At 70.1% G+C, this 57671-nt stretch carries 49 protein-coding genes (2 of these 49 running past the window's edge); 15 read left to right on the top strand and 34 right to left on the bottom strand.

Annotated features, from left to right (window positions below; translation table 11 throughout):
* The 8 genes from ACIOTO_RS18770 to ACIOTO_RS18735 form a co-directional block, all read left to right on the top strand.
* Positions 1-1311, top strand: partial view of a dipeptide/oligopeptide/nickel ABC transporter permease/ATP-binding protein gene (locus ACIOTO_RS18770; protein WP_400858995.1) — the 3' portion only. Its footprint begins 633 nt before the window's first position; 1311 of the gene's 1944 nt are visible here — the last part of the coding sequence; its start codon lies beyond the left edge, outside the window; the stop codon is at positions 1309-1311.
* A complete protein-coding gene (locus tag ACIOTO_RS18765) occupies positions 1308-2351 on the top strand; it encodes an ABC transporter ATP-binding protein (protein ID WP_372469366.1) in 1044 nt (347 codons plus the stop codon). Before ACIOTO_RS18770 ends, ACIOTO_RS18765 begins: the two co-directional genes overlap by 4 nt.
* A gap of 19 nt (positions 2352-2370) precedes the next feature.
* A complete protein-coding gene (locus ACIOTO_RS18760) occupies positions 2371-5703 on the top strand; it encodes a serine hydrolase (protein ID WP_400858993.1) in 3333 nt (1110 codons plus the stop codon).
* Positions 5703-6806 carry a M20 family metallopeptidase gene (locus ACIOTO_RS18755; protein WP_400858991.1) on the top strand — a complete coding sequence of 368 codons (1104 nt, stop codon included), beginning with the start codon at positions 5703-5705 and terminating at the stop codon, positions 6804-6806. Before ACIOTO_RS18760 ends, ACIOTO_RS18755 begins: the two co-directional genes overlap by 1 nt.
* On the top strand, positions 6803-7675 hold the full coding sequence (locus tag ACIOTO_RS18750; RefSeq protein WP_197021056.1) for a GNAT family N-acetyltransferase: 873 nt from the start codon (positions 6803-6805) through the stop codon (positions 7673-7675). Before ACIOTO_RS18755 ends, ACIOTO_RS18750 begins: the two co-directional genes overlap by 4 nt.
* A complete protein-coding gene (gene menC / locus ACIOTO_RS18745) occupies positions 7672-8778 on the top strand; it encodes an o-succinylbenzoate synthase (protein ID WP_400858989.1) in 1107 nt (368 codons plus the stop codon). Before ACIOTO_RS18750 ends, menC begins: the two co-directional genes overlap by 4 nt.
* 114 nt (positions 8779-8892) lie before the next feature.
* Positions 8893-10581 carry a PucR family transcriptional regulator gene (locus ACIOTO_RS18740; protein WP_400858987.1) on the top strand — a complete coding sequence of 563 codons (1689 nt, stop codon included), beginning with the start codon at positions 8893-8895 and terminating at the stop codon, positions 10579-10581.
* Positions 10582-10781: 200 nt separating this feature from the next.
* Complete coding sequence (locus ACIOTO_RS18735; RefSeq protein ID WP_029262625.1) at positions 10782-11243, top strand: Lrp/AsnC family transcriptional regulator; 462 nt, start codon at positions 10782-10784, stop codon at positions 11241-11243.
* A 17-nt stretch (positions 11244-11260) separates the two neighbouring features.
* On the opposite strand, the gene ACIOTO_RS18730 is transcribed toward ACIOTO_RS18735, so the two are convergent.
* From ACIOTO_RS18730 to rsmA, 3 genes are read right to left on the bottom strand one after another with little or no spacing between them, the layout of a single operon-like run.
* Positions 11261-12193 carry a 4-(cytidine 5'-diphospho)-2-C-methyl-D-erythritol kinase gene (locus tag ACIOTO_RS18730; RefSeq protein WP_400858985.1) on the bottom strand — a complete coding sequence of 311 codons (933 nt, stop codon included), beginning with the start codon at positions 12191-12193 and terminating at the stop codon, positions 11261-11263.
* A 7-nt stretch (positions 12194-12200) separates the two neighbouring features.
* Positions 12201-13268 carry an L-glyceraldehyde 3-phosphate reductase gene (mgrA, locus tag ACIOTO_RS18725; RefSeq protein ID WP_400858983.1) on the bottom strand — a complete coding sequence of 356 codons (1068 nt, stop codon included), beginning with the start codon at positions 13266-13268 and terminating at the stop codon, positions 12201-12203.
* Positions 13265-14125, bottom strand: a complete 861-nt coding sequence (rsmA, locus tag ACIOTO_RS18720; protein ID WP_400858981.1) for a 16S rRNA (adenine(1518)-N(6)/adenine(1519)-N(6))-dimethyltransferase RsmA — start codon at positions 14123-14125, stop codon at positions 13265-13267. Before rsmA ends, mgrA begins: the two co-directional genes overlap by 4 nt.
* 67 nt (positions 14126-14192) lie before the next feature.
* Between rsmA and ACIOTO_RS18715 the strand changes: the two genes are divergently transcribed.
* Positions 14193-15458 carry an MFS transporter gene (locus ACIOTO_RS18715; protein ID WP_181156278.1) on the top strand — a complete coding sequence of 422 codons (1266 nt, stop codon included), beginning with the start codon at positions 14193-14195 and terminating at the stop codon, positions 15456-15458.
* Here the strand turns inward: ACIOTO_RS18715 and ACIOTO_RS18710 are convergent.
* The 10 genes from ACIOTO_RS18710 to rsmI form a co-directional block, all read right to left on the bottom strand.
* On the bottom strand, positions 15437-16315 hold the full coding sequence (locus tag ACIOTO_RS18710; RefSeq protein ID WP_400858979.1) for a TatD family hydrolase: 879 nt from the start codon (positions 16313-16315) through the stop codon (positions 15437-15439). The two genes, ACIOTO_RS18715 and ACIOTO_RS18710, sit on opposite strands and share 22 nt — an antisense overlap.
* A gap of 18 nt (positions 16316-16333) precedes the next feature.
* On the bottom strand, positions 16334-17911 hold the full coding sequence (metG, locus tag ACIOTO_RS18705) for a methionine--tRNA ligase (protein WP_400858977.1): 1578 nt from the start codon (positions 17909-17911) through the stop codon (positions 16334-16336).
* A 39-nt stretch (positions 17912-17950) separates the two neighbouring features.
* Positions 17951-19492, bottom strand: coding sequence for a molybdopterin-dependent oxidoreductase (locus ACIOTO_RS18700; RefSeq protein ID WP_400858975.1), 1542 nt, complete (start codon positions 19490-19492; stop codon positions 17951-17953).
* A 22-nt stretch (positions 19493-19514) separates the two neighbouring features.
* Positions 19515-20684 carry a glycoside hydrolase family 1 protein gene (locus tag ACIOTO_RS18695; protein ID WP_400859161.1) on the bottom strand — a complete coding sequence of 390 codons (1170 nt, stop codon included), beginning with the start codon at positions 20682-20684 and terminating at the stop codon, positions 19515-19517.
* Between the two features lie 23 nt (positions 20685-20707).
* A complete protein-coding gene (locus ACIOTO_RS18690; RefSeq protein WP_400859159.1) occupies positions 20708-22408 on the bottom strand; it encodes an ABC transporter ATP-binding protein in 1701 nt (566 codons plus the stop codon).
* A 5-nt stretch (positions 22409-22413) separates the two neighbouring features.
* Positions 22414-23328, bottom strand: coding sequence for an ABC transporter permease (locus tag ACIOTO_RS18685; protein WP_301111634.1), 915 nt, complete (start codon positions 23326-23328; stop codon positions 22414-22416).
* Positions 23325-24305: an ABC transporter permease gene (locus ACIOTO_RS18680; RefSeq protein ID WP_029262636.1), complete on the bottom strand. Its 981-nt coding sequence runs from the start codon at positions 24303-24305 to the stop codon at positions 23325-23327. Before ACIOTO_RS18680 ends, ACIOTO_RS18685 begins: the two co-directional genes overlap by 4 nt.
* On the bottom strand, positions 24302-25993 hold the full coding sequence (locus ACIOTO_RS18675; protein WP_400858973.1) for an ABC transporter substrate-binding protein: 1692 nt from the start codon (positions 25991-25993) through the stop codon (positions 24302-24304). Before ACIOTO_RS18675 ends, ACIOTO_RS18680 begins: the two co-directional genes overlap by 4 nt.
* 106 nt (positions 25994-26099) lie before the next feature.
* Entirely contained in the window at positions 26100-27206 is a 1107-nt protein-coding gene (locus ACIOTO_RS18670; protein ID WP_400858972.1) for a LacI family DNA-binding transcriptional regulator, read from the bottom strand.
* Positions 27203-28030, bottom strand: a complete 828-nt coding sequence (rsmI, locus tag ACIOTO_RS18665) for a 16S rRNA (cytidine(1402)-2'-O)-methyltransferase (protein ID WP_400858971.1) — start codon at positions 28028-28030, stop codon at positions 27203-27205. The genes ACIOTO_RS18670 and rsmI overlap by 4 nt, the downstream gene beginning before the upstream one ends.
* A 35-nt stretch (positions 28031-28065) precedes the next feature.
* On the opposite strand from rsmI, the gene ACIOTO_RS18660 reads away from it, so the two are divergent.
* Positions 28066-29619: a dolichyl-phosphate-mannose--protein mannosyltransferase gene (locus tag ACIOTO_RS18660; protein ID WP_400858969.1), complete on the top strand. Its 1554-nt coding sequence runs from the start codon at positions 28066-28068 to the stop codon at positions 29617-29619.
* A gap of 12 nt (positions 29620-29631) precedes the next feature.
* Here the strand turns inward: ACIOTO_RS18660 and ACIOTO_RS18655 are convergent, their stop codons facing one another.
* The 6 genes from ACIOTO_RS18655 to ACIOTO_RS18630 form a co-directional block, all read right to left on the bottom strand.
* Positions 29632-30114, bottom strand: a complete 483-nt coding sequence (locus tag ACIOTO_RS18655; protein ID WP_029262641.1) for an Lrp/AsnC family transcriptional regulator — start codon at positions 30112-30114, stop codon at positions 29632-29634.
* 3 nt (positions 30115-30117) lie between these two features.
* Positions 30118-31521, bottom strand: a complete 1404-nt coding sequence (locus ACIOTO_RS18650) for an amino acid permease (protein WP_400858967.1) — start codon at positions 31519-31521, stop codon at positions 30118-30120.
* Entirely contained in the window at positions 31518-32585 is a 1068-nt protein-coding gene (gene hisC, locus ACIOTO_RS18645) for a histidinol-phosphate transaminase (RefSeq protein WP_400858965.1), read from the bottom strand. Before hisC ends, ACIOTO_RS18650 begins: the two co-directional genes overlap by 4 nt.
* A gap of 162 nt (positions 32586-32747) precedes the next feature.
* Positions 32748-34550: a thioredoxin domain-containing protein gene (locus tag ACIOTO_RS18640; protein WP_400858964.1), complete on the bottom strand. Its 1803-nt coding sequence runs from the start codon at positions 34548-34550 to the stop codon at positions 32748-32750.
* 4 nt (positions 34551-34554) lie between these two features.
* Positions 34555-35283, bottom strand: coding sequence for a transcriptional regulator (locus ACIOTO_RS18635; protein WP_400858963.1), 729 nt, complete (start codon positions 35281-35283; stop codon positions 34555-34557).
* Positions 35280-35423: a hypothetical protein gene (locus ACIOTO_RS18630; protein WP_400858962.1), complete on the bottom strand. Its 144-nt coding sequence runs from the start codon at positions 35421-35423 to the stop codon at positions 35280-35282. Before ACIOTO_RS18630 ends, ACIOTO_RS18635 begins: the two co-directional genes overlap by 4 nt.
* A 125-nt stretch (positions 35424-35548) precedes the next feature.
* Here ACIOTO_RS18630 and ACIOTO_RS18625 point away from each other — a divergent pair, with 125 nt between their 5' ends.
* Entirely contained in the window at positions 35549-36529 is a 981-nt protein-coding gene (locus ACIOTO_RS18625) for an aldo/keto reductase (RefSeq protein WP_372469345.1), read from the top strand.
* 27 nt (positions 36530-36556) lie between these two features.
* Here the strand turns inward: ACIOTO_RS18625 and msuE are convergent, their stop codons facing one another.
* The 3 genes from msuE to ACIOTO_RS18610 form a co-directional block, all read right to left on the bottom strand.
* Positions 36557-37126 carry an FMN reductase gene (gene msuE / locus ACIOTO_RS18620; RefSeq protein WP_029262645.1) on the bottom strand — a complete coding sequence of 190 codons (570 nt, stop codon included), beginning with the start codon at positions 37124-37126 and terminating at the stop codon, positions 36557-36559.
* A gap of 89 nt (positions 37127-37215) precedes the next feature.
* On the bottom strand, positions 37216-38052 hold the full coding sequence (locus ACIOTO_RS18615) for an aldo/keto reductase (protein WP_215070994.1): 837 nt from the start codon (positions 38050-38052) through the stop codon (positions 37216-37218).
* Positions 38049-39278 (bottom strand): heparan-alpha-glucosaminide N-acetyltransferase domain-containing protein, encoded by a 1230-nt coding sequence (locus ACIOTO_RS18610; protein ID WP_400858958.1) that lies wholly within the window; start codon positions 39276-39278, stop codon positions 38049-38051. The genes ACIOTO_RS18615 and ACIOTO_RS18610 overlap by 4 nt, the downstream gene beginning before the upstream one ends.
* A gap of 43 nt (positions 39279-39321) precedes the next feature.
* On the opposite strand from ACIOTO_RS18610, the gene hrpA reads away from it, so the two are divergent.
* Positions 39322-43254 carry an ATP-dependent RNA helicase HrpA gene (gene hrpA / locus ACIOTO_RS18605; RefSeq protein ID WP_400858957.1) on the top strand — a complete coding sequence of 1311 codons (3933 nt, stop codon included), beginning with the start codon at positions 39322-39324 and terminating at the stop codon, positions 43252-43254.
* A 39-nt stretch (positions 43255-43293) separates the two neighbouring features.
* Positions 43294-44238 (top strand): zinc-binding alcohol dehydrogenase family protein, encoded by a 945-nt coding sequence (locus ACIOTO_RS18600; RefSeq protein WP_400858956.1) that lies wholly within the window; start codon positions 43294-43296, stop codon positions 44236-44238.
* Between the two features lie 22 nt (positions 44239-44260).
* On the opposite strand, the gene ACIOTO_RS18595 is transcribed toward ACIOTO_RS18600, so the two are convergent.
* The 8 genes from ACIOTO_RS18595 to ACIOTO_RS18560 all read right to left on the bottom strand — a co-directional run bounded on the left by ACIOTO_RS18595 (position 44261) and on the right by ACIOTO_RS18560 (position 53174).
* Positions 44261-44869: an alkylhydroperoxidase domain protein gene (locus ACIOTO_RS18595; RefSeq protein WP_400858955.1), complete on the bottom strand. Its 609-nt coding sequence runs from the start codon at positions 44867-44869 to the stop codon at positions 44261-44263.
* Complete coding sequence (locus ACIOTO_RS18590) at positions 44866-45483, bottom strand: CMD domain protein (protein ID WP_400858953.1); 618 nt, start codon at positions 45481-45483, stop codon at positions 44866-44868. The genes ACIOTO_RS18595 and ACIOTO_RS18590 overlap by 4 nt, the downstream gene beginning before the upstream one ends.
* Positions 45480-46532: a putative FMN-dependent luciferase-like monooxygenase gene (locus ACIOTO_RS18585; protein ID WP_400858951.1), complete on the bottom strand. Its 1053-nt coding sequence runs from the start codon at positions 46530-46532 to the stop codon at positions 45480-45482. Before ACIOTO_RS18585 ends, ACIOTO_RS18590 begins: the two co-directional genes overlap by 4 nt.
* Positions 46529-48160, bottom strand: coding sequence for a dipeptide ABC transporter ATP-binding protein (locus tag ACIOTO_RS18580; RefSeq protein ID WP_400858949.1), 1632 nt, complete (start codon positions 48158-48160; stop codon positions 46529-46531). The genes ACIOTO_RS18585 and ACIOTO_RS18580 overlap by 4 nt, the downstream gene beginning before the upstream one ends.
* Positions 48157-49053, bottom strand: coding sequence for an ABC transporter permease (locus ACIOTO_RS18575; protein WP_400858948.1), 897 nt, complete (start codon positions 49051-49053; stop codon positions 48157-48159). Before ACIOTO_RS18575 ends, ACIOTO_RS18580 begins: the two co-directional genes overlap by 4 nt.
* A complete protein-coding gene (locus ACIOTO_RS18570; protein ID WP_400858946.1) occupies positions 49050-50018 on the bottom strand; it encodes an ABC transporter permease in 969 nt (322 codons plus the stop codon). The genes ACIOTO_RS18575 and ACIOTO_RS18570 overlap by 4 nt, the downstream gene beginning before the upstream one ends.
* Before the next feature lie 16 nt (positions 50019-50034).
* Positions 50035-51669, bottom strand: a complete 1635-nt coding sequence (locus ACIOTO_RS18565) for a TIGR04028 family ABC transporter substrate-binding protein (RefSeq protein WP_400859157.1) — start codon at positions 51667-51669, stop codon at positions 50035-50037.
* Between the two features lie 107 nt (positions 51670-51776).
* Positions 51777-53174, bottom strand: a complete 1398-nt coding sequence (locus ACIOTO_RS18560) for an NtaA/DmoA family FMN-dependent monooxygenase (RefSeq protein ID WP_400858944.1) — start codon at positions 53172-53174, stop codon at positions 51777-51779.
* Positions 53175-53280: 106 nt separating this feature from the next.
* On the opposite strand from ACIOTO_RS18560, the gene ACIOTO_RS18555 reads away from it, so the two are divergent.
* Positions 53281-54267, top strand: a complete 987-nt coding sequence (locus ACIOTO_RS18555) for a Gfo/Idh/MocA family protein (RefSeq protein ID WP_400858942.1) — start codon at positions 53281-53283, stop codon at positions 54265-54267.
* Between the two features lie 2 nt (positions 54268-54269).
* A complete protein-coding gene (locus ACIOTO_RS18550; RefSeq protein ID WP_400858940.1) occupies positions 54270-55250 on the top strand; it encodes an NYN domain-containing protein in 981 nt (326 codons plus the stop codon).
* On the opposite strand, the gene ACIOTO_RS18545 is transcribed toward ACIOTO_RS18550, so the two are convergent.
* From ACIOTO_RS18545 to ACIOTO_RS18530, 4 genes are all read right to left on the bottom strand, one after another.
* Positions 55240-55704, bottom strand: a complete 465-nt coding sequence (locus ACIOTO_RS18545; protein WP_400858938.1) for an Imm26 family immunity protein — start codon at positions 55702-55704, stop codon at positions 55240-55242. The two genes, ACIOTO_RS18550 and ACIOTO_RS18545, sit on opposite strands and share 11 nt — an antisense overlap.
* Positions 55705-55838: 134 nt before the next feature.
* Positions 55839-56309: an Imm26 family immunity protein gene (locus tag ACIOTO_RS18540; RefSeq protein ID WP_400858936.1), complete on the bottom strand. Its 471-nt coding sequence runs from the start codon at positions 56307-56309 to the stop codon at positions 55839-55841.
* Between the two features lies 1 nt (position 56310).
* Positions 56311-57045 (bottom strand): polymorphic toxin-type HINT domain-containing protein, encoded by a 735-nt coding sequence (locus ACIOTO_RS18535; protein WP_400858934.1) that lies wholly within the window; start codon positions 57043-57045, stop codon positions 56311-56313.
* Between the two features lie 207 nt (positions 57046-57252).
* On the bottom strand, positions 57253-57671 hold the 3' portion of the coding sequence (locus tag ACIOTO_RS18530) for a polymorphic toxin-type HINT domain-containing protein (protein ID WP_400859155.1). Its footprint extends 250 nt past the window's final position; the window shows 419 of its 669 coding nt (coding positions 251-669); its start codon lies off the right edge, out of view; it ends in the stop codon at positions 57253-57255.

Below are 57671 nucleotides of genomic sequence, written 5' to 3'. Positions count from 1 at the left end.
GCCTTCGCCGGACTCTCCTTCCTCGGCCTGGGCGTGCAGGTCCCCGAGTACGACTGGGGCCGGCTGCTGGGCGAGGGCCTGAACCGGATCTACCTCAACCCGGCGGCCGCGCTCGGACCCGCCGTGGCTGTGGTGATCGCCGGACTCGCGTTCAACCTCCTCGGCGAGACCGCAGCCGCAGCGCTCGGCGGACGCTCCGCGCGACGCCGCCACCGCCTCCCCGCGATCGTGCGTCCGCGAGCCGCTCAGCCCGCGCCGGTCGACGGCGAGGAACCGGTACTCCTCGTCGACGACCTGCGCGTCTCCTTCCCGACCCCGAGGGGATGGGTCACCCCCGTGCGCGGCGTCTCGTTCACGGTCGCGCGTGGCGAGGCCATCGGCGTGGTCGGCGAATCGGGCTCCGGCAAGAGCCTCACCGCCCTGGCCGCCGCCCGGCTCATCGAACGCCCGGGTCACGTCGACGCCGCGCGACTGGACTTCTGCGGCACCCCGCTGCTGACGACGTCCGACCGCGCGGTGCGGAGCCTCCTCGGCACCTCGCTCGCGATGGTCTTCCAGGACCCGATGACCTCGTTCAACCCGACGAGGCGGATCGGCTCGCAGCTCGCCGAGGCCGCGTCCGAGCACCAGGACATCACTCGGAAGCAGGCGATGGATCGGGCGATCGAGCGTCTGCAGTCGGTGCGGGTGCCCGCCGCGGCACGACGCGCCCACCAGTACCCGCACGAGTTCTCCGGCGGCATGCGGCAGCGGGCGATGATCGCCATGGGGCTCATGAACCATCCGCGCCTGATCATCGCGGACGAGCCGACCACCGCGCTCGATGTGACCGTGCAGCGACAGGTGCTGCAGCTGCTGGCCGGCGTGCGCCGCGACACCGACGCCGCGATCCTGCTGATCAGCCACGACATCGCGGTCGTCGCGCAGACCTGCGACCGCGTGCTGGTGATGTACGCGGGACGGATCGTCGAGGACCTGCCCGCAGCGAACCTGCACACCGACGCCCGGCACCCGTACACCCGCGCCCTGCTCGAGGTCGTGCCCGAGCTCGACGCCGACCGCGACGAGCCCCTCAAAGTGATCCCCGGCCGTCCGCCGGCACCGGGCGCCCTCCCCACCGGATGCGCGTTCGCCGCCCGCTGTCCCCTCGCCACCGACCTCTGCCGGGAGAGCGACCCCGAGCTCCTGGCCGATGAGGCCGGGCATCGGGTCGCCTGCTGGCATCCGGTCACCGGAGAGGCGGAGGTCGCTGTGGCGGTGGCCACGACGGCGGACGAGGCCGCCGCCGATGACGAGAGGGTCCTGCGATGAGCGAGCTGCGTTTCGACCGGGTCAGCGTGCGCTACGGCTCGCACCGCTCCGGCCTCACCGCCGTCGACGATGTGTCCCTGACCGTCCCGTCCGGGTCGGTCGTCGGGCTCGTGGGTGAGTCGGGTTCGGGCAAGTCCACGCTCGCCCGCGCGGCGATCGGCCTCGCGCCGATCAGCGAGGGCGCCATCACGCTGGACGGAGTGGACGTGCGCGGCTTGCGCCGCCGTCGCCCCATCCAGATGGTGTTCCAGGATCCGTTCTCCTCGCTCGATCCGCGCATGACCATCGGCGAATCGATCGCCGAGGCCCTCCCCCGCGACATCCGCGGAAGCAGGGCCCGCCGTGCCGAGGTCGCACGACTGCTCGACCTCGTGAACCTCGACGCCGACCGCGCACAGTCGCTCCCGGCCGCCCTCTCCGGCGGGCAGCGCCAGCGCATCGCCCTGGCCCGCGCTCTCGCCGCCCGCCCCGAGGTCGTGATCGCCGACGAGATCACCTCCGCGCTCGACGTCTCCGTGCAGGGCTCGGTGCTCAACCTCGTGCGCGACCTGCGCGTGGAGCTCGACCTGACGATGCTCTTCATCTCGCACAACCTCTCCGTCGTCCGATACCTGAGCGATCACATCGCGGTCATGTACCTCGGCCGGATCGTGGAGGTCGGGCCGACCGAGCAGGTGCTGGCCGACCCGCAGCACCCGTACACGCGGGATCTGCTCCAGGCGGCACCCACCCGGCACGGGAACCTGCTGGCCGTCGATCCGCTCGCCCCCGTCGATGTGGAGCCCGCCGACCCGCACGCCCCGCCCGGCGGCTGCCGCTTCCACCCGCGGTGCCCGATCGGTCCCGCGGCGCGCCCCGATCGGCAGATCTGCGTGATCGCGGAACCGCAGCGGCCCACGGGCACGGTGGGCGCGGCCTGCCACTTCGCGGGGCTGCCGACGGATGCGCCGATCGGAACTGTGCCCATCTCCCAAAGCAGCCCCCTGGTTTCGGCCGCGACCACAACACCGACCCCGCTCTCTGCGGACACAGTGAACTGACCATCCGATTGGAGCTCCCATGAACCGTGTCACCGTCGACGACCTGCTCGCCGTCCGCACCCCCGAGCAACCGGCACTGTCACCGGACGGCACCCGCATCGCCTTCGTGCTGCGGACGACCGACCGCGACGGCGACCGGGACACGCGCGCCCTGTGGCAGGTGCCGACCACCGGCGGCGATCCGGCCCCGCTCACGCACGCGACGGCCGACTCGACCCCGGTCTGGAGCCCCGACGGGTCACAGCTCGCGTTCCTGCGCGCGCAGGACGGCCCGGCGCAGCTCTGGCTGCTCCCGGCCGCCGGCGGCGAAGCACGCGGACTCACGACGCTCCCGCTCGGCGCCGGCGCTCCGGCCTGGAGCCCCGACGGCACGCGCATCGCGTTCACCGCCCCAGTCGACGGCGCGGCGCTTCCCGACGAGACCACGGAGACCATCCTCGCCCGACGCTCGGCGCCGGCCTCGACCGACCGGCTGGGCTACAAGGCTGATGGTGCGGGCACCCTGGGCACGCTCGTGCAACAGCTGCATGTGCTCGACGTCGACTCTGGCAAGGTGACGGTCCTCACCCGCGGCCGCTCCCACGCCTCCGACCCGTTCTGGTCGCCCGACGGCACACTCCTCGCGTACTCGGCGAGCGTCGAGGACGATGCCGATCTGACGATGCGGATCCCGGTGTTCGTGCGCTCCGCCACCGACCCGAACAGCGCGGCCGTGCAGGTCAGCGCCGCCGATGTGCAGGCGACGGCCGTGGGATGGACCCCGGACGGCCGCCATGTCGTCGCCGCCGGACGCACCGACACCGAGGTCGGCAACGCAGACCTCCTGCTGTTCCCGGTCGACGGCGGCGAACCGCAGAACATCACGCGCAGTCTCGACCGCAACGTGATGCCGGGTGGTCCCGGCTACCCGGGCGGCATGCCGCAGTTCACGGACGGCGGGGACCTCGTGTTCTGCCTCCGTGACAACGGCTACTCGCACGTGTACCGCGTCGCCCCGGACGGTTCGGGGGCCACTGCCCTCGTGGACGGTACCGCGAACGTGTCAGGACTCTCGGTGGCGGCATCCTCCGCGGCGATCACGCTCGCGACGCCGGAATCCTTCGGCGACATCGCAGTGCTGGACCTCACGGATGGATCCACGCGTGTCCTCACCGACTACGGCACACCCGCATTCGATCTCCTCCCGGCGGAGGAGCGCCGTTTCACGATCGCCGACGGCACCGTCGTCACGGGCTGGTTGCGCCGCGATCCCGATGCTGCCGGCCCGCTCCCCCTCCTGCTCGATGTGCACGGAGGTCCGCACAACGCCTGGAACGGTGCCGCCGACCTCGTCCACCCGTACCACCAGGTGCTCGCGCGCCGCGGCTGGGCGATCCTCACCCTCAACCCCCGCGGCAGCGACGGCTACGGCGACGCGTTCTTCTCCGCGGTCTCCGGTGGGTGGGGCGTCAACGACGCGAACGACTTCCTCGAGCCGATCGACCAGCTCGTCGCCGAGGGCATCGCAGACCCGGCCCGACTAGCCGTGACCGGATACAGCTACGGCGGCTTCATGACCTGTTTCCTCACGTCGCGCGACGACCGCTTCGCGGCGGCCGTGGGCGGAGGCGTGGTCACCGATCTCTTCTCGATGGGCGGCACCTCCGACTTCGGGCACTACCTCTCGGCGAAGGAGAACGGCGGGCTCCCCTGGCGCGATGAGGAGCGCCTCTCCGCGCAGTCCCCGTTCACGCAGGTCGACCGGGTCACCACCCCGACTCTGATCCTGCAGGGTGCGGCCGATGACCGCTGCCCGGTCGGTCAGGCCGAGCAGTGGTTCACGGCGCTGCGCGAGCGCGACGTCCCCACGCGCCTGGTGCTGTATCCCGGTGGCTCGCACCTGTTCGTGCTCTCCGGTCCTCCGTCGCACCGCGCCGACTACTCGCAGCGCGTGATCGACTGGGTCGAGCAGTACGCGCCGCCGGCCGGCACGCCCGTGCGCGCCCGCCTCGACGCCCGTCATTGGCAGCAGCGACTGAGCGCGCTGGCCGCAGCGCACAAGGTGCCCGGCGCGACCCTCGGCATCCTGCGTCTCGGCGAGGAGCCGGTATATGCGCACCACGGCATACTCAACGCGCGCACGGGCATCGAGACCACCGACGACTCCGTGTTCCAGATCGGCTCGATGGGCAAGGTGTGGACGACGACCGCGATCATGCGCCTCGTCGATCAGGGTGTGCTCGACCTCGACGCCCCGGTCGTCTCGTACGTGCCGGAGTTCTCGTCCTCCGACCCGGAGATCACGCGGACAGTGACGCTGCGTCACCTGCTGAATCACACCAGTGGGATCGACGGCGATGTCTTCACCGACACCGGCCGCGGCGACGACACGCTCGAGAAGTACGTCGCGCTCCTGGACGGCGTCGCGCAGAACCATCCGCTCGGCGCGACCATGTCGTACTGCAACTCCGGATTCTCGCTGGCCGGGCGCGTGATCGAGAAGGTCACCGGAACGACCTGGGACCAGGCGATGCGCGACCTCGTGTTCACGCCCCTCGGACTCACCCACTCCTCGACCCTCCCGGAGGAGGCGATCATGTTCCGGGCTGCCAGCGGGCACACCGTGGTCGACGACGACGGCCCGCACCTCGCGCCCGCCTGGATGCTCCCCCGATCGATGGGACCGGCCGGACTCATCAACTCCACCACGGCCGACGTGCTCGCCTTCGCCCGCATGCACCTGGCAGGCGGACTGGCCGCCGATGGGACGCGTGTGCTGTCCGAAGCCGCCGTGGCGCGGATGCAGGAGCGTGAGGTGGACATGCCCGACCCGTACTCGCTCGGCGATGCGTGGGGCGTGGGCTGGATCCTGTTCGACTGGGACGGCCACCGCCTCATCGGGCACGACGGCAACACGATCGGGCAGGCGTCCTTCCTGCGCATCCTCCCCGAGGAGGGGCTCGCGGTGACGCTGCTGACGAACGGGGGCAACACCCACGATCTCTACGTCGAGCTGTTCGGCGAGATCTTCCGCGAGCTGGCGGCGCTGGAGGTGCCGGCCGGCCTCACGCCGCCCGAGGAGCCGTTCACGGATGACTTCTCCGAGTTCGAGGGCGTCTACGACCGCTCGGGCGTGCGCACCGAGATCTTCCGCGACGACGATGGCCTGCGCATGCGCACCACCCTGAACGGACCACTCGCCGCCATGCTCCCCGACCCGGTGCAGGAGCATCCGCTGGTGCCCGTGCGTCGCGGCGAGTTCGTGATGCGTCCCGAGGGCGAGCAGGCCTGGCACGCCGTGGTGTTCTACTCCCTGCCCAGCGGCGAACGCTATCTGCACCACGGCGTCCGCGCGGCGCCGAAGGTGTCGTGATGCCGGTGCAGGCCGGCGTGGACCTCGACCTGGTCCTCGCCGACATCGAGACACTGGTCTCCTGCGAGTCGCCGTCCGATGACCTCGACGCCGTCGCCCGCAGCGCCGATGTCGTCGCCGCCCTCGGCGAGCGCCTGCTGGGCGTCGCGCCGGAGCGCATCGTGATCGACGGACGCTCCCACCTGCGCTGGCGGTTCGGCGAGCCCACGGTGCTGCTCCTCGGTCACCACGACACGGTGTGGCCCCTCGGCTCCCTGCGGCGGCATCCGTTCCGCATCGACGACGGCGTGCTCCGCGGCCCGGGATGCTTCGACATGAAGACCGGTGTCGTGATGGCCCTCCACGCCGTCGCCGCGCTGCCGGACCGCACCGGCGTCAGCATCCTGATCACGGGCGACGAGGAGCTCGGTTCGCCGAGCTCGCGCGCCCTGATCGAGCAGGAGGCGCTCGGCTGCGCGGCGGCGCTCGTGCTCGAAGCTTCGGCCGACGGCGGCGCCGTGAAGATCGCCCGCAAGGGGGTCTCGCTGTATCGGATCCACGTCACCGGTCGGGCGGCTCATGCCGGATTGGAACCGGAGCGCGGCGTGAACGCGGCGGTGGAGGCCGCGCACCTCCTCCTCGCGGTCGCCGAGCTCGGTGCCGCGGCGGCGGGGACCAGCGTCACACCCACGCTCCTGCGTGCCGGCAGCACCACGAACACGGTGCCCGCCGATGCGGAGTTCGCGGTCGACGTGCGGGTGCGCACGGTCGCGGAGCAGGACCGGGTGGATGCGGCGCTCCGCGCCCTCCCTGCCACGCTTCCCGGCGCCACGGTGCGCGTGGAGGGCGGCCCCAACCGTCGACCGATGGAACCCGAGGTCTCTGCGGACCTGTTCCGCGCCGCGGTGGCGATCGCCCAGGAGGCCGGTCTGACGCCGTTCGAGGGCGTTGCGGTGGGTGGAGCGTCCGACGGCAACTTCACCGCGGCGCTGGGGGTTCCGACCCTCGACGGCCTCGGCGCGGTGGGCGGCGGAGCCCACGCCGACGATGAGCACGTGATCGTGGCGATGATCCCGGAACGCATCCGGCTGCTGCAGGGTCTGATCTCCGGAGCGCGGGCATGAGCATGACGGATGCCGCAGCTTTCCGCGCCTCGCCGGAGGAGGCCGCCGACGCGGCGAGCGCCGCCGCGTCGAGGGCGGGGGTGGAGATCCGGCTGCTCGAGGATGTGGGGGACTTCGCCCGGGTGGCGGAGCTGTTCCAGAGCATCTGGACCAAGCAGGGCGAGACCTCGCCGGTCAACGTCGAGACGCTGCGCGCCCTGTCGAAGGCCGGCAGCTACGTGGGCGGCGCGTTCGAGCACGACGAGCTCGTCGGCGCCTGCTTCGGCTTCTTCGCGGCCCCGGATCAGCGCGCCCTGCACAGCCACATCGCCGGGGTCTCGGCACGGATGCGCGGTCGCAGCGTCGGCTTCGCGCTCAAGGTGCATCAGCGCGCCTGGGCGCTCGAGGAGGGCCTCGACGAGATCTCCTGGACGTTCGATCCGCTGATCAGCCGCAACGCCCACTTCAATCTCGTGAAGCTCGCCGCGACGCCGACGTCGTACCACCGCAACTTCTACGGGCACATGGCCGATGCGCTCAACGGCGCCGATGACACCGACCGGATGCTGGTGACCTGGTACGTGCGCGACCCGCGCGTCGTCGCCGCCTGTCACGGGGAGCCGTCCGGCTCGGGAGACGTCGCCGACGCCGAGCCACTGCTCAGCGTGGGCGAAGACCTCGGGCCGCTCCGGCATCGCACCGACGCCAGGCTCGTCCGCGTGGCGCTGCCGCGCGACATCGAGACGCTGCGCCTTTCCGAGCCCGCCCGCGCGACCGCGTGGCGTCTGGCGCTGCGGGAGACGCTCGGATCTGCGCTGGAGGGCGGAGGGCGCGTGCTCTCGTTCGATCGCTCCGGCGCGTACACCATCGACAGAGGAGAACAGGGATGAAGCTCACCGGATTCGAGCTGCGTGTGATCGAGATGCCGCTGGTGTCACCGTTCCGCACGTCGTTCGGGGTGCAGACCGCGCGCGAGGCGCTGATCGTGCGGGCCGTCACAGACGAGGCCGAGGGCTGGGGCGAGGGCGTCGCGATGAACGACCCGCTGTACTCCTCCGAGTACGTCGAGGCGAGCGTCGACGTGATCACCCGCTTTCTGCTGCCGGCGCTCGCGCAGGTGAAGGACCTGCATGCGGGCGGCGTCGCTCCGGCTCTCGCGAAGTTCAAAGGGCACCGGATGTCGAAGGCCGCCGTCGAACTGGCGATCCTCGACGCCGAGCTGCGGGCCACGGGTGTGCCGCTGTCGCGCGAGCTGGGCGCCGTGCGCGACCGGGTCGACTGCGGCGTCTCCGTCGGCATCATGGACTCGATCCCCGAGCTCCTCGACGCCGTCGACGGCTACCTCGACGAGGGCTACGTGCGCATCAAGCTCAAGATCGAGCCGGGGTGGGACATCGATCCCGTCCGTGCCGTGCGCGAGCGGTTCGGCGACGACGTACTGCTGCAGGTCGACGCGAACACCGCCTACCACCGGGGCGACGCCCGGCACCTCGCCAAGCTCGACCCGTTCGACCTGCTCCTGATCGAGCAGCCCCTCGACGAGGAGGATCTGCTCGGGCACGCGCAGCTCGCGAAGGCCATCACCACGCCCGTCTGTCTCGACGAGTCGATCATCTCGGCCCGTGCCGCCGCCGACGCCATCGCGCTGGGTGCCTGTTCGATCGTGAACATCAAGCCCGGTCGCGTCGGCGGCTACCTCGAGGCCCGTCGCATCCACGACGTGTGCGTGGCGAACGACATCCCGGTGTGGTGCGGCGGGATGCTGGAGACGGGGATCGGCCGGGCGGCGAACGTCGCTCTCGCGGCTCTCCCGGGCTTCACCCTGCCCGGCGACACCTCGGGCTCCGGTCGCTACTACTCCCGCGACATCACCGAGCCGTTCGTCGTGGAGGACGGCACGCTGACGGTCCCGACCGGACCGGGCATCGGCGTGACGCCGGATGCCGATGCGCTGGATGCCGTGACGGTGCGCACGGAGTGGATCACCTTCTGAGCTGATGCGACGGGGCACGACGAGCCTGTCGAGATCGACCAACTGTCGATACGATTTCGTCGTGCCCCACAGCTCCGCGACCGGTGGTCGCCCCCTAGCCTGGGCCCTGTGCTCATGTCCGTGACGACAAAGCCCCGCGCCAGCCTCGGCCGGGTCATCGAAGACCTCGGCAACACCCTGCTCGAGGTGGTGAGCGGTGCGGTCGACGATGACACCGAGATCGAGACGGTCGTCATCCACGATGTCCTCGACGACGCGATGCCGATGCGCCGCGCGCTCGTCCTCGGCGTCGGCCTGAGCGATCCGGACGAGATCGCGGAGCTCCTCCGGGTCCTCGCCACACAGCAGGCCTCCGCCCTGGTCCTGCGTGCGCCCGTGCGTTCGGAGCAGCCGGTGCGCGAAGCATCCGAGGCGACCGGTATCCCCGTCCTCGCACTGACCCGCGGCGCGTCGTGGGCGCAGCTGGCGGCGATGCTGCGGTCCTTGATCGCCGAGGGTGACGTGGGCGATCAGGGAGCCACGACACTCGGCGGGATGCCCTCCGGTGACCTGTTCGCCCTCGCCAACGCCATCGCGACCCTGCTGAACGCCCCCGTGACGATCGAGGATCGCAACTCCCGGGTCGTCGCCTTCTCGGGCCGCCAGCACGAAGCCGACCCCGCCCGCATCGAGACGGTGCTCGGACGGCAGGTGCCCGAACGGTTCGCACGGCAGCTGGAGGAGCGCGGCGTCTTCCAGGAGCTCTACCGCAGCGTGGACCCGATCGACGTCGGCCCCGTGAACAACACCGAAGGACTCCCCTCGTTCCCGCGCGTGGCACTCGCGGTGCGCGCGGGCGACGAGATCCTCGGCTCGATCTGGGCCGCGGTCCAGGAACCTCTGTCCCCCGATCGTGTGCGCGCGCTGAAGGACTCCGCCGGCCTGGTGGCCCTGCACATGCTGCGGCTGCGGGCCGGTGCCGATGTCGAGCGTCGGCTGCGGGCCGACCTGCTCGCCACGATCCTCGAAGGCGGTCCGGGGGCCGCGGATGCCACCGCCCGGCTGCGTCTCAGCGATCATCGATGCGTCGTGCTGGCGCTGTCGGCAGCGGAGGAGAGCGACGACGAACCCTCCGCCGGCGCCCGCGGGGTGGCCGAGCGGCAGCGCATCGCCGATGCCTTCGCCGTGCACCTGGGCGCCGTCTACCTCCGCTCGGCTGTCGCCGTGATCGGCAACGTCGTGTACGCGGTCGTCGGCATCCGCCCGGAACAGGGTGATGCGGAGACCGGGGCGGAGCACCGCGATGCGGACAGCCGCGCGGCCCGCGTCGCGACCGACTTCCTCGGGCGGCTCGGGGCCACCAGTGAGATCCGCATCGGCGTCGGCACCGTCGCGGAGGACGCGGCGGGCATCCCCGCATCGCGCGCGAACGCCGACCGCGCCCTCCGAGTGGTGCGTCAGACGCCTACGCGCGAGCCCGTCGCCCGGTTCACGACCGTGCAGATGGAAGCCCTGCTGGTCGAGCTCGGAGATCTCGTCCGGTCCCGGGGCGACCAGCCCACCGGCCCCGTCGCGCGGCTCCTGGCGCAGGACCGGGAGAAGGGCACGCATCTGGTGGAGACGCTGCGGGCCTGGCTCGACGCGTTCGGAGATGTGGCGGTGGCTGCGGCCCGCGTGTACACGCACCCCAACACGTTCCGGTATCGGCTGCGCCGGCTGTCGGAGATCAGCGGACTCGATCTGACCGATCCGGACGCACGGTTCTCGGCCATGGTGCAGCTGCGGCTCCTCATCCCCCGCGATGGAGGTCTGATCGACGGCTGAGGCTCGTGGCCGGTCGCCGTCGACACCCGGCGTGTGCGGCTCGTGGCCTTCCGTCGAGTGCGCGTGATGCCCGCTCGTGGCCGGCATCCTGCGTATCTGACAGCCATCACACCACATGACGATCATTCAGACCATAGAGTGGATTCTGATTGATCGATCCGATCAATCTGTGGGAGTCAACGAAGGCGACGGTGATCGAAATGGCCAATCTCGACGAGACCGACCGGAGGATCCTCACGGTGCTCGACCGCGACCCGCGCCGACCGGTGGCTCTGATCGCCCAGGACCTGGGCCTCGCCCGCGGCACCGTGCACGCCCGGCTCGACCGGCTCGAATCCGGCGGGTATCTGCGCGCCCACAGCGCGCGCATCCTTCCGCAGGCTCTGGGACGCGGCGTCGCGGCCTCCATCCTCGTCGAGCTCGATCAGCATCAGATCACCGCCGCGATCGACGCGCTCAGCCGGGTTCCCGAGGTCCTGGAGTGCTTCGCCCCCGCGGGCGACACCGACCTGCTGCTGCGCGTCGTGGCCAAGGACCCCGACGACCTCTACCGCGTGGCCGAGGTCGTGCGCCTCTGCCCCGGCATCCTCCGCACCTCGACGAGCCTGTTCCTCCGCGAGGTCATCCCCTACCGGGTGAGTGCGCTGCTGCAGGCGGAGTGAGGCGCGGGAATCGGGTGTCAGCCGATGATGCGCGCGCCCGGGACGGGGCCGTGCACGTGGAGCGGGTCGAGGCCGGTCTCGCGCAGGGAGGTCTGCACGTCCTGCGCCGTCTCGGGGTCGGGGCAGAGGAGGGCCACGGTGGGCCCTGAGCCCGACACGATCCCCTGCAGCGCACCGGCCGCGACACCCTGCCGGATGGTGTCGGCGAGGTCGGGACGCTCGAACAGCGCGGCGGCCTGCAGGTCGTTGAACAGGGTCTCGGCGAGCTGGGCGGGGTCGCCGGAGCGCAGCGCCTGCAACACCGGGATCGGCACGTCGAGCGAAAGCGGCGGGTCGTCGGCCAAGGCGCCCTCCTCCTCGCGCAGGATGTCGAGTCGCTCGTAGACCACCGGCGTCGAGAGCCCCTTGTCGCTCGGCACCAGGATCCAGTCGAAGCGTCCGCGCGCGAGCGCCGGATTGAGCTGATCGCCGCGACCGGTGCCGACCGCCGTGCCGCCGTGCAGGGCGAACGGCACGTCGGCGCCGAGACGGGCAGCGAGGTCGTGCAGCCGGGCCTGCGAGAGCCCGGTCCCCCACAGCGCGTCGCACGCGACCAGAGCGGCAGCGGCGTCCGCCGACCCTCCGCCCATGCCGCCGGCGACCGGAACGCTCTTGCGGATCTCGAGGGCGACGCCGCCCGGGTGGTCGACGGCGAGCGCGAGCAGCTTGGCGGCGCGCATCGCCAAGTTGCGGTCGTCGAGCGGGACCGAGCCGATGTCCTCGACGCCGGCGACCGTGACCGAGAAGTCGTCGGCCGGGCGCGCGATCACGTCTTCATACAGCGAGACCGCTTGGAAGACCGTCGCCAGCGCGTGATAGCCGTCGTCGTGCCGCCCGCCGACCCCGAGGTAGACGTTGATCTTCCCCGGGGCGCGCACGTGCACGGAGTCGGTGAACGCGGCGTGGCTCATGATGGGGTCACAGCTCCGAGGACTTCGCCCACAGGTTCACGTCGATCGCCCCGGCGAGCTCGTCGATGCGGGCCAACTCCTCCGCGGTGAAAGTCGGACCGTTGACGGCGGCGATGTTCTCGTCGAGCTGCTCCGGGCGCGACGCGCCGATCAGCGCGGAGGCGACGACCGGGTTGCGCAGCGTCCACTGCAGCGCCAGTTGCGCGAGCGACTGTCCACGGCTCTGCGCCACCTCGTTCAGCGACCGCAGCGTCTGCACGGCTTCATCCGTGAGCCGACCGTCCGGCAGCGAGCCGCGCTTCTGCGCCCGCTCGGCCGTGCCGTCGCCGAGGTACTTGTCGGTGAGCAGCCCCTGCGCGAGCGGGGTGAACGCGATCGCGCCCAGCCCCGACTGCTCGAGGGTGTCGGTCAGGCCGTCTTCGACCCAGCGGTTCAGGATCGAGTACGCGGGCTGGTGGATGACCAAGGGCGTGCCGAGGTCCTTGGCGACGGCGACGGCCTCGGCCGTGCGCTCGGCGCTGTACGAGGAGATGCCGACGTAGAGGGCCTTGCCCTGGCGCACGAGCGTGTCGAGCGCACCGACGGTCTCCTCGATCGGGGTGACCGGGTCGACGCGGTGCGAGTAGAAGATGTCGACGTAGTCGAGGCCCATGCGGGTCAGCGACTGCTCGGCGCTCGCGAGGATGTACTTGCGGCTCGCGAAGTCGCCGTAGGGGCCGGGCCACATGTCCCAGCCGGCCTTCGACGAGATGATCAGCTCGTCGCGGTACGGGCGGAGGTCTTCGGCGAAGATGCGTCCGAAGTTCTTCTCGGCCGAGCCGTAGGGCGGGCCGTAGTTGTTCGCCAGGTCGAAGTGCGTGATGCCGCGGTCGAACGCGTGGCGCAGCAGTGCGCGCTGGTTGTCGAGCGGGATGTTGTCGCCGAAGTTCCACCACAGCCCGAGCGAGATCGGGGGCAGATACAGCCCGGACGTGCCGACCTGGCGGTAGGAGAACTGCTGGTAGCGGCTCTCGTCCGCCGCGTACGGACGGTGCAGCTCGGGGACATCGGGGCGGAAGCGGGGGGAGTCGGTCACGGTGCCAGATTAGTCCCTGGTGCATGCTGCGCGATGCGCTGGTAGTCCTCGACCGTGAGGTCTTCGCCGCGGGCCGTGGGGGCGACGCCGGCGGCGATCAGCACCTCGGATGCCACCGCGGAGCTGCCGAAGATCCCCGACAGCGCCTGGCGGAGCATCTTGCGGCGCTGGTTGAAGGCGGCATCCACGATCTTGAACGTGCGGCGGCGCTCCTCCTCCGTGCCACGCTCTCCCTCGGACCGGTCGAAGCCGACGAGCAGGCTGTCGACGTTCGGCACCGGCCAGAAGACCTGGCGGGACACGTTCCCCGAGAGCTTCCACTCCCCGTACCAGGCGGCCTTGACGCTGGGCGAGCCGTAGATCTTCGAGCCCGGCTTCGCGGCCAGCCGCTCGGCGACCTCGGCCTGGACCATCACCACACCGCGCTGCAGGTAGGCGAAGTTCTCGAGGAAGTGCAGCAGCACGGGCACCGAGACGTTGTACGGCAGGTTCGCGACCAGCACCGTGGGCTCACCCGGCAGCTCGGTGATGCGCAGCGCATCCGCATCGACGACGGTGAGCCGGTCGGCCTCGACACCGTGCTCGGCGGCGGTCTGGGCCAGCCGGGCCGCGAGGCGGTGGTCGATCTCGACGGCGGTGACGGATGCCCCGGTCTCGAGGATCGCCAGGGTCAGGGACCCCAGCCCCGGACCGACCTCGACCACGCGCTCGTGCGGCTGCACGCGGGCCGCCTGCACGATCTTGCGGACGGTGTTCGCGTCGGTGACGAAGTTCTGGCCGAGCTTCTTGGTCGGGGTGACGTCGAGCTCGGCGGCGAGTCGGCGGATCTCGGTGGCGCCGAGCAGGGTGACGGTCATCCTGCCATTCTCCCCCACTCTCCCGGTGACCCCCGCCGATGTCCCCTGCCGTCAGTAGTCTTCTCTGGTGCCTTCCCTCGGAGAACTCGTCGCGCCCCGCCGCATGGGCCGCGATTTCCGCTGGCTCCTCGCCTCGTCGTGGACCAGCAACATCGGCGACGGCGTGGCCCTCGCCGCCGCTCCCCTGCTGATCGCGTCGATGACGTCGTCGCCGATCCTGGTGGCATCCGGCGCGATCCTGCAGTTCCTCCCATGGCTGCTGTTCGGCCTGCATGCGGGGGCGATCGCCGACCGCTTCGACCGCCGCCGCCTGGTCATGTTCGCCAATGCCGCGCGAGCCGTGGTCCTCCTCGCCCTGTGCGTGTTCCTCGTCACGGGCGTCGCGAACATCTGGATCGTGCTCGCCGTCGCCTTCCTCTACGGCACCGCCGAGGTCTTCGTCGACACGGCGGGCAGCACGCTGCTGCCGATGCTGGTGAAGCCCGCCGACCTCGGCATCGGCAACGCCCGCCTGCAGGCCGGATACCTCGTCGCGAATCAGTTCGCCGGCCCGCCGCTGGGCGCCTTTCTGTTCGCCGCGGGCACCGCCTGGCCGTTCCTGCTCGAGGTCGTGTGCGTGAGCTTCGCGGTCGTGCTCATCTCACGCATGGCGAAGACGCCCGTCCCGCCGCGCGAGACCGACACGCACCCGCCGGTGCACACCGACATCGCCGAGGGCATCCGCTGGCTGTGGCGCAACCCTCCCGTGCGCATGCTGGTGCTCATCATCCTGGTCTTCAACATCACGTGGGCCGCGCCCTGGGGCGTGCTCGTGCTGTACGCGACCGAACACCTGCACATGGGCGCGGTCGGCTACGGCGCGCTCACCACGGCATCGGCGGCCGGCGGCATCCTCGCCACGCTCAGCTTCGGCTGGCTGGAGCGGCACGTGTCGTTCGCGACGCTGATGCGGGTGGTGCTCTCGCTCGAGGTGCTCATGCACCTGTCGTTCGCGCTCACCACCACGGGCTGGGTGGCCCTGGTCATCATGTTCTTCTTCGGCGCCTACGCGTTCGTGTGGGGCACGATCTCCACGACCGTGCGGCAGCGCCTCGTGCCCGCCGAGCTGCAGGGGCGCGTGGCCTCCGTCAACATGGTCGGGGTGTTCGGCGGCATGGTCGTCGGCCAGGCGCTCGGCGGCGTGATCGCCCAGGTCTGGGGCCTCACGGCACCGTGGTGGTTCGCGTTCGTGGGCGCGGCCCTCACGCTGCTGCTGGTGTGGAAGCCGATCTCGCAGATCGTGTCGGCGAAGCCCGTGGAAGAACCCGAGAGTCAGTCGGCGAACGAGCCGTAGACCCGCAGCGTGTTCTCGGCCAGCTGGGCGCACAGCTCATCGACCTCAACGCCGAGCTCGGCGGCCATGAAGCGCACCGTGATCGGCACGAGGTACGGGGCATTCGGACGACCCCGCAGCGGCACCGGGGTGAGGAACGGCGCATCCGTCTCGACCAGGAGGCGATCGAGCGGGGTGACTTTCAGCGCGTCCCGCAGGTTCTGGGCGTTCTTGAACGTCACGTTCCCCGCGAATGACAGGTGGTACCCGGCATCGGCGCAGACGCGCGCCATGGCGTCGTCGCCCGAGAAGCAGTGGAACACCGTGCGCTCGGGGGCGCCGACGCGGCTCAGCGTCTCCAGCACCGCATCGTGCGCATCGCGGTCGTGGATCTGCATAGCGATGCCGTGCTTCTTCGCCAGCGCGATGTGCGCCTCGAACGATTCGAACTGCGGCGCCTGCCGCTCGGGCTCTGTACGGAAGAAGTCCAGGCCCGTCTCGCCGATCGCCCGCGTGCGCGGGTGCGCGGCGAGCTCGTCGATCACCGCGATCGCCTCGTCGAGCCGGCCCTCTTCGGCGTACGTCGGCGCATCGTTCGGGTGGATGGCGACGGCGGCGAGCACGCGCGGATCGGATGCCGCGGCCTCGACGGCCCACCGAGACGACTCGATGTCACCGGAAGCCTGCACGACCCCGGCGATGCCCACCGCCGCCGCGCGGTCGAGCTGCTCGGTCAGCGACAGCGGGTCATCGCCGTCGACGATCTCCAGGTGCGCATGGTTGTCGTACACCGGGACCGTGAGCGGCTCGGGAGCGGCCGGATACTTCAGATCCTTGCGTCCGTCGCCGTCACGGCGCTGCACATAGGTCCCCGACATCTCCGTGACCGACCTTGCTCAGGCCGTGGACTCCACCCGCGGGAACAGCGGTGCGAGCCCGTTGACGCTGGTGCCGGGGCGCAGCACGCCCCAGGCTCCGGCCTCGCGGATCGGCTGGTCCTGCAGACGGCCCAGGGTCTCGGCGGCACCGAGTGCGACCCAGAGCTTCTCGGTCGACTGCGGCATCACAGGCGAGAGCAGCACCGCGAGAGCACGCAGACCCTCGGCGCAGGTGTACAGCACGGTGCCCAGGCGCGCGCGCTGAGCCTCGTCGCGAGCGAGCGCCCAGGGCTCGTTCTCGGTGATGTAGCCGTTGAGCGCGTCGACGATCGTCCAGATCGAGGAAATGGCCTCGTCGATGCGGAACTGCGCGACCGCGGCATCCGCGTTCGACGCCGCATCCGCCACGATCTTCTGGATCGCGAGGTCTTTCTCGGTGTACTCGGCCGCGGGCGGCACGACCCCCTCGAAGTACTTCTCGATCATCGCCGTGGTGCGCGAGGCGAGGTTGCCGAAGCCGTTCGCGAGCTCGGCCTGGTAGCGGGCCGACAGGTCTTCCCACGAGAACGAGCCGTCCTGGCCGAACGCGATCGCGGACAGGAAGTAGAAGCGGTACGCGTCGGAGCCGAACACGTCGGTGATCTCGGTCGGCGCGATGCCGGTGAGCTTCGACTTCGACATCTTCTCGCCGCCGACGAGCAGCCAGCCGTGCGCGAAGACGCCCTGGGGCACCTCGAGGCCGGCAGCCATCAGGAGGGCGGGCCAGATCACCGCGTGGAAGCGCAGGATGTCCTTGCCCACCACGTGGTACGCGGGCCAACGGCGCTCGAACGTCTCGTCGTCGGAGCCGTAGCCGACGGCCGTGGCGTAGTTGAGCAGCGCGTCGACCCACACGTAGATGACGTGCGACTCGTCCCACGGCAGCGGGATGCCCCAGTCGAAGGTCGAACGCGAGATCGACAGGTCCTTGAGCCCCTGGCTCACGAACGACACGACCTCGTTGCGCGCGGAATCCGGGCGCACGAAGTCGGGCTGCGTCTTGTAGAGCTCGAGCAGGCGGTCCTGGAACTCGCTCAGCTTGAAGAAGTAGTTCTTCTCCTGCAGCAGCTCGAGCGGCTTCGAGTGGATCGCGCAGACCTTCAGCCCCTCGAAGGGACCGGTGCCGTCGACGATCTCGGACTCGGGCTTGAACTCCTCGCAGCCCACACAGTAGAGCGCCTCGTACTCGCCGGCGTAGATGTAGCCGCGGTCGTAGAGCCGCTGGAAGAACGTCTGCACGTTCGTCTCGTGGCGCTCCTGCGTGGTGCGGATGAAGTCGTCGTTGGCGACGTCGAGCGTCGTCAGCAGCGGGAACCAGCTCTCGGTGACGAGCTTGTCGACCCACTCTTGAGGGGTGACGTTGTTGGCCGCCGCGGCGCGCAGCATCTTCTGACCGTGCTCATCGGTGCCCGTGAGCATCCAGGTGTCATCCCCCGCCTGGCGGTGCCACCGTGCGAGCGTGTCGACGGCCACCGTCGTGTACCCGTGACCGATGTGCGGCACGTCGGAGGGGTAGTAGATGGGCGTGGTGATGTAGAAGGATTCGCCTGCGGGCATGGAGCAATTCTAGGTGTCCGGGCACCGGTGGTTACGCGCTCAGGCCACCGAGACGTCGATGCGGTGCCATCCCTGCGCGCCGTCGGGTGCGGGCGGCGCCGGATCCGATGTCTGGGTCTCGCCCTCGACGCTGAGCGCCCGGCATTCGACGGTGTGCGCTCCGCGCTCCGCGGTCCACGCCAGACTCCACTGCACCCACGTGTCGGCCGAGATGGCGGTCGCGAGCTCGGCACGCTGCCACGGCCCGTCGTCGATGCGCACCTCGACCCCGGCGATGCCGACCTGCTGCTGCCACGCCATCCCCGCGATCACGGTGTCGCCGGCCGGGACCGACTGGCCTCGACGCGGCACATCGATGCGGGACTGCAGCTTGATCGGGCCCCGGTCTGACCATCCCCGTGTCGTCCAGTACGCGGTGGCCCGGTCGAAACGGGTGACCTCCAGCTGCGTGACCCACTTCGTGGCGGACACATATCCGTAGAGCCCGGGGACCACGAGTCGCGCCGGGAAGCCGTGTTCGATCGGCAGCGGCTCGCCGTTCATGCCGACAGCCAGCAGCGCGTCGCGGTCGTCGGTGAGCGCCTCGATCGGAGTGGATGCCGTGAAGCCGTCGGACGAGGTCGACAGCACCATGTCGGCGTCAGGATCCACACCCGCGCGGGCGAGGAGCTCCCGCACCGGAACGCCCAGCCAGCGGGCGTTGCCGATCAGAGATCCGCCGACCTCGTTCGACACGCACGCGAGTGTGACGTCGGACTCCTGCATCGGCAGGGCGACCAGCTCGTCCCAGGTGAGGCGCACCTCGCGGTCCACCATCCCGTGGATACGCAGCGACCAGTCCGCCGGGTCGATCCGCGGCACGATCAGTGCGGTGTCGATGCGGTAGAACTCGGCGTTCGGGGTGACGACCGGAGCGAGGCCGGGAATCTCCAGGTCGGCGCCGGCAGGGACCGGCGCCGCCGCTCGCGCCGGCTTGGGCAGCCGCAGCGCGTCACGGACCACCTCGATCGAGCGGCTCGCCCCGCGCGCGACGTTCCCGACGATCAGGAGCACGAGTCCGGCGGCCGCGGCACCGGTCGTCCAGATCAGGAACCGGCGCCGGTCGATCTCGTCGGGGGCGATTCCGGCGACGGGCCGGAGCCGCTGCACCAGCATCCGCACGACGATCACCGCGACGAGACCGGCGACGAGGCCGGGGAGCCAGGCGAACGGCCCCGCACCGGGGCGGATCATCGCGGCCACGACGGCGAGTGCGCCGAGGGCGGCGAGGATCACGGCCCCGATCGGAGGGCGCCGCAGCTCCAGGATGCCGGACAGCGCCGCGACGACCGCGAGGACGATGGCGACCCCCACGATCAGGGCCACCTTGTCGCCGGTGCCGAACAGCGCGATGGCCGTGTCTTTCGCCCAGCTCGGCGCGAGATCGATGAGTCCGCTGCCGATCACGGCGAACGGGCTCGCACTCGGCTCCACGATCGCCGCGACGAGTTCGGCCAGGCCGACGGCGACGACGGCCGCGCTCAGGCCCGCGGCGGCGGATCGGATCCGGTCCTGCCGCGTCGCGGGCATCGCGTGCGTCATGACCTGAGCGTAGCCCTCGAAGTCAGAGCGCGTTGCGGCGCGCGACCTCCCCGAGCCAGGCGAGCGAGGGCTTCGGAGTGCGCTCGAACGTCTGATGGTCGAAACCGATCAGGCCGAACGTGGGGGCGAAGCCGCTGGCCCACTCGTAGTTGTCCAGCGCGCTCCAGTGCTGGTACGCCCGCACATCGATGCCGTCGGAGATCGCGCGGTGCAGTCCCTCGAGCGCACCCTGCGTGTAGGCGATGCGGCGGGTGTCGTCGGCGGTCGCGATGCCGTTCTCGGTCACGAGCACGGGCACCCCTCCGCTGCGCTCCCACGCGCTGCGCACTCCGAGTTCGAGCGCCTCGGGGAAGAACTCCCAGCCGGTCAGGGTCGTCTCGACATCCGGCGACACGGGCCGCGGGCCCTCCGGTCCGATGAAGGTGCGCGTGTACGCCTGCACGCCCACGAAGTCGTCGCCGGCCGACTGATCCAGGTACCAGTGATCGCGCGGGTCGCCGTATTCGGCGAGCATCTCGTCGGCGCCGGGCTCTCCGGTGGAGTGGAACGCCTGCGTGGCGATGGTCCAGCCGGCCTTGACCCCGGGCACCGAATGCAGGATCTCGGTGGCGCGGTGGTGCGCGTCGAGCAGGGTGTCGGCCACGGCGAGGTCGGGGTTCGGGAGGCCGAAGGCCACGAGGTTCGCGGCATCCTCTCCCCCGGCGAGCATCGCGGCGATGTTCGGCTCGTTGATGGTGCACACGTACTCGACGCCGTCGAGGATCGGGAGCACGGTCTCGACGTAGCGGGCGAACAGGTCGACCGCGTCGTCGGCACGCCAGAAGCCGTCCTTCTGGAACCACTGCGGCACCGTGAAGTGCATGAGCGTGACCGTCGGGTCGAGCCCGTTCTCGCGCGCCGTGTCGATCATGCGGCGGTAGTGGTCGAGCATCGCTCGGGAGACGAAGCCGCGCTCGGGCTCGATCCGCGCCCACTCCACCGAGAACCGGTAGGAGTTCAACCCGGCGGCGGCCAGCAGCCGCATGTCCTCCGGGTAGCGGTGGAAGTGGTCGGCGGCGTCACCGGAGGGCTCGACCATGGGCGAGCCGGGGGCGTGTTCCATCGCCCACCAGTTGCTCGTGGTGTTGTTGCCCTCCACCTGGTGGGCCGCTGTCGCGGCGCCCCACAGGAAGCCGTCGGGGAATGCGAGCACGAGTGCTCCTCTCATGAGTGGTTCTATCGGATACGAGTCGGGTTGGGCACGGCATCCAGCAGCTGGATCGTGTACGGGTCCTCCGGATGCTGCAGCACCTCGGCGGTCTCGCCGCGCTCGACGACCCGGCCGCCGTTGAGCACCAGGATGTTCTGGGTCACCAGTCGCGCGCTCAGCAGGTCGTGCGTGATGTAGAGCATGCTGATGCCCCATCTCTCGCGCAGATCCTCCAGCAGCGCCAGCACGCCCGCACGCAGCGAGACGTCGAGCATCGAGACCGGCTCGTCGGCGATGAGCACCTGCGGGTCGCTCGCGAGCGCCCGGGCGATCACGACGCGCTGCCGCTGCCCGCCCGAGAGCTGATGCGGCAGTTTCGCCGCGAACTGCTCGACAGGGGTGAGGCCCACGGTCTCGAGCAGTTCGAGCACCCGCGCCCGCGCCTCTGGCCCGCGCAGCTTCGTGTAGTTCATGACCGGGCGGGTCAGCGCGTACTCGACCGTGTGCAGCGGGTTCAGCGCCGCATACGGGTCCTGGAACACCATCTGCACGTCCTTGCGCAGGTCGCGCAGTCCGCGCCGCTTGAGCGTGGCGACATCGACATCCCCGAACCGCACCGTGCCGGAGGTCGGCTTCTCGACGCCCGTGAGCATCTTGGCGATGGTCGACTTGCCCGAGCCGGACGCGCCGACGAGCGCGAGCGCCTCCCCTGGCTCGAGCCGGAACGACACGTCGTCGACGGCGGTCACGGCATCCTGGCCGCGGCGCGGTGCCGGGTAGTGCTTGGACACTCCGTCGACCACGATCGCCGCATCCGCCCGACGCGCATCCCGAGACGACACGGTCGGCAGCGTCTCCGTCACGTCGGTGCGCGAACGCCCTTCCTGACGGCGCGTGCCGAGATCGACGAAGCCGGGGATCGACAGGGTCTTCGCCCGCGGGTCGGCGTAGTGACTCAGCAGCATCCGCGTGTACTCGTCCTTCGGACGCTGCAGGATGTCGATGCTCGGCGCGTCCTCGACGATGCGTCCCTCGTGCATCACCATCACGCGATCGGTGGCCTCGAGCACGATGCCGAGGTCGTGACTGATGAGGATGGCGGTGAACTGCTCGGCCCGCTGCAGCTCCTTGATCGTGTCCATCACGGCGTGCTGCACGAGCACATCGAGAGCCGTCGTGGGCTCGTCGAACACCATGAGCTGCGGTTCGAGCGACAGCGCGAGGGCGATCGAGGCGCGCTGGCGCATGCCACCGGAGAGCTCCCCGGGGTAGCGGGCGAGCACCGAGGGATCGAGCCCTACCTTGCCGACGAGTTCGCGGGCCCGTGCATCCCGCTCACCCTTGGGCACGTGGCCGTGGGCGGCGAAGATGTCGCGGAAGTGGTTGCCCACCGTCCGCACGGGGTTCAGGGCGTTCATGCCCGACTGCAGCACCATGGCGAAGCCGCCCTGCCGCTGACGACGCAGCTCCTCGGCATCCAGCTCGCGGATGTCGCGCCCGCCGAAGAGGATGCGACCGCCGCTGATCCGCGCCGGCGGCTTCTGCAGCCGGGTGAGCGCGAAGCCGAGGGTCGACTTGCCCGAGCCCGACTCGCCGACCAGTCCGACGAACTCGCCGCGGCGCAGGGAGAAGGAGACGTCGTGGACGGCCGCGACAGGTGTCGCTCCGGGAGAGGCGTACTCGACGGACAGGCCCTGCACGTCGAGCAGGATGTCGTTGGTGTCCATGGCGGTCATCGGCCCTTCCCCTCTCGCAGGCGCGGATTGGAGATGCCGTCCACGCCGAAGTTGATCAGTGTCAGGCTCAGAGCCAGCAGTGCGATGCACAGACCGGGGGCGAACAGCAGCAGCCACTGCCCGGTGAGCAGGGAGTTGGAGTTCTGCGCCCAGTAGAGCATGGTGCCCCAGCTGACGATGCTGGAGTCGCCGAGGCCGAGGAACTCGAGCCCCGCCTCGGCGAGGATCGCGGCCGTCGCCGCCCCGAAGAGCGTGCCGGCGATGATCGACGTCATGTTCGGCAGGATCTCGCGGAACACGATGCGCGTCCTGCTGTCGCCCGAGAACTGCGCCGAGGTGACGAAGTCGTTGCCGCGCAGCGACTGCGTCTGGCTGCGGAGCACGCGTGCGCCCCACGCCCAGCCGGTGACCACGATCACGGCGATGATCATCAGGATGCCGCCGTTCTGCAGATACGCGGCGATCACGATCATGAGCGGGAGCCCCGGGATCACCAGGAAGAGGTTGACGATGAAGCCGACCACCTCGCCCGCGAATCCGCGCATGTACCCCCAGCTGAGTCCGATCAGGACCGCGACGATGGTGGAGAGGATGCCGGCGGCGAACCCGACCACGAGGCTGATCTGCGCGCCGTAGATGAGCTGGCTGAGCACGTCCTCCCCCGCGGCCGTCGTGCCGAGCCAGTGCTCCCACGAGGCGTCGGCGTTGCGCTCGAAGCCGTTGTCCTTCGCGCCGTAGGGGGCGAGCACCGGGGCGAACACCGCCACCAGCACGAAGAAGGCGAGGATGCAGAGCCCGAGTCGGGCCTTGCCGTTGCTCCAGAGGGTGGCGACCATGCGCCCGAAGGCGCGCCACGGGCTGGGCGCGGCGATGCGCTCGGCGGGGATCTTGACGTTCATGGTGGAAGTCATCGGCGTGTCCTCGGGTCGAGAACCCCGTAGAGGATGTCCACGAGGAAGTTGGCGATGAGCACGCTCACGGTGATCATCAGGAAGAGCGCCTGCATGAGCGGGTAGTCCTGCCCGATCACGGCGTTGAAGAGCAGGTATCCGATGCCGGGATAGCCGAAGACCTGCTCGACGAGGATCGATCCGCCCACGACACCGCCGAGCGTGAGCCCGAAGCCGGTGAGGTTCGGCAGGATCGCGTTGCGCGCGGCGTAGCGGAGGGCGATCGTGCGGCCGTGCAGCCCGTTCGCCTCGCCGAAGGTGATGTAGTCCTCACCGAGCGTGTTGATCATGGCGTTGCGCATCCCGATGATCCAGCCGCCGAGTGAGGTGAGCAGGATCGTCAGGGCCGGCAGGAACGCGTGGCTCAACAGGTCGCCGAGGAACTCCCAGGTGAACCCGGGGGTCGTCGTCGCGGAGTAGGCCCCCGTCGTCGGGAACCAGTGCAGCACGTAGCCGAAGAAGAACAGCAGCAGCAGCGCGGTCCAGAAGTAGGGGAACGTGCTGAGGAAGGAGCCCGTCAGCGTCGGCAGCGTGTCGAGCCAGGTGCCTCGGCGCCAGGCGGCCGCGACGCCGATGAGGGTGCCGATCACGAACGCGAGGATCGTGACGATGCCGACGAGGGCGATCGTGTACGGCAATGCCGTCGACACCATGCTCGCCACCGACTGGGGATAGAACGTGTACGAGACGCCGAAGTCGAGCCGCACGACCTGGCCGAGGTAGGCGATGTACTGGTCCCACAGCGACCCGGTCGGCACACCCAGCTGGGCTTCGATGGCGGCGCGTGTGGCGTCGGACACCGGCCCGTTCTGGGACAGCTTGGCGATGGCGGCATCCGCCGGGGAGCCCGGCATCATGCGCGGGAGGAAGAAGTTCAGGGTGACCGCGGCCCACAGGGTGAGCACGAACAGGCCGAACTTCTGGAGCACGTACTTCACTTGTCGTCCTCCTTGACTCGCTCGAGCCGCGTGAAGATGCCCAGCGGCGCGGAGTCGTAGTTCTGCGGGATCATGTACGGGTCTTCCTCACTCGGCCAGCCGGTGAACTTGGCGTCGTTGAACAGACCCCAGATGCCGCCGTAGTAGAGGCCGATCACGGGCATCTCGTCGTAGACGATGCCCTGCAGCTCCTTCACGATCTCGGCCTGGCGATCGGTGTCGACGGTCTCGCGGTACTCGGCCAGCAGCGCGTCGGCCTCGTCCGAGCGGTAGCGCTCGAAGTTGTTGGCGGTCGTCTCGCCCGATGGCACGTAGAACTCGCTGGAGAGCAGGTTGTTGTAGGCCTGGTAGACGTCACCGTTGCCCATGCCGCCGATCGCCATCTCGAAGTCGCCGTTGCTGATCGCGCTCTGGTATCCCGCGGGCTGCGGGAGCTTGAGCGTGACCTTCACGCCGACCTCGGCGAGCTGGCTGCGCACGGTCTGCGCCGCCCTGGTCCAGTCGGTGAAGCCGTTGGCCGTGGTCAGCGCGAACTCGAGCTGCTCACCGTCGGCGCCCACGAGCCGGTCGCCGTCGAGGGTGTAGCCCGCCTTCTCGAAGGCTTCGAGCGCAGCATCCGTGTCCTGCGTGATCATGCCCTCGTCGGGGATGCTCGGGTCGAGATACTCCTCCTGGTTCGGGAGGATGAGTCCGGTCTGGCCGGCGGGCTCCATGTACCCCTCGGAAGCGGTCTCGGCGATCTCCTCGCGATCGAGGGAGAGCGCGATGCCTCGGCGGACGTTCACGTCGTCGAAGGGGGCGACCTCGAGGTTCGGCATCAGGGCGATCACGCCGCCCGGCGGGAACCACCACTTGTTGTCCGGACTCGCCGCACCCCAGGTGCCCTCCACGTCGGAGATGAACGCGTACGCCCAGTCGTATCCGCGGCTCACGGTGTCGAGCTGCGAGTTGGTCGAGGGCAGGATGATGTGCTCGATCTCGATCTTGTCGGCCTGCCAGTAGTCGGGGTTGCGGTCCATCGAGTACTGCTGGTCGTTGTAGTTGCCGAGCACGAACGGCCCGGTCCCGACCGGTGTCTCGTTGCGGTACGTGGCGGGGTCCTTCACGTCGGCCCAGAGGTGCTCCGGCACGATCATGGTCTGGCCGAGGATGGGCAGCGACGGAGCATCCTCGGTCTGGAGGTGCATGATCACGTCGTCGCCCTCGGTCTCGACGCTCTCCAGATGCTGCCAGGCACCCTTGATGTCGAGCGCGGGGTTGTCCTTGAGCAGCTGGAACGTGAAGGCCACATCGTCCGGCGTCAGGTCTTCGCCGTCGCTCCACTCGACGTCGTCGCGGATCGTCATGACGATGGTGCGGGCGTCGGGCTGGGACCACTCGGTCGCGAGCCAGGGGTTCTGCGTGCCGTCGAGCGGGTTGACCAGGATCAGCGGCTCGTAGATCCACCGCGACGCCGTGCGCGTGTTGGTGAGATACGGGTTGAAGTTCCTCGTGAAGAACGGGTTGCCCTTGTCGGCGTTGATCAGCATCGTGTCGTCGCCGATCGAGGGATCGGGTTGGGATGTGATCTGGATGCTGCAGCCGCTCAGTGCGACTGCGGCTGCTGCAAGGCCGGCGATCGCCGCTCTGCGCCAGCGTCCCATCATCCGCGCTCTCGGTGTTCTGCCACCGGACATCTGCCACCTCATGTCGTCTCTGTCATGACCGACGGCCTGCGCCGCCTCAGTGATTGTAAGCGCATACATTTTTCGAAAGCAACCCCTTGACACCGGCGTGGCGCCGTGCCGCGGGGCGTCAGGAAGGGCGCTGCGAGCTCTCGCGAAGGAGGATCTGCAGCGGCAGGCGAGCCAGCACCGGCTCGGCATCCATGCTCTCCAGGCGCCGTGCGAGCACCTGGACGGCTGCGCGCCCGAGGTCGATCATGGGCTGGCGGATCGTGGTGAGCGGGGGGCGCGACAGCGCGGCCGCCTCGATGCCGTCGAACCCGGTCACGAGGATGTCCTCGGGCACGCGGATGTCGGCGCCGCGGAACACGTCGAGCGCGCCGAGCGCCATCTGGTCATTCGCGGAGATCAGCGCTGCCGGCGCGCCGGATGCGACGAGCTCCTCGGCGGCACGACGGCCCGAGCCGCGGGTGAAGTCGCCGCGGAGGACGGTCACGTCGTCGAGGGACCGGCCCGCGGCCGTCACCGCCGCCGCGAACCCCTCCCACCGCTGCAGGCCGTCCGGCGAGTCCTCGGGGCCGGCGAGGAAGGCCAGCGGCCCGTCCCCCACCTGGGCCAGGACATGCCGGGTCAGCTCGGCCATCGCCTCGGCGTTGCTCACGGTGACGTGGTCGTAGTGATCGCCGCGCGGCGGCCCGGAGAGCACCACGACCGGGATCCGCCGGGCGAGGCGCGCCAGCACGTCGTCGGGCACACTGCTCGCGAGCACCATGAGGCCGTCGACGCGGCCGGCCATGTCGCGCACCGTCGAGCGATCGGGATCGTCGCGTCCGACGCCGACCATGAGTACGAACCCCTGCTTCCACGCCTCCAGCTCCGCGCCGCGCAGCACCTCGTCGAGGAAGAGCATCGAGGTGTGTCCGTCATCGGCATCCGCGTCATCACGGACGATCGCGAACGGCGACGCATCGGCGTCGGAGAGCACGTCCAGCGGCGGAGCGTCTTCCGCGGCGTCGAACCCGGGGAAATACAGCCCGAGCACCCCGGTGCGGCGCTCCGCGAGACCTCGGGCACTGCCGCTGGGCACATAGCCCAGCGCGGACACGGCATCGAGCACGCGCTCCCGTGTGACCGGACGCACCGCATCCGGCGAGCGCAGCACGCGCGACACGGTGGCGATGGACACGCCGGCCCGATCGGCCACGTCGTACACGGTCGCCGCCTTGCTCACGGTCATGCCCCTCCGGAACGGGCGGCCAGCGCGGCCTGGTAGAGGTCTCGGGAGGAGAGGCCGGTGAGCGCGGCGACCTCGGACGCGGCATCCTTCAGGCGGATGCCGTCGGCGACGAGCTTCTGCACCTGGGCCAACGCGTCCTCCGGGGAGGCGTCGCGGCGGGAAGCACCCTCGACGACGACGACGATCTCGCCCTTGACGCCGTTCTCCGCCCAGGCGACCAGCTCGGATGCCGTGCCGCGGCGCACCTCTTCGTACAGCTTCGTGAGTTCGCGGCACACCGCGATCCGCCGCTCGTCGCCGAACGCCGCCCCCATGTCGGCGAGCGCGCTCGCGAGGCGGGCGGGCGACTCGAAGAAGACCATGGTGCGGGGTTCCGCGGCGAGCGCGCGAAGAGTCGAGCGGCGCTCCCCCGGCTTGCGCGGCAGGAATCCCTCGAACGTGAAGCGGTCGGTGGGGAGGCCCGAGATCGCAAGCGCCATCAGCACCGCACTCGGACCGGGGATCGCGGTCACCGTCACACCCTGGGCCACGGCCTCGGCGACTAGCCCGTAGCCGGGATCGCTGACGGTCGGCATCCCGGCGTCGCTCATCACGACGATGTCGGTCTCCGCCGCGAGGGCGGCGAGCTCTGCGGCCTTCTGCTTCTCGTTGTGGTCGTGCAGCGCGATCAGGCGCGGACGGTTGTCGATCTGCAGCGCCTTCAGGAGTCGCACCGTGGTGCGGGTGTCCTCCGCGACGACGACCTCGGCGTTCTCCAGCACCTCCACCAGGCGGCGGGACGCGTCGCCGAGATTTCCGATCGGAGTGGCGGCGAGGATGATCACCCGCCCAGCTTAGGCGGGTTGTCTAGGCTGGACCGGTGACCGCGCCCGTGCCCCTGCTCCCTGCCCCCGAGGCACGGCTGACGCGCTACGGGCGACTTCGCGACCGCGTGCTCCTCGATCCCGACTGGGGCCGCGCCATCCGATGGCTCGCCCCACTGGTCATCACCGCGCTGGCCGCGGTCCTCCGGCTGATCGGCGTCGCCCATCCGCACGAGCTGGCCTTCGACGAGACGTACTACGTCAAGGACGCCTGGTCGCTGTGGACCCTGGGCTACGAAGGCACCTGGGGCGACGGCGCGAACCAGGCGTTCCCGACCGGCGAGGATCTTCCGCTCTCCGACCAGGGCGCGTTCATCGTGCATCCGCCGCTGGGCAAGTGGCTGATCGCGCTGGGCATGGCGATCGGCGGCCCGGAGAACAGCGGCGGCTGGCGGCTGGCCACCGCGCTCTTCGGCACGGCATCCGTCTTGCTGGTGTACCTGATCGCCCGGCGCCTCAGCGGCTCGGTGGTCGTCGCGACCGTGGCCGGAACCCTGCTCGCGATCGACGGGCTCAGCATCGTGATGAGCCGCATCGCCCTGCTCGACGGCATCCTGACGTTCTTCATCCTGCTGGGCGTGCTGTTCGTGCTGATCGACCGGCAGCGGACGATCCCCGTGCTCGAGAGGCGCGACCCCGACGCGCCGGATCCGTTCTGGGGGCCCGTGCTGTGGCGCCGTCCGTGGCTGGTCGCCGCGGGACTCGCCCTGGGCGCGGCGTGCGCCGTGAAGTGGTCGGGACTCTATGTCCTCGCCGGCTTCGGGCTGTACGTCGTGATCACCGATGCGCTGGCCCGGCGCCGCGCCGGCGTGGTGCTGTGGCCGACCGCCGCCGCATTCCGCCAGGGGCCCGTCTCATTCGTACTGCTCGTCTTCCCCGCCCTCGCGGTGTACCTCATCAGCTGGACCGGCTGGCTCGTGACCGCCGGCGGCTATGACCGCAAGAGCGACACCAACCCCCTGCTCGCACTGTGGAAGTACCACGAGTCCATGCTCGGATTCCACGTGGGCCTGAGCCGCGGGCACCCCTATGCGAGCCCCGCGTGGGAGTGGCCCCTGCTGCTGCGTCCGACCGCGGTCTGGGTCGACCCCTCCCCCTCGGGTTGCGGCACGGATCACTGCATCGGCGTGATCTCCGCCGTCCCCAATCCGCTCATCTGGTACGGCGGGGTCGCGGCCGCCGTCTACCTGATCTATCGACTCGTGCGGAGCTGGATCACGCGGCAGCCGGTCGGTCCGGAGCTGACCGTTCCGCTCGTGGGCCTGGCGGTCACCTACCTGCCGTGGCTGATGTTCCCCGAGCGCACGATCTTCCAGTTCTACACGGTGGTGATGATGCCGTTCCTCGTGCTCGCCTTGGCGATGACGCTGAGGATCATCGCCGGAAAGCGGGAGGATCCGCTGTACCGGCGGCAGTCCGGCGAGCGCACGGTGATCATCTTCCTGACGTTCGTGGTGCTGGTCTCGGCGTTCTTCCTGCCGCTGTGGACCGGGATGAGCGTGCCGTACGAGTTCTGGCTGCTGCACAACTGGCTGCCCGGCTGGGTGTGAGGGTGTGAGGCACTAGGCGGGATCGTCCGTCGCGACGTGGTCCACCAGCGGGAGCACCCGCCCCGAGAGGTGGGTGCGCATCGCGATCGAGGAGGCCGTGCGGGCGACGCCGGGCACCAGCGCGACCCGGTCGAGCACCTCCTGCAGCCGCGTGGCATCCCGCGCGACCAGCCGCAGCTGCATGTCGCTGGCGCCCGTGACGGTGTGCATGTCGACGATCTCGGGCACCGCGTCCGCCAGGGCCGTCGCCACCTCGTCGTGCCCGACCTTCTGATCGATCTCGACCAGGCAGAAGGCGACCACGCCGTAGCCGAAGCCGGCCGGGTCCACGCGCGGCACGATCGCCTCGATCACCCCGCCCTCGTGCAGGCGCGCGAGACGGCTCGTCGCAGTGCCGCGGGCGATCCCGAGCCGCCGCGCGACTTCCAGGATCGGCAGCTGCGGGGACTCGGTGAGCAGCCGGATGAGCTGGGCGTCGAGGCGATCGATGCGCATCGGCTACTCCCGCGGCACGCCGGCCCGCGCGTATCCCCTGGTCGCGCGGGCGACGAGGAGGAGCACACCGGTGAGGGCGAGGGTCAACAGGAGCTGGATGCGCGCTGCCTCATCGACCATCGCGAGCGCGATCACCGCGGCGAGCAGCACCAGGCACAGCCACGACAGCCACGGGAAGCCCCACATCCGCATCGGCATCTCCTCGCCCGTGCGATCCGCGCGGGTGCGGAGGATGATCTGCGCGACCGCCGTGGCCGTCCAGATCACGAGCAGCGTCGAGCCGACCACGTTCAGCAGCGCGGGGAGGACCACATCGGGGAAGGCCCAGTTGAGTCCGACCGTCACGAAGCCGAAGGCGACCGAGGCCAGCACGGCGACGAACGGCACGCCCTTGAGGCTGGTGCGGGTCGCTGCCAGCGGGGCGAGTCCGCGCTCCCCCAGCGAGTACGCCATGCGGGAGGCACCGTAGATGTTGGCGTTCATGGCCGACAGCAGCGCGACGATCACGATCAGGTCCATCACGAGACCGACGCCGGGCACGTTCAGGGTCTCGAGCACCGCCGAGAACGGGCCGTCCTTGACCGCGGGATCGTTCCACGGCAGTACCGCCACGATCACGAAGATCGATCCGACGTAGAAGACGAGGATGCGCACGAGCACCTCGCGCACGATGCGGCGGATGTTGTGTGCGGGGTCGTTCGACTCGGCGGCGGCGATCGCGACGACCTCGGTGCCTCCGAACGCGAACACCACGATGAGCAGGGCGCCCGCGATGCCGGCGATGCCGTTCGGGGCGAAACCGCCGTTGTCGACGAGGTTCGCGATGCCGGTCGCGGGCACGCCGGGGATGAGTCCGACGATCGCGCACACGCCCACGATGAGGAAGGCGATGATCGCCGCGACCTTGATGGCCGCGAACCAGAACTCGAAGCGGCCGTAGTTGCGCACCCCGAACAGGTTCACGGCGGTGAGCGCCACGACGAAGATCAGCACCCACACCCAGGCGGGGATGCCCGGCGTCCAGTTGGCCACGATGGCGCCGGCGCCCGTCGCCTCGGCGGCGATCACGACGACCAGCTGGATCCAGTAGAGCCATCCGACCGCACTGCCGGCGCTGCGGCCCATCGCCTTCTGGGCGTAGGAGCTGAAGGCGCCGGAGCTCGGTCGCGCCGCGACCATCTCGGCCAGCATCGCCATCACGAGCACGACGATGCCACCGGCCACGAGGTACGAGACCAGGACGGCGGGACCGGCGATGCTGATCGCCTGGCCCGAACCGACGAACAGGCCGGCGCCGATCGCGCCGCCGAGCCCCATCATCGAGATCTGGCGGCGGGTCAGCCCCGGGTGCAGACCCTTGGTGGTCGTCGTGGTGGGCGGGAGTTCTGTCGCGCGGTCGCCGGTCACGCGCCGACCTCCACGCGCTCTGCTGTGAGCGCCTGCTCGACGCGGTCGATGTCGGTCGGAGAGCCGGAGGAGATGCGGATCCCCTCGCCGGCGAAGGCCCGGGCGACCACGCCGCCGGCCTGCAGCAGTTCCTCGAGCTCCGCCGTGCGGTCACCCGACGGCACCCAGACGAAGTTCGCCTGCGATCGGACGGCGGGCCAGCCGGCCGCGGTGAGCACATCGTGCAGGCGGTCGCGTTGCTCGATCACCTCGCCGATGCGTACCGCGAGCTCGTCTTCGGCATCCAGCGAGGCAAGGGCCGCCGTCTGGGCGAGGTCGGTCACACCGAACGGCACGGCGACCTTGCGCTGGTTCTCGGCGACGGCGACGGGGGCGATCGCGTAGCCGATGCGCAGCCCGGCGAGCCCGTAGGCCTTGGAGAACGTGTGCAGGACGGCCACGTGCGGATGCCGACGGAACAGCTCGATGCCGGCGCCGCGGCTCGCGGTCGTGTCGAAGTGCACGTACGCCTCATCGATCACCACGAGCACGTCGTGCGGCACGGCGGCGACGAAGCGCTCCAGCTCGTCGGCGCCGACCACCGTTCCGGTCGGGTTGTTCGGGTTGCACACGAAGATCAGCCGCGTCTGCGGGGTGATCGCGGCGAGCATCGCGTCGAGGTCGTGCGCGTGATCGGCATCGAGGGGCACGGCCACCGGTGTGGCCCCGGCGATGCGGACCAGCGAGGGATACGCCTCGAACGACCGCCAGGCGAAGATCACCTCATCCCCGTCGCCGGCCACCGCGTGGATGAGCTGGGAGGCGATCTCGACCGAACCCGCACCGACGGTGACCTCGGCCGGGTCGACACCGTAGCGGGCAGCGAGCCGTTCGCGGAGGCCTGCCGCGCTCATGTCGGGATAGCGATTGATGCCGTCGACCCGATCGCGCACGGCCTGGGCGACCGAAGGAAGCGGCGGATGCGGCGACTCGTTCGAGGAGAGCTTCGACGCACCGGCCGGGGCGGAGCGCCCCTGACGGTACGCGGGAACGGCGTCGAGTCCGGCGCGGGTGGGGAGAGGCATCGTCAGAGCATCCTTGCTGTGATCGCGGGTGGGGTCGCGCAACAGTAGAACGGATGCCCGGCACTGAGCAATCGGTGCACCGAATGCTGCGCAACCCGCGCAACCGGACGGAGTTTGCGTGCCAATTGCTGTGCAGATTGTGCACCCGCACCAGCGCTGGGGTCAGCGCGCGATCGAGACCGCCGCCGGGTCGCTCACCGGCAACCGGCACACGAACGCGCGGCAGTCGTAGGCGCGTTCGGCGGACGCATCCTTGCCCTCGAACAGCTCGAACCCGGCTTCGGCGAACGCCTGCGCCTGCACGGGGCTCACGACGGCGATGACCTCGGCGTCCGCACCGCGGGCGGCTGCGGCGAGGGTGCCCACGCGGTCGGCCGTGATCACGACCACCTGGCGGGGCGGGAGGGCGAGGCCCGCTGCCACCCGCAGCAGGGTGCCGTGGGCGAACGGCTGCTCCAGCGACCGCGACGCGAGAGCGCTCACGGTCGCGGCTGCGGCCTCGCGGTACCGGTCCCCCGCCCCCAGCCACCACGCGGTGAGCGCGGCTCCCGCGACCGCGGCGGCATCCGAGGGCAGGTCGCCATCGGTCTGGTCGGGCGAGGTCGCGATGCCCTGCGCCGAGAGCAGCGGATCGTCGCCGCCGGTGCCGGCGAGAGCGTCGTCGAGGACGCCGCGTGCCGTGACAGCCCACTCCGCCTTCCCCGTCGCGAGGGCGAGGGCGAACAGGCCGTCGGCGAGGAGTCCGAGATCGGCGGGGGTCGCCACTGCGGCGGATGCGCGGCCGTCGAGCGAGGTGCGCACGAGCGCGCCGGCGGCATTCCGGTTGACCCGCAGCACATGGTCGGCGGCGGCAGCGGCGGCATCGATCCAGGCCCGCTCGCCGAATGCCGCACCCGCCCGGGACAGCGCGCCGATCGCCAGGCCGTTCCACCCGGTGATCACCTTGCCATCGACAGCCGGCGGCTCCAGGTCCGCGCGGTCGACGACCGGACGAAGGTAGTAGCCGCCCTCGCTGCGGGCGCCGTCGATCGTCGACTCGGAATCCTGCGCGGCTCCGAACCCTCCGCCGTCGCGACGGAGCACGTCGATCAGGAAGGCGGCGATCCCGCGCACGGTCGACTCGTCCCCCGCGTCGAGCGCGATGTCGAGCAGCTGCGCGTTGTCGGTGAGCATCCGCTCGTAGTGCGGCACCGTCCAGTCGCGCTGGGTGGCGTATCGGAAGAAGCCGCCGTCGGCGTCGCGGAGGTCGGACCCGGCCATCGCGGCGAGCGCCCGTGCCGCCGACGCCGCGGCCTGCGGAGCGCCCTCCCGCACCAGCGGATGCTGCAGGAACCGCAGCGTCGTGGCGACGGGGAACTTCGGGGCCCCGCCGAAACCTCCGTACACGCGGTCCTCCCGTTGCGCGATCGTCTCCGCCGCTGTCGCGATCGCCACCACGTCGGGCAGGTCCGAGGGTGTGGACTCCGCCGCGCGGGCGAGGGCGTCGGTCACGGCATCCGCCGACTCCTCAGCCTGCTCGCGCCGCACGGTCCATGCCTCGCGCACTGCGGCGAGCACGTCGCGGAAGCCGGGCATCTGGCCACGGGCTTCCGGCGGCCAGTAGGTGCCGGCGTAGAACGTGCGCCCCCGCGGCGTCGTGAAGACCGTGAGCGGCCAGCCGAGGTTCTGCGTGAAGGCGGAGGCTGCGGCCATATAGGCGCCGTCGACCTGCGGATGCTCTTCGCGGTCGACCTTCACCGCGACGAAGCCCTCGTTAATGAGGGCGGCAGTATCCGGATCGGCGAAGGACTCCCGCGCCATCACGTGGCACCAGTGGCAGGTCGAGTAGCCGATCGAGATCAGCAGCGGCACGTCGCGGCGCGCGGCCTCCGCGAACGCCTCTTCGCCCCACGGGTGCCAGTCGACGGGGTTGTCCTGATGCTGACGGAGATACGGGCTGAGCGTGTCGGCGAGCCGGTTGGTCATACGGCTATCCTCTCGCCTCCGCCGCTGTCTCGGTCAGGTTGGCGAGAAGCTGTAACCGGTCTCGACTGGCGGAACCCGGCTCCGCGGAGAACACGATCATCTGCAGCCCGCGGTCGGACGCGAGATCCATCGCCTGGTACGTGAGGTCGAGGTCGCCGACGACCGGGTGATGGATCGTCTTCAGGCCCGCGCGGTGTTCGCGGACGTCGTGAGCTCCCCAGAGCTTCCGGAAGAGATCGCTGCGGGTGGACAGCTCGCCGACGAGGTCGCTGAGCCTCCGGTCGTATGGAGAACGGCCCGCCTCGGTACGCAGCACGGCGACGATCTGCCGCGTCTGGGCGTCCCAGTCCCGGTAGAAGGTCTGCGCGCGGGACTCGAGGAAGATGAAGCGCGCGGCATTCGCGGGTGCAGGAGCACCGTCGAGCATCTCCGAGAAGAGAGCGCGTCCGAGTGCGTTGGTCGCGACGGCATCCAAACGGCCGTTCTGCACATAGACGGGGACCGTGGACATCGCATCGATCGTCTGTCGCGTGGCAGCGGAGACCTGGACTGCCCGCGCCGGACGCTCGCTCTGTCGCGGACGTGCGCCCGCATTCGCGGCGCGGATCAGGTCGTGCAGGTGCGCATGCTCGGCCTCGTCGAGGCGCAGCGCGCGGCTGACGCCGTCGATGACGGCATCCGACACGCCCTTGGCCTGACCACGTTCGAGGCGCTTGTAGTACTCGGGACTCATCCGGCCACGAGGGCTACCTCTTCCCGACGCAGCCCCGGCACGCGGCGACGTCCGCCGAAATCCGGCAGGCCCACCTCCTCGGGGGTGAGTCTCGCGCGCCTCGTCGTGAGGAAGTCGCTGATGGCGTCCGGAGTGTCCATGCGATCGAAACTACGCCGAACCGGACACGCGAGGGGGTCCCTGCGGGGGCACCCATAGACAGGGCCGCGCTCGATCCGGAGAAAGCGGCTTTGCTCGAAGCACGGAACACTGACGAAGGAACGACATGAAGAACGCACATCTGGGGAGCCTCGAAGTCTCCCGCATCGGCCTCGGCGCGATGACCATGGCCGGCACCTACACGACAGGTGGTGGTCTCGACCATGACGAATCCACCCGCACCATCCACCGCGCGCTCGACCTCGGGGTGACACACATCGACACCGCGGAGATCTACGGTCCCTACCTCAGTGAGGAGATCGTCGGCCGTGCGATCCGCGACCGCCGCGATCAGGTGAGGATCGCGACGAAGTTCGGGCTCGTCTCGCACGCCGATGGCGGTCCCGGCGTGATCGACAGCTCACCGGAGAACGTGAAAGCCGCAGTGGAAGGGTCGCTGCGTCGCCTCGGCACCGACCGAATCGACCTCTACTACCAGCATCGGGTCGATCCGAACACGCCCATCGAGGACACTGCCGGCGCCGTCGCCGATCTCATCGCCGAGGGCAAGGTCCTTCATTTCGGGCTCTCAGAGGCCTCGGCGCAGACGATCCGGCGGGCGCACGCCGTGCAGCCGGTCTCGGCACTGCAGACCGAGTACTCGCTGTGGACTCGCGACGTGGAGGAGGAGATCCTGCCTGTTCTCCGTGAGCTCGGCATCGGCTTCGTCCCGTACTCCCCGCTCGGGCACGGTCTGCTGACAGGGCAGCTTCACTCTCCCTCCGACATCCCCGACGACGACTGGCGCAAGACGAACCCGCGGTTCGTGGGCGAGAACTTCGAGCGGAATCTGCGTCTCGTGGACGAGGTCCGTGCGATCGGTGCCGAGATCGGCGCGACTCCGGCGCAGACGGCGCTGGCGTGGATCCTCACCCGGGGAGATGACATCGCGCCGATCCCCGGCACCCGTCGGGTGGCGCGCGTGGAGGAGAACGCTGCCGCCGACACCGTGGAACTCAGCACGGATCAGGCCGAGCGCCTTTCGGCGCTCGAACCCGCGGCGGGTGCGCGACACGACGAGGCCAACATGGGCACCATCGATCAGTGACCCGCGGCGTTGGAGCGAGTCCGTCGGTCAGCCGACGAGAAGCTCGACGGGACGCGAGGCCGCGTAACCCACGAGCGGCAGGGCACGCTCGGCGGCCAGAGAGATGCGCGCCTGCAGCACATCCGAGGCGATCTCGTAGCCGTCGAAGTCGGTGTTGCTCGCGTAGACGCCGACCGGGAGGGTGAGCGCCTGGAAGAACGCGAACAGCGGCCGCAGCTGGTGCTCGATGATCAGCGCGTGCTTCTCGCCGCCGCCGGTCGCCGCGAGCAGCACGGGCTTTCCCACCAGGTCGTACTGCCCGACGAAGTCGAAGAGGTGCTTGAAGAGTCCGGTGAACGAGGCCCGATAGACGGGGCTGCCCACGATCAGCAGGTCGGCCGACTCGATGGCCTGCAGCTGCGCCTCGACCTCCGGCGGCAGCTGGTCGCGCTGGAGCGCGCCCGCGAGGCCCGGGCCGATCTGCGTGAGCTCGATGAGCTGCGACTCGACCTCGGCGCGCTCGGCGACGGCGGCCGTGATCGCGCGGACGAGGGCGGTCGTCTTGCTCGGCTCGTGCAGGGATCCCGACACGGCCACGACGCGGAACGGAGCTGTCATGCCTCGAAGTTACTCACGACGACGCCCCGTGTCGCGCGGAGCGACACGGGGCGTCATGTAGGCCCGGGGGCCCGATCCGATGACCGGGGTCAGTTGACCTCGTCCGGGTGCGAGCCGACGCGGCCCGAGCCGTCGAGCGGGTCGAGGGCGTCGATCGCGGCGATCTCGGCATCCGTCAGCTCGAAGCCGAAGACGTCGAGGTTCTCGCGCAGGCGCTCGGCGCGCACCGACTTCGGGAACACGATGATCCCCTTCTGCAGGTGCCAGCGCAGCACGGCCTGCGCGGGGGTGACCCCGTGCGCGGCCGCGGCATCCGCCACCGCCGGGGTGCCGAACAGGTCGTACTTGCCCTGCCCGAGCGGACCCCAGGCCTCGATCTTGATGCCGTGCTCGCCGGCCCAGGCGACCACGTCGCGCTGCTGGTAGGCCGGGTGCAGTTCGATCTGGTTCACCGCCGGCACCACGCCGGTCTCTTTCACCACGCGCTCGAGGTGCGGCACCAGGAAGTTCGAGACGCCGATGCTGCGGGTGAGTCCGGCCTCGCGCAGCTCGATGAGCTTCGTGAACGCGTGCAGGTAGTCGCCGATCGCGGGGGCCGGCCAGTGCACCAGGTACAGGTCGACCTTCTCGAGGCCGAGCTTGTCGAGGCTCTCGCCGATGGCCGCACGCGGCTCGTCGCCGTGGTGACGGTCGTTCCAGAGCTTGGTCGTGATGAACAGCTCGTCGCGGGCGATGCCGGACGCGGCGATCGCAGCGCCGACGCCCTCTTCGTTGCCGTAGATGGCGGCGGTGTCGATGTGGCGGTAGCCGATCTCGAGCGCCTCGCTCACCGCGCGCTCGGTCTCTGCCGGCGGCACCTTGAAGACGCCGTAGCCGAGCTGCGGGATGGAGTTGCCGTCGTTCAGTTCGAGTGCAGGAATGCTCATCCCTCCAGCCTATGACCGGCGTCCGACGTCGAGGCCGGGGATGAGGAAACAAGTGCCATCGCGGCCGCCCCACGGCCGACCAGCCGTTCCAGCGGCCCTCGGCCGAAGAACATCGACCAGAGCGTCGTCACGGCCAGCAGCCCGATGGCGGTCGCGGCCCAGAACTCGTTGCTGGAGAAGAATCCGCCGGGCCCACCGAACAGCACGATCGACAGCACGTGCGCACTGTATGCCGTCAGCGGCATGGAGCCCAGCGCGCCCAGCGGCAGCAGCACCCAGCGCAGCGGTCGGCTGAGCAGCAGGCACAGGGCGATGACGGTCAGCGCGAAGCCGCCGGAGCCGAGTACCTCGGCCGTGCCACCGCTGTGCGGCTCGACCGCGAACACCGCCGCGAGCACGGAGCCCAGCGGATCGGACGCTTCCAGCGCCTGCGGATACCCCTCCCACCCGTTCGGCATCGAGACGTCGAAGGAGCTCTCGCTGAACGAGGAGCCGTCGACGAACGAGGAGCTGCTGTATTCCGCCGGTGTGCTGAGGCCCGCAGCCTGACCGATGCCGCCGAGGCCGTAGCCGACCACCGCGAGCACGATGCCGACCGCGAGCGCGATCACGGCGGTGCGCACACGCTCGACCTGCATCCGCCCCAGAGCCATGCCGCCGAGCACGAGAGCCAGCCACACCGTGATCGGGTAGGTGCCGTAGAGCACGAAGCCGATCCCGGTGCCGAAGGGATGCAGCATCACGGCTCCGAGGAACGCCAGCAGCGCCGGGCCGACCAGCGCGAGCACGGCCGCACCGAGCAGCAGCTGCCACGGGCGCCACCGGAGGAACGGGATCACCGCGACATAGAGGATGCCGTAGAGCGTGAGGATCACGGCGATCGGAGTGTTCAGCATCTCCAGCGCCAGTCCGATGAGGAAGATCACTGCCCCGCGCCCGACGAGGTTCAGGCGGATGCTCGGGAGGCGCTCGCGCTCCGGCAGCACGCTGCGTCCGGTCATCAGCGCGATGGACACTCCGGCGAGCAGCGCGAACAGGATCGACGACCGCCCGTGCACGAGGTCGGTCCACGTCGCCGGGTCCATCCACTCGAACGCCTCGGTCTCGCCGATGTGCGCGCCGGCCATGCCGAGGATCGCCAGCCCACGAGCGACATCCAGTCCGAGGATGCGCGGCGGGCGCCCGAACTCGCGGAACCAGCGGACGGGGGCTGCAGCGGTGATCACCAGATGATCGTAGGGGGCGAATCCCGTCATACGATGGAGGGCTATGTCCTCCCCCGTGATCTCCTACCCTCCGGAGCTGCCCGTCAGCGCTGCCCGAGGCGAGATCGGCGACGCCATCCGCGACCACCAGGTCGTGATCGTCGCGGGCGCCACCGGGTCGGGCAAGACCACCCAGCTTCCGAAGATCGCGCTCGAGCTCGGGCGGGAGCGCATCGCGCACACCCAGCCGCGTCGGCTCGCCGCGCGGACGATCGCGGAGCGGGTCGCGGAAGAGCTCCAGGTCGAGCTCGGCACGCTCGTCGGCTACAAGGTGCGCTTCACCGACAAGGTGTCGGACGCCACGCGCATCGCGCTGATGACCGACGGCATCCTGCTCAACGAGATCCATCGCGATCGACTGCTCACCCGGTACGACACGATCATCATCGATGAGGCGCACGAACGCTCCCTCAACGTCGACTTCCTGCTCGGCTACCTGGCCCGCATCCTCCCGGAGCGCCCCGACCTCAAGGTGATCATCACCTCGGCGACGATCGACCCGGAGAGCTTCGCGAAGCACTTCGCCGCGGCGGATGGCACACCGGCGCCGATCATCGAGGTCTCGGGCCGCACGTATCCGGTCGAGATCCGCTACCGCGGGCAGGTCGAAGACGGGGACGACGAGGACGCACCGGCCGAGCCGGAGGACGAGGTCTCGGCCATCGTCGCCGCCCTGCGCGAGCTCGACCGCGAGGCGCCGGGCGATGTGCTCGTGTTCCTCCCCGGCGAGGCCGAGATCCGGGATGCGGCCGACGCCGTGCGCGGCGCCTATGCGAACGACCGCGCCCCCACCGAGGTGCTCCCCTTGTTCGGCCGGCTCTCCGCCGCCGACCAGCACCGCGTGTTCGAGCGCAGTCGGGTGGCAGGCGTCCGCCGTCGCGTCATCCTCGCCACCAACGTCGCCGAGACGAGCCTCACGGTGCCCGGCATCAAGTACGTCATCGACACCGGCACCGCGCGCATCTCCCGCTACAGCAACCGGTCCAAGGTGCAGCGACTGCCGATCGAGGCGGTGTCACAGGCCTCGGCGAACCAGCGATCCGGCCGCGCCGGCCGCACCAGCGACGGCATCGCGATCCGCCTCTACTCGGAGGAGGACTACGACCGGCGCCCGGAGTACACCGAGCCCGAGATCCTGCGTACCTCGCTCGCCTCCGTGATCCTGCAGATGCTGTCGCTCGGATTCGGCGACATCACCGCATTCCCGTTCCTCACCCCGCCCGACTCGCGGGGCGTGAAGGCGGCCTTCGACCTGCTCACCGAGCTCGGTGCGGTCGAGCCGTCCCGTCGCGACGGGTCGCCGCACCTGACCCGCACCGGTCGCGACATCGCACGCATGCCGATCGACCCGCGGTTCGCGCGGATGCTGATCGAGGCGGGGCGCGGGGGCTCGGCCGGCACCGTGACCCGCGATGTGCTCGCGATCGTCTCGGGCATGACGATCCAGGATGTGCGCGAGCGCCCGGAGGAGCGCCGCGAGGAGGCCGACCGCCTGCACGCCCGGTTCGTCGACCCGACCAGTGACTTCCTTACCCTGCTGAATCTGTGGAACCACCTGCGCGAGCAGCAGCGCGAACTCGGATCCAGCGCGTTCCGTCGTCTGTGCCGCTCGGAGCACCTCAACTACGTGCGAGTGCGCGAGTGGTTCGACGTGCACCGCCAGCTGCGCACGCTCGTGAAGACGCCCGACCGCGCCGGCGACGACACCGGCACGAGCGACCCGGACGCCATCCACCGCGCCCTGCTGTCGGGACTCCTGTCGCAGATCGGCCTCCTCGACGAGCGCACTGCGCCCGCCGGCAAATCGCACTCCCCCGCGAAGGAGCCGAAGGGCCGTCGCATCGCGGAGTACCGGGGAGCCCGCGGCATCCGCTTCTCGATCTTCCCCGGCTCGGGACTGCGCAAGAAGAGTCCGCGCGCGGTGATCGCGGCCGAGATCGTGGAGACCTCCCGCACGTTCGCGCGCACGGTCGCCGCCATCGACCCGGCGTGGGCCGAACCGCTCGCCGGAGACCTCGCCAAGCGCCAGGTGACCGAGCCGCACTGGTCGAAGGATGCCGGCGCCGCCGTCGCGTTCGAGAAGGTGACGCTGTTCGGCCTCGAGATCATCCCGCGTCGCCGTGTGCAGTTCGCCCGCATCGACCGGGCCGCCTCGCGCGAGCTCTTCGTGCGCCATGCACTCGTCGAGGGCGAGTGGGACCCGACACGGATCGACAAACGGGTGAGCGCGTTCTGGCGCAGCAACGCCGAGCTGCGCAAGCGCCTCGAGAAGCTGGAGGAGCGCGAGCGCCGCCGCGACATCCTCGCCGGCGACGAGGCCGTCTTCCGGTTCTACGACGAGCGCATTCCCGCCGACGTGTTCGACGTGCGGTCGTTCGAGAGCTGGTGGCGCGAGGCGATGGCCGCGACGCCGAAGCTGCTCGTGATGCGCGAGAGCGACCTGATCGACGACGAGGAGCGTGCCGACCAGCGCGAGTTCCCGACGCGGTGGACGCAGGGCGACCAGGTGCTCGGCCTCGCGTACCGGTTCGAGCCGGGTGCCGACGACGACGGTGTGAGCGTGGTCGTGCCGCTGCCGCTGCTCGCGCAGCTCGAGGACCGCGGCTTCGACTGGCAGGTTCCGGGCCTGCGCGCCGAGCTCGTCACCGGGCTGCTGCGCGCGCTGCCCAAGGCCATCCGCCGTCACGTCGTGCCCGCCGCGGACTGGGCCGAGAAGTTCGGCGCCGAGCTGGCCGAGCAGGGCCCGGAGTCGCACGGCGGCCTGCCGCCGCGCACACTCAAGGAGGCGCTGGCCCGGCTCATCCAGCCGCTCGCGAACCAGCTCGTCTCGGCCGCCGACTTCGACGACGAACGAGTGCCGCCGCACCTGCGCATGAACTTCCGTGCGGTCGACGAACGCGGCCGGGTGGTCGGCTCGGGTCGCGACCTGCGGGCGCTGCAGGCGCAGCTCTCCGACCGGGCGCGCAGCAGCGTGGCCCGCTCGATCGCCGCGCCGCCGAAGTCCGGCGCCAAGGGTGCCCGCAACGGCGCTGAGCGCGGTGGTGCCAAGCGCGTCGCTGCCGCACCGATCGAACAGACCGGCCTCACGGCGTGGACCTTCGGCGACCTGCCCGAGGTGCTCGACACCCGCGTCGCCGGCGGCGTCGTGCGCGGCTACCCGGCGATCGTCGACCAGGGCAAGACCGTGTCGGTGCGCGTCGAATCGACCCCGGATGCCGCGGCCGCCGCCACCCGCGACGGCGTGCTGCGGCTCGTGCTGCTGGGCGTCCCCTCCCCCTCGTCGTACGTGCAGGAGCACCTGACGAGCCAGGAGAAGCTCGCCCTCGCCGCCTCGCCGTACCAGTCCGCCGCCGCCCTCATCGAGGACTCCCGCGCGGCCGTGGCGCGGCAGGTCATCGAGCAGACCGCACCGGGCGGCATCGTCCGCAGCGAAGCCGACTTCACCCGGGTGCGCGACGCCGTCTCGGGCGTGCTGGTCGATCAGCTCTTCGCGTGTGTCTCACTGGTGGCCCGCATCCTGACGAAGTCGCGCGATGTCGAACGCGGCATCAAGTCGCAGAACTCGCTCGCCCTGCTCGGCCCGCTGAACGACATCCGCACACAGCTGAGCGGCCTGCTGCATCCGGGCTTCGTCTCCGCGGCCGGAGTCGACCGTCTCGCGCACTTCCCGCGCTACCTCGAAGGCATGCTCGACCGGCTGAAGACGCTCGGCAGCGAACCGGGCAAGGACCGCGCGCGCATGACCGAGTACGAGCGGATGGCGAAGGCGTTCGAGGATGCGGGCGGCACGATCCCCCTTCCGTCCGATGCTCCCCCCGCGCTCGTCGAGGTGCGCTGGCTGCTCGAGGAGTACCGCGTCAGCGTGTTCGCGCAGCGCCTCGGCACCGCGCAGCCGGTGTCGCCGCAGCGCATCATGAAGGTGCTGTCCGGACGCTGATCCGCGACGACGGGCGTGTGGCGCGGGTAGCCTGAATCCATGGCACGCGCGATCGTCTACACCGAGTTCGGCTCCCCCGATGTCCTGCACCTGATGGAGATCCCCGATCCCGTCGCGGCCCGCGGCGAGGTCGTGGTGCGCATCGAGGCAGCGGGAGCGAACCCCATCGACGCCAAGCTGCGGAGCGCCAAGCGGCCGTCTCCCCCGATCACCGAACCGCGTCCGGTCGGGTTCGACGGGGCCGGCGTGGTCGAGCTGCTCGGCGAGGGCGTCGACGACTTCGCGGTCGGCGACCGCGTGGCGATCCGCGACGCGCACGGCACCTACGCCTCGGCGATCGCGATCTCCACCGAGAAGCTTGCGAAGCTCCCCGACTCCGTCACGACCGCCGAGGGGGCGGCGATCGGGATCCCCGCGGGCACCGCGTACCAGTCGCTGCGCTCGCTCGGGGTCACCGAGGGCGACGTGCTGCTCGTGCACGGCGGCTCCGGCTCGGTCGGACAGGCCGCCGTGCAGTTCGCGGTGGCCTGGGGCGCGACCGTGATCGCGACGGCGAGCCCCGCCCGCCACGACCAGCTGCGCGAACTCGGCGCGATCCCCGTGGCCTACGGCGACGGTCTGCTCGACCGCGTGCGCGACGCCGCCCCCGAGGCCGTCACCGTGGCCCTGGACTGCGCCGGCACCGACGAGGCGATCGAGACCTCCCTCGCACTCGTCGCCGACCGCGACCGGATCGCGACGATCGTGCGCGGACCGGATGCCGCGTCCTTCGGCATCCGCGCCTTCTCCGGCGGCTCCCCCGTGCCCCTGACCGCGGAGGAGCTCGCCTGGCGCGCCGAAGCGTTGGCCGAGACGGTCGCCCTCCTCGACGCCGGTGACTTCGTGATCGAGCTCGGCCCCCAGCTGCCGCTGACCGAGGCGGCGCAGGCCCATGAGCTCATGGAATCCGGCGCCGCCTCGGGCAAGATCATCCTCGTCCCCTGACGGCGAGGTGCCGTAAGAGCGGTCAGGCCGGAGCCACCGGCCGTCCGATCGACAGCATCAGCCGGTTGGCCCAGTTGAAGAACGCGGCGCCGTGGATGAGGTCCGAGATCTCCAGGTCGTCGAGTCCGGCGGCGCGCAGCCGGACGATCTCGTCCTCGCCGAACGCGTTCGGGGTGTCGGTGAGGGCGACGGATGCCGCGACGACGGCGTTCCAGCGCTCGCCGAGGTCCGCATCCAGGCCCTCGTCGAGCAGCAGGTCGACGTCGTCTGCGCGCTTGCTGTGGTGCGCGGCGAAGCGCGAGTGCACCGACGCGCAGAACACGCAGCCGTTGCGGCGGGAGGCCGCGGTCGCGGCGAGCTCTCGGTCGGCTCGCGGCAGACCCTCCGCGGCGTTGTAGAAGATGTCTTTGTCGACCCGGGTGCGGGCCTTCAGCACCTCGGGGTCGCGGGCCAGCAGGCGGAAGTAGTCGTTCTTCGCGCGAGCCGCATCGACGAGGCCGTCGTAGTGCCGCTCCGTCAGCTCCTCCTCGGCGAGGGGCTCGAGGTGCGGGACCCATCCGACCTCGCCGCGGGTGAACGCGTGCGGGTGCGGGGCGTCGTCGTGCCGGAGCACGCTCTGTTCGGCGGTCATGCGGCCTCCTCCTCGGAGATCTCGGCGGTCAAGCCCGCAGCGGCGAGCACACGGAGCCCGGTGACGACGCGCTGCTGGAAGGCGAGGAACGACACCAGCTGCGACAGCGTCACGATGCCGTCCGCCGACCAGCCCGCGTCGAGCAGGCGACCGAGGTCGGCGCCCGAAGCCTCGCGGGGGCGGAACACCAGGAGGTGCGTGTGCGCGAGGGCGGCGGCGAGGCGCTCACCCACCGCGGCGATGACAGTCTCGGACGGGACATAGCGCGCCCCGTCGGTGTTCTCGGCCTGCAGCCCGAGCTCGGTGTAGGCGCCGAAGGGTCCGGTGGTCGCCGCCCGGGAGGCCTCCGCGAGCACGACGGCCGCGCGCTGGGCGTCGGCCTCCTGCGCACGACCGGCGTAGAACTCGGCGGTCGGGTCTTCGGCTCCGGCGAGACCGGTGGCGAAAGCGGCCACGAGTTCGCGTTCGGCTTGCGAGACGTGCTCCGTGCTCACCGGCTGGAAGAGGGCGTCGAAGCTCGCCTGCAGCTGCTCCCTGGTCACCGGACGGCGACGGCGCAGGGCATCGAGCTCCGGCGTCACCTCCGCGATCCGGTCCACGATGTCGTCGGTCATGCGTTCTCCTTGAGGGTGAGGTTCTGGTCGGTACTGGTTCGGGGCGGGGTCGGGGTCAGCGCGTAGCCGAGGGCCGGGGCGACCTCGTCGGCGAAGAGCGCGATCGAGCGCAGCACGTGCTCGTGCGGGGCGTCGACCGAGTGCACCTGGAACGCCACCTCGGTCGCGCGGGCGAGGGTGGTGTCGGCGGCGAGCGATTCCGCCACCTGCTCCGGCGTGCCCAGGTGCGTGTCGAGCGCGGCGATCAGCTCGTCGATGCTGTCGCCCGGGATGGTCTGGCCCTGACGGCGGAAGCCCTCGGCCGCCCGGCGCAGACCGACCTCGGCGAAGCGCAGCGCCTCGGCACGGTCGTCGGCCACGAACACGGTGCGCGAGGCGGTGATCCGCGGCGCCACCCCCTCCGGCAGCGCTTCGAGGTACGCGTCGATGATCGGATCCTGCAGGGCAGACAGGGGCGCGTGCAGCCGGTCGGCACTGCGCGGCTGCGTGCGAGACAGGAGCAGCCCGTGCCCGTGGATGCCGGCACGGTGTCCGCCCGGCGCCGAGAAGGTCGCCTGCCAGACACGGTCGGCGAGATCTCCGGCATCCGGGTAGAGGGTGTTGCCCGCCCCGACGTCACGGCCGGCGAGAGCGTCGAGCAGTGTCCGCAGCTTCCGGTCGTAGGTCGGCGCCTTGCCGCGCACGTCCTCCCCGAACGGCACGAACGACGAGGGCGTGCCGCCGCTGCCGAGTCCCAGATCCACGCGCCCCCGGGAGAGCAGATCGGCGACCACGGCGTCCTCCGCCACCCGCACGGGATCCTCCAGCGGCAGCGTGATCACCCCGGTGCCGAGGCGGATGTTCGAGGTCACGGCGGCGACGTTCGCGAGGAACACCAGCGGCGACGGCAGCCCGCCCTCGGCCGCATGGAAGTGGTGCTGCGCGACCCACGCCCGTCCGATGCCGTGTCGCTCGGCCTGCTGAATCTGCGCGGTCGCGAACGCATATCGCTCGGCAGGAGCGGCGTCGTCGAGCAGTCGGGTGAAGAAGGCGACGGTGGGGGTGGTCATACGACGGTCTCCGTTCGTCCCGGTACTGCGGCCAGCAGCTCCCGGGTGTAGTCGTGCTGCGGGTCGCGGAAGAGGTCTTCCGTCTGCCCCTCCTCGACGATCCGGCCGCGGCGCATCACCGAGACCGTGTGGCTGATCCGCCGCACCACCGCGAGGTCGTGCGAGATGAACAGGTAGGTGAGCCCGAGTTCGGCCTGCAGGGAGGTGAGCAGCTCGAGGATGCGGGCCTGCACCGTGACGTCCAGCGCCGACACCGCCTCGTCGAGCACCACGATGTCGGGGTCGATCGCCAGCGCGCGGGCGATCGCGACGCGCTGCCGCTGTCCGCCCGACAGCTCACGCGGGGTGCGCCGTGCCACCTCGGCGGGGAGTGACACCCGGTCGAGGAGGGCGAGAGCGCGCTCGCGGCGCTCGGTGCGACTGCCGACGCCGAAGTTCACCAGCGGCTCGGCGACGATCTCCGCGATCTGCTGGCGCGGGTCGAGCGAGGCGAACGGGTTCTGGTAGACGAGCTGGATGCGTCGGCGGAGCACCCGCAGTTGCTCGCGCTTCGCGTGGGTCACGTCGTCGCCGTCGACCTCGATCGTCCCGGCATCCGGTTGGTGGAAGCGGGTGACGAGTCGTGCCGTCGTGGTCTTGCCCGAGCCCGACTCCCCCACGAGCGCATGTGTGGTGCCCTTGCGCACCCGGAACGACACGTCGTCGACGGCCCGGAAGCGCTCGCGCCCCGCGACGCGGAACTCCTTCACGAGTCCGTCGGCGACGATCGCCCAGGGGTTCTCGGCGGCGACCGCCGCGGCATCGCGCAGGAACGGCGGGGCGTCGGGCCGACGGAAACCCGTCGCGAACGCCGGAGCGTCGGCGAGCAGCTGCTTCGTGTACGGGTCGGCCGGTGCGGCGAGCACCGCCTCGCTGGAGCCCTGCTCGACGATGCGACCGTCTTTGAGCACGACGAGCCGCTCGGCCCGGTCGGCCGCGACACCGAGGTCGTGGGTCACGAGCAGGATGCTGGTGCCTTCCTCGCGCTGCAGCTCGTCGAGCAGGTCGAGCACCTTGCGCTGCACCGTGGCGTCGAGCGCGCTGGTCGGCTCGTCGGCGATCAGGAGCCGCGGCCGCAGGGCGATCGCCGTCGCGATCAGCACGCGCTGACGCATGCCGCCCGAGAGCTCGTGCGGATACTGGCGCGCCCGCAGGTCGGGGTCGTCGATGCCGACCCGGTCGAGCAGCTCGATGGCCCGTGCCCGTCGCGACCGGCGGTCCCGGTGCCCGTGCAGACGGAGGATCTCCTCGACCTGCGCACCGATCGTGCGCACGGGGTCGAGCGAGGTGGTCGGATCCTGCGGCACGAGACCGATCTCGGGTCCGCGGATGCCGCGCAGCGCACGGTCGGACCACCCCGAGATGTCGAGGTCGCCGAGCAGTACCCGCCCGCCGTCGACGCGGCCGCCTTCGGGCAGCAGCCCGAGCAGGGCGTGCGCGGTGGTGGACTTGCCCGAACCCGACTCCCCCACGAGCGCCAGGGTCTCGCCCTCGGCGATCTCGAACGAGACGCCGTGCACGACTTCGCGGCGGCGGTCCTTGTCCCCGTAGGAGACCCGGAGGTCGGTGGCGGAGATGACGGTGCTCACTTCGCGCTCCTTCCGATGCGGTGGCTGATCCGGTTGGCGCTGAGGACGACGACGACCACGACGAGACCGGGGAGGGCGGTGAGCCACCAGGCGGTCCCCACGTAGTTGCGGCCGTCGGCGATCAGCAGGCCCCACTCCGGCGTGGGCGGCGGCGCACCGTAGCCGAGGAACCCGAGCGTCGAGATCGCGAGGATCGCGGTGCCGAACTGCAGTGCGGCGAGCGCGACGATCGGGGTCAGTGAGTTCGGCAGCACGTGCCGGCGCAGGACCGTGAAGAACGTGCCGCCGCTGCCGAAGGCCGCTTCGACGTACTCGGTGCGCCGCACACGGGCGACCTCGGCACGCATCAGCCGGGCGAACGCGGCGACGCTGCCGAGACCGACCGCGATCGCGGCGTTCACGGTGCCGAAGCCGAGCAGGATGATGACGGTGAGGGCGAGGAGCAGTCCCGGGATCGCGAGCAGCACGTCGACCACACGCATCAGCACGTCGTCGACCACACCCTCGACGGCACCGGCGATCGCACCGATCAGCGTGCCGAGGGCGAGGCCGACCGTGACGGCGATGAGCGCTCCCGAGAGCGAGTGCACCGCGCCGTGCACGACCCGGCCGAACAGGTCGCGGCCGAGGGTGTCGGTGCCGAACCAGTGCGCGGCACTCGGCGCGAGCAGCTTGTCGGCCGGGACGCCCGTGAGCGGGTCGCCGGGGGCGAAAACCCCGGGGATGACGGCCCAGAGCACGGCGAGCGCGACGACCGCGTAGGCCAGGTACAGGCCCCAGGCGCGGCCGCGCAGTCGGCGGCGAGGGGCCTTCTCGGTCTCGGTCGCGGCCGGATGCGCGGGCGCGGCCGGGTCGGGCCCGACCACGGGATCGATGATCACGGGAGCGGTCATGCGGTCGCCTCCTGGAGTGCGCGGGGCGCCGAGGCGCGGGCGACGGTGCGTTGGCGGGGGTCGATGAGCGGGGTCACGAGGTCGACCGCGAAGCTGATGATCACGAAGCCGAGGGCCGACAGCAGCACGACGCCCTGCAGCACCGGGATGTCCTGGTTCGCCACGGCCTGCTCGGTGAGGCGACCGATGCCCGTGCGGCCGAACACGGTCTCGGTCACCACGGCCCCGCCGACGAGCTCGCCGAACAGGACACCGGCGATGGTCAGGGTCGGCACGGCGGCGTTCCGGGCCACCGAACGGGTGAGCACCCACAGCGGCGGAGCGCCCTTCGCCCGCACCACCGTGACGAACGGCTGCGCCTGCACCTGGTCGATCGCGCGCACCAGCACCTGGGCCAACGGGGCCGAGATCGGCACGGCGAGGGTGAGCACCGGCAGGACGAGCCCGGCCACCGGGTCGGCCCCGACGATCGGCACCCATCCGAGCCCGAACGAGAACACCTGGATGAGGAGGATGCCGAGCCAGAAGACCGGCACCGCCACGAACAGCCCGGGCACCTGGCGCAGACCGTCGCGCAGCCAGGCGAACGGCGCGAGCGAGGAGAGCCCGGCGATGAGGATGGCGAGGATCAGCGCCACGATGAGTCCGAGCGACGCGAGCAGCAGCGTCGCGGGGAGGGCCTCGCCCAGCATCGTCAGCACCGGGGTGCCGAACTGGGTCGAGAACCCGAAGTCCCCGGCGAGGAAGCCGAGGCCCGCGTGCACGTACTGCTCCCACCACGGCAGGTCTGCGCCGTAGGTGGCGCGGATGCTGTCGAGCTGGTCCGGCGACAGCCCGAGGCTGGGGTCGGAGAACTTGATCAGGATCGCATCACCCGGCAGCAGCTGCAGCAGGAAGAAGGTGGCCGTGAAGGCCGCGATCAGAACGATCGCGGCCTGCCCGGCTCGTCGGAGGACGAAGCTCATCGTGTCACCGGCGCTCTCAGTGCTCGGCGAGCCAGACGCCGGAGAACGTCGGACGCCCCACCGACTCGAAGGCGACGCCCTGCACGTAGGTCGCGGTGCCGTACACCTGCGGCTCCTCGAACAGCGGGATGACATAGGCCTGCTCGGCGATGTAGTCCTGCACGGCCTGCGAGGCGGCGATGCGCTTGTCGGAGTCGGGCTCGGAGGCCACGGCGAGCAGCAGCTCGTCGAGCTTCGCGTCCTTCGAGATCAGCACGTCGCGGTTCTTCGTGAAGTACTGGCTCTTGATGACGTCGAGGTCCGCGCGTCCGACCATCGAGTGGTAGAAGCCGGTCTTCAGCGGATCGCGGGTGTCTTCGGCCGCGCTGCCGGCGTCGCCGGGCTTGACCGAGAGCTCCACACCGACCTTCGCCAGCTGCTGCGCGACGAGCTCGAGCGTCTGCTTCGACAGCGGCTGCGGCTTGGCCTCGTAGACGGTGATCGACAGGCGCTCGCCGTCCTTCTCGCGGATGCCGTCGGAGCCGGGCTCCCAGCCCGCCTCGTCGAGCAGCTCCTCGGCCTTGTCGGGGTCGTAGGCGTAGTGCGCGGACTCGTCCTTGTAGCCGACGGCCTGCGAGGAGAGCACCGACGTCGCCACCGGGTAGTTCTCGGTGAAGAGCGTGTCGACGACCTCCTTCGCGTCCACGGCGGCGACGAGCGCCTGGCGCACACGGATGTCGCCCAGCAGCGGGTTCTCGGGTCGCAGAGCGATCGAGTTGTTCACGCCGCGGGTCTGCGGGGCGTAGAGCGTGAAGCCGGCGCCTTCGACGCGGTCCTCGTCGAACGCCTGCACGTAGCGGACGTAGTCGGCCTGACCCGCGAGCAGCGAGCCGATGCGCACCGAGTCCTCGGGGGTGATGAGCACGTGCACGGCGTCGAGGTAGGGGCGGCCGTCGTTGTCGACGCTGTCGGGGCCCCACTCGTAGTCGTCACGGGCGGTGAGCGTGTACTCGGTGCCGAGCTTCTCGTCGGTGACGGTGAAGGGGCCGGATCCGATGATCTCGGCCGCGTTGCCCGCGCCGAAGTCCTCGATCGTGCCGTCGAGCGTCGCAGGCGACAGCAGGCCCGAGTTGATGGTCGAGGTGGCCTGCAGGAACCCGGGCGACGGCGCACTGAAGTGGAACGTCACGGTGTCCTCGTCGACGACCTCGCTGCTGGCGTAGTTGTTGATCGCCTCCGAGACCGTGAGGCCGCGCTCCGCATCGCCCAGGCCGTACGTGTCGAAGTTCTTCGCGACGGCCGCGGCATCGAGCACCGTGCCGTCCGAGAACGTCACGTCGGGGTTCAGGTCGAACGTGTACTCGGTGGCATCCGCGTTCACGGTCCAGTCCGAGGCGATCCACGGCTCGATCTCGAGCGTCTCCGGGTTCTGCCACGTCAGGCGGGCGGCGATGTTGTTGACGATGCCGCCGTTCGGGTAGAAGCCGGCCTGCGGCGGGTACAGGTTCGTGTACGCCTGGTGCTCGAGGTAGGTGAGCGTGCCGCCGGTGACCGGGTCGCCGCCCTCGGCGGGGGCGTTCGCAGGAGCGGGCGAGGAGGCGCAGGCGGCGAGGCTGCCCGCGAGGACGAGCGGGACCGCGATGGCGGCGGCACGGATGAGACGGCGGTTCATGCGGAGGGTCTCCTGGGCTTCGGGTGTCGGGATGTGTTCACGGTAGGAATCGGAGTGGCCGTGCCGCGAGGCGGCGGACACCGGGTGTCGCGCGACGACATGCGTGGTCACGCGTCGACATACGAGGAAATGCGCAGACGGTCGCGGAGGGTCGCGCCCTCGCTCTCCGCCGCGTCTCGCAGCAGCCCGCGGCGGCGCAGCTCGGGGGCGGCCTGCCGCGTGAACGCCTCGAATTGGGCGGGCTGGAAGGCCGACAGCACGTTGAAACCGTCGGCCGCCCCCTCGTCGCGCCAGGTCTCGAAGTGGTCAGCGATCGTGCGGGCGTCGCCGACCACGAAGGCCGCCGGCACCGCGTTGGCAGCCACGAGGTGCCGCCAGGTGAGCGGATCGCCGGTCGTCACCCCGGCTCCCGAGACGCGCAGTCCGGCGATGCCGGCGAGGCGCTCGATGAGTGCGGAGCCGCGCTCCCCCAACCGTTGCGCCTCGGCGGCCGTGACCGGGCGGTCGAACTCCGACGCGCGCAGCGGGTCGTCTGCGGCGACGTCGAACGCATCGGCGAGCGCGGCCACCGTGCGGTTGGGCGGGAACGCGGTGCGTCCGGCCTGATGTCCCTCCGCGAGCGGCACCAGCGCGAGCAGGCGCTCGACGATGCGGCGGGCGTCGCCATCCGTGTCGGCGACGACCGGCAGCACCGGGGCGATCACCTTCACCGCATCCGGAGACCGTCCGGCTTCGGCCGCGATGTCGCGCAGCAGGCGGCGCGTGGCGATCGCGTCGGCGAGCGTCGGCGCGGCGGTCAGCGCGAGGTCGGCCTCGGTCGCGGCGAGCGCACGCGACCGCGGCGACGTGCCGGCGTGCACGATCGGGATCTGCCCCTGCGGCGGGCGGGCGACGTTGAGCGGACCGGTGACCCGCACCTGCGAGCCCTGCAGGTCGGCGGCGCGGAGCCCCTCGGGGTCGATGAGCACGCCGCGCGCGGCATCCGCGATCCAGGCATCCTCGTCCCACGAGCCCCACAGGCGTCGGAGCGCCTCGACGAACTCCTCGGCGCGGTCGTAGCGCGTCTCGTTGTCGGCGTGCGCGTCGCGGCCGTGGTTGCCCGCGGCGCGCGGCTCGGCGCCCGTGACGAGGTTCACGCCCGCACGTCCGCCGGTGAGCACGTCGAGTGAGGCCAGCGAGCGCGCCGTCGTGTACGGATCGGCGTAGGTGGTGTTGACCGTGGCGATCAGGCCGATGCGCGAGGTGACCCCGGCGAGGAACAGCACCGCGCTCACCGGGTCGATGCGCGCCAGCAGATACGGGTCGCGGAACTCCAGGTCGGGGCCCGTCGCGAGCCAGTCGCCGAAGAAGAGGTAGTCGAGCCCGGCCTCCTCCCCCTCGCGTGCGATGTGTCGGAGGATGGCGGCGTCCGCGGCCGGATCGCGGTGCGCGCCGGGCTGCCGCCAACCCGAGGGGTAGGCCCCCAGGGTGCGCACCATGGCGCCGATGATGAGGGGTTCGGTCATGCTCGTCACGGTAGGAGCGGGCGCGCACCCGCGACCAGGCGGCCGTCGCCGGACGTCTCGGGGTGTAACAGTCCGACATGTGCACCCCACCCCGTACGCTGAGACCATGACTGGTCTTCGTTGGGGAATCCTCGCTACCGGCGGTATCGCCGGCGCGTTCGCATCCGATCTGCGCACGGCGGGGCTCGACCTCGTGGCGGTGGGTTCACGTTCCCAGGAGTCGGCCGACGCGTTCGCCGCCCGCTTCGACATCGCCCACGCGCACCCCTCCTATGAGGCGCTGGTGTCCGACCCCGACGTCGACATCATCTACGTCTCCACTCCGCATCCGATGCATCACGAGAACGCCCGGCTCGCGCTCGAGCACGGCAAGCACGTGCTCGCCGAGAAGGCGTTCACGCTGAACCGCGCCGAGGCCGAAGACCTGCAGGCGCTCGCCGCCGAGAAGGGCCTCCTCGTGATGGAGGCGATGTGGACGCGGTATCTGCCGCACATGATCCGCATCCGCGAGCTCATCGCCGATGGCGCCCTCGGCGAGATCCGCGCGGTCAGCGCCGATCACACGCAGCTGCTGCCCACCGACCCGACACACCGGCTCAACGCCCTGGAGCTCGGCGGCGGCGCGCTTCTCGACCTGGGCATCTACCCGATCTCCTTCGTCTGGGACATGCTGGGCGCTCCGACCGACATCCGCGCCGTCGGCCGCCTGATCGAGACCGGCGCCGACTCCGAGGTCGCCACCGTCATGACCCACGAGGGCGGTGCGATCTCGACCACGCTCTCCTCCTCGCGGGCATCCGGGCCGAACGCGGCCAGCATCATCGGCACCCAGGCGCGGATCGACATCGACCGGGTCTGGTACACCCCCACCACGTTCCGCGTCACCCTCCCGGACGGCACGGTGCAGGAGGAGTACGTCTCCGAGGTCGACGGGCGCGGCATGCAGTTCCAGGCCCTCGCTGCCGAGCGCCTGGTGCGCGACGGCATCCTCGAGGGCGACATCCTGCCGATCGCGGAGAGCGTCGCCATCATGGGCACGCTTGATGAGATCAGGGCGCAGATCGGCGTCCGCTACCCCCGTGAGGAGGCCTGATCATGGCCGAGACCACCGATGCCCGCGTCGCCGTCTACCTCGACTTCGACAACATCGTCATCTCCTGGTACGACCGGGTGCACGGGCGCAACGCCTACGGCAAGGACCGGCAGCGGATCACCGAGAACCCGAACGACCCCGACGTCGTCGAGCGCCTCAGCCGGGCCATGATCGAGGTCGGCGCCATCATCGACTACGCCGCGTCCTTCGGCACCCTGGTGCTGACGCGCGCATACGCCGACTGGTCCTCCCCCGTGAACGCCGTGTACCGCTCGCAGCTCGTGGCCCGCGCCGTCGACCTCGTGCAGCTGTTCCCGGCCGCCGCCTACGCCAAGAACGGCGCCGACATCCGGCTCGCCGTGGACGCGGTCGAAGACATGTTCCGCCTGCCCGACCTCACGCACGTCGTGATCGTGGCCGGCGACAGCGACTACGTGCCGCTCGCCCAGCGCTGCAAGCGTCTCGGGCGCTATGTGATCGGCGTCGGCGTGTCCGGCTCGACGGCCAAGTCGCTCGCCGCGGCCTGCGACGAGTTCGAGTCGTACGACTCGCTGCCCGGTGTCGTGCGTCCGGTGAAGGCGGCTCCCGCTGTCGCTGCGAAGGCCGAGGCCGTGGCGGAGCCCGCGCCGGAGACGGTGCCGGACACGGCCGACGCGGCGGATGCGCCGAAGGCCAAGGCCCCGCGCCGCGCGAGGTCGAAGGCAGCCGCGGCCAAGGTCGAGGAGCCCAAGCTCGACGAACAGGGCGAAGCGACACAGCTGCTCGAGCGCGCCCTGCGTCTCGGCCACGACAAGGCCGATGCCGACGAGTGGCTGCACAGTTCCGCCGTGAAGACGCACATGCGTCGCATGGACCCGTCGTTCAGCGAGAAGGCCCTCGGCTACCGCTCGTTCTCCGACTTCCTCAAGTCCCGCGACGACATCGCGGAGCTTGAAGAGACCGGCCACGAGCGTCTGGTGCGGTTGCGCGAGCTCACGGGTTGAGTTTCTTGGTGAGCACCGACTCCACGAATCCGGCACCCATCATGCCGTCTTTGGGGGTGATCGGGCTGCCCTTGGGCATGACTTCCGTTCGGACCTGCTTGCTAGGGTCATCGCTGTCGTAGATCACCCGCGTGATGATGCCCCTCAGAGGTTCCTGCCGGAACAGGATCGGCATCGGCCACTCCTCCCGGCGCCAATCATCTTGGCGACCGAGAATCGGCCACGTGCCATCTCTCAACCCCAGGTAGCCGAACATCCCCTGGAGTATCGACGTCGCGGGGGTCAGATCGCGCACATCGGCGAGTGTGGGGAGTGAATCGCGTCGGGGGCCGAAGAAATAACCCGCAAGGATGCTCGAGCGGCTCGCACGGGCGACGATCCCGATCGCGTAACCACCAGCCCCGCCCAGCGGCACGGCGAACCACTTGCCCTCGCGGTCGTTGACTCCGAACATCTCAGCCTCCATTGAATCCCCGAAGAAAGCTCTCGGCCGCCTGCATGTAAGTTGCAAGATTGGGGTTTCTGTCGCTGATGCCTCGAACATAGTTGAAGCCGCCGTTCGCGGCCTGTGCTCCTGGATAAGCACCATCACTCTGAGCGGGGGATGCCGAGGGCATCGCTGACGTGGTCATCTATCCACAGATAGCTTGCCAACCCCCACGGACCGCAAGGCTCGCTTCTCGAAGAAATCCTGCGCCGATTTTCGTCTACGTGCGACTTCCAAAACGCGTCCCAGAAGCAGAGGTCGACAAGCGTGCCTTCTTCCCCGAGGGGACGGTTCTCGAGATGACGAAAGTACCCTCTCGTCCATCCCATGCGATTCGTGAAGATCGGAGCGAGAAGCAGTTGCTCCTTGGTCGGAGTTAGCAGATCCTCGATCTCGATGCCGGGCTGAAAGACATAGATCAGGTTCGCTCCGGGCATTGGCGTGCGAGTCAGATCATGTATATCTGCCGCGGCGACGCGACCCAAGAGCCGAGGTCCTCCGGAGACCTGCATCTCGAACATGTCCCCATCAGTAGGTCGATGTCTGCTGCGTTTCAGCAGTTCCAGGTTCATATCATCTCCCGTTTGCTGTCAGCCATGCTCGCCCCCACTCGACAGCCTGATCATAGAAAGAATGTCGCGGCGAGATACTGTTGATCAGGTTCTCAAATCCCGAATTCTGAACGATGAGCGCTTGTTCAACGGCGCGAGACTCCCCACGGGTGAGTGAGGTTCCGATAACCTGCAGCGTATCGAATCGCGCTCCGTGCTGGTCCGTCCTGCGGGCCACGTTGTTCGTGATCCCGACATACACATCATCGCCCGCGCGTACGCCGATGTAGACGCTGTTGGTCGCGCTTCCGCCCGACAACTGACTTGGAAGCCGAGGCGAGCCCGTCGCCCCGGTTCCGCAGTTGTGGGTGACAACAGCGTCGGCACCAGCGTAGACGCTGTACGTGTGGGTGGTGTCGATGGTGAGGTTGTGGACGGTCTGCTCACGGTGATCGTGTTCGATCGCGGTGACCTGCACCCAGGTACCAGACGAGGTCTGCACCCACATCCCCGGACGCAGTTCTCCCGCGTCCACCCACTCCTCGATATCGGGAACCCAGAACGGGTGACCCGCAGTCGCGGTCACCTGACCTGTCTGCCCCGAAGCATCCGTGACCGACACGGTCACGAGGTCCTTCACCCCGGTACCGGTGATCGTGGTCACCACCGGTCGCGCGGACGTCTTCCCCGTCTCCGGGTCCGTCGCCGCTATTCGTAGAGTCGCGCGGCAAGAAGAGTCTGCGCGATCAATTGCCAAGAGACCTCCTCCGGAACCTCCTGTCCGCGGTTCCGGAAGTACCCATCCATGTCACTGATCCACGCAGACCACGCCCTAAGGAAATCGGGTAGCGTCGCGTTCTCCCACTCCTCGGGCTTTTGCTTGGCAGAATTTGCCAGGCCTAGTAAGAATTGTGCAAATTCCGCGCGGTCAAATTTCTCAGAATCAATACTATTGAATTCCACGCTATCCCAATCCTCGTACGATGATAGATATCCCTTCGTTCCCGGTTGTGAACTTCCAGGCCTGGGTCGCAATTTCTTCGGGCGTCGCCATGCGGAACGGAATGGGGACTCGGGCCTGTTGAAATGCTAGTAGCCGACGATTATCCAGTGTAAAGAGGGCATTCCCTCGCTCCACCAGCCGAATCGGCGGAACATCGCTAGGTCGGATACTCCCGCTCTTGAGCCCCTCTGCGAGATCCGCGATTGATCCACCATCGCGGAATGTCGAGCTCACACTGCTTTGGCTAAATCGAATTTCACCAGGATCCACCACACCGCAGTTGTGGGTGATAACAGCGTCGGCACCAGCGTAGACGCTGTACGTGTGGGTGGTGTCGATGGTGAGGTTGTGGACGGTCTGCTCACGGTGATCGTGTTCGA

It is taken from the genome of Microbacterium sp. NPDC087592 (genome assembly GCF_044743585.1).
Lineage (GTDB): Bacteria > Actinomycetota > Actinomycetes > Actinomycetales > Microbacteriaceae > Microbacterium.
The sequence above is the reverse complement of the archived record's forward strand: the minus strand, read 5'-3'. Positions and strand labels throughout refer to the sequence as shown.

Excerpts from the sequence above, each read along its gene's own strand:
- ACIOTO_RS18655 (WP_029262641.1), bottom strand. The coding sequence starts at position 30,114 with ATGCGCATCGATCGCCTCGACGCCCAGCTCATCCGGCTGCTCACCGAG.
- ACIOTO_RS18675 (WP_400858973.1), bottom strand. The coding sequence starts at position 25,993 with ATGAGGTGGCAGATGTCCGGTGGCAGAACACCGAGAGCGCGGATGATG.
- ACIOTO_RS18585 (WP_400858951.1), bottom strand. The coding sequence starts at position 46,532 with ATGACCACCCCCACCGTCGCCTTCTTCACCCGACTGCTCGACGACGCC.
- ACIOTO_RS18700 (WP_400858975.1), bottom strand. The coding sequence starts at position 19,492 with ATGACGCACGCGATGCCCGCGACGCGGCAGGACCGGATCCGATCCGCC.
- ACIOTO_RS18740 (WP_400858987.1), top strand. The coding sequence starts at position 8,893 with ATGTCCGTGACGACAAAGCCCCGCGCCAGCCTCGGCCGGGTCATCGAA.
- ACIOTO_RS18600 (WP_400858956.1), top strand. The coding sequence starts at position 43,294 with ATGGCACGCGCGATCGTCTACACCGAGTTCGGCTCCCCCGATGTCCTG.
- ACIOTO_RS18730 (WP_400858985.1), bottom strand. The coding sequence starts at position 12,193 with ATGAGCCACGCCGCGTTCACCGACTCCGTGCACGTGCGCGCCCCGGGG.
- ACIOTO_RS18545 (WP_400858938.1), bottom strand. The coding sequence starts at position 55,704 with ATGTTCGGAGTCAACGACCGCGAGGGCAAGTGGTTCGCCGTGCCGCTG.
- ACIOTO_RS18685 (WP_301111634.1), bottom strand. The coding sequence starts at position 23,328 with ATGACTTCCACCATGAACGTCAAGATCCCCGCCGAGCGCATCGCCGCG.
- ACIOTO_RS18755 (WP_400858991.1), top strand. The coding sequence starts at position 5,703 with ATGCCGGTGCAGGCCGGCGTGGACCTCGACCTGGTCCTCGCCGACATC.
- ACIOTO_RS18750 (WP_197021056.1), top strand. The coding sequence starts at position 6,803 with ATGAGCATGACGGATGCCGCAGCTTTCCGCGCCTCGCCGGAGGAGGCC.
- ACIOTO_RS18670 (WP_400858972.1), bottom strand. The coding sequence starts at position 27,206 with ATGACCGTGAGCAAGGCGGCGACCGTGTACGACGTGGCCGATCGGGCC.
- ACIOTO_RS18550 (WP_400858940.1), top strand. The coding sequence starts at position 54,270 with ATGGCCGAGACCACCGATGCCCGCGTCGCCGTCTACCTCGACTTCGAC.
- ACIOTO_RS18595 (WP_400858955.1), bottom strand. The coding sequence starts at position 44,869 with ATGACCGCCGAACAGAGCGTGCTCCGGCACGACGACGCCCCGCACCCG.
- msuE (WP_029262645.1), bottom strand. The coding sequence starts at position 37,126 with ATGACAGCTCCGTTCCGCGTCGTGGCCGTGTCGGGATCCCTGCACGAG.
- ACIOTO_RS18555 (WP_400858942.1), top strand. The coding sequence starts at position 53,281 with ATGACTGGTCTTCGTTGGGGAATCCTCGCTACCGGCGGTATCGCCGGC.
- ACIOTO_RS18590 (WP_400858953.1), bottom strand. The coding sequence starts at position 45,483 with ATGACCGACGACATCGTGGACCGGATCGCGGAGGTGACGCCGGAGCTC.
- ACIOTO_RS18565 (WP_400859157.1), bottom strand. The coding sequence starts at position 51,669 with ATGAACCGCCGTCTCATCCGTGCCGCCGCCATCGCGGTCCCGCTCGTC.
- ACIOTO_RS18765 (WP_372469366.1), top strand. The coding sequence starts at position 1,308 with ATGAGCGAGCTGCGTTTCGACCGGGTCAGCGTGCGCTACGGCTCGCAC.
- rsmA (WP_400858981.1), bottom strand. The coding sequence starts at position 14,125 with ATGACCGTCACCCTGCTCGGCGCCACCGAGATCCGCCGACTCGCCGCC.
- ACIOTO_RS18625 (WP_372469345.1), top strand. The coding sequence starts at position 35,549 with ATGAAGAACGCACATCTGGGGAGCCTCGAAGTCTCCCGCATCGGCCTC.
- hisC (WP_400858965.1), bottom strand. The coding sequence starts at position 32,585 with ATGCCTCTCCCCACCCGCGCCGGACTCGACGCCGTTCCCGCGTACCGT.
- ACIOTO_RS18560 (WP_400858944.1), bottom strand. The coding sequence starts at position 53,174 with ATGACCGAACCCCTCATCATCGGCGCCATGGTGCGCACCCTGGGGGCC.
- ACIOTO_RS18630 (WP_400858962.1), bottom strand. The coding sequence starts at position 35,423 with ATGGACACTCCGGACGCCATCAGCGACTTCCTCACGACGAGGCGCGCG.
- menC (WP_400858989.1), top strand. The coding sequence starts at position 7,672 with ATGAAGCTCACCGGATTCGAGCTGCGTGTGATCGAGATGCCGCTGGTG.
- ACIOTO_RS18690 (WP_400859159.1), bottom strand. The coding sequence starts at position 22,408 with ATGGACACCAACGACATCCTGCTCGACGTGCAGGGCCTGTCCGTCGAG.
- ACIOTO_RS18570 (WP_400858946.1), bottom strand. The coding sequence starts at position 50,018 with ATGAGCTTCGTCCTCCGACGAGCCGGGCAGGCCGCGATCGTTCTGATC.
- metG (WP_400858977.1), bottom strand. The coding sequence starts at position 17,911 with ATGCCCGCAGGCGAATCCTTCTACATCACCACGCCCATCTACTACCCC.
- ACIOTO_RS18760 (WP_400858993.1), top strand. The coding sequence starts at position 2,371 with ATGAACCGTGTCACCGTCGACGACCTGCTCGCCGTCCGCACCCCCGAG.
- ACIOTO_RS18575 (WP_400858948.1), bottom strand. The coding sequence starts at position 49,053 with ATGACCGCTCCCGTGATCATCGATCCCGTGGTCGGGCCCGACCCGGCC.
- ACIOTO_RS18540 (WP_400858936.1), bottom strand. The coding sequence starts at position 56,309 with ATGAACCTGGAACTGCTGAAACGCAGCAGACATCGACCTACTGATGGG.
- ACIOTO_RS18635 (WP_400858963.1), bottom strand. The coding sequence starts at position 35,283 with ATGAGTCCCGAGTACTACAAGCGCCTCGAACGTGGTCAGGCCAAGGGC.
- hrpA (WP_400858957.1), top strand. The coding sequence starts at position 39,322 with ATGTCCTCCCCCGTGATCTCCTACCCTCCGGAGCTGCCCGTCAGCGCT.
- ACIOTO_RS18615 (WP_215070994.1), bottom strand. The coding sequence starts at position 38,052 with ATGAGCATTCCTGCACTCGAACTGAACGACGGCAACTCCATCCCGCAG.
- ACIOTO_RS18735 (WP_029262625.1), top strand. The coding sequence starts at position 10,782 with ATGGCCAATCTCGACGAGACCGACCGGAGGATCCTCACGGTGCTCGAC.
- ACIOTO_RS18710 (WP_400858979.1), bottom strand. The coding sequence starts at position 16,315 with ATGTCGGGGACCTATGTGCAGCGCCGTGACGGCGACGGACGCAAGGAT.
- ACIOTO_RS18640 (WP_400858964.1), bottom strand. The coding sequence starts at position 34,550 with ATGACCAACCGGCTCGCCGACACGCTCAGCCCGTATCTCCGTCAGCAT.